This window comes from Dolosigranulum pigrum ATCC 51524 (assembly GCF_000245815.1).
GTDB classification, from domain to species: domain Bacteria; phylum Bacillota; class Bacilli; order Lactobacillales; family Carnobacteriaceae_A; genus Dolosigranulum; species Dolosigranulum pigrum.
The window spans coordinates 164,945-206,981 of sequence record NZ_JH601104.1; the positions used below are offsets into that span (position 1 = coordinate 164,945).

At 40.0% G+C, this 42,037-nt stretch carries 35 protein-coding genes, 1 pseudogene and 1 riboswitch; of the genes and pseudogenes, 4 read left to right on the forward strand and 32 right to left on the reverse strand.

What is annotated here, in order from left to right; genetic code table 11:
* The 6 genes from HMPREF9703_RS07720 to HMPREF9703_RS07745 all read right to left on the reverse strand — a co-directional run.
* Window positions 1-664, reverse strand: a 664-nt coding sequence (locus HMPREF9703_RS07720) for a YSIRK-type signal peptide-containing protein (RefSeq protein WP_004636860.1), incomplete at its 3' end; no start/stop codon positions are given.
* A 172-nt stretch (window positions 665-836) separates the two neighbouring features.
* Window positions 837-2,420, reverse strand: a complete 1,584-nt coding sequence (locus HMPREF9703_RS07725; protein WP_004636861.1) for a YSIRK-type signal peptide-containing protein — start codon at window positions 2,418-2,420, stop codon at window positions 837-839.
* Between the two features lie 318 nt (window positions 2,421-2,738).
* Window positions 2,739-4,370 carry a YSIRK-type signal peptide-containing protein gene (locus HMPREF9703_RS07730; RefSeq protein ID WP_004636862.1) on the reverse strand — a complete coding sequence of 544 codons (1,632 nt, stop codon included), beginning with the start codon at window positions 4,368-4,370 and terminating at the stop codon, window positions 2,739-2,741.
* Between the two features lie 253 nt (window positions 4,371-4,623).
* A complete protein-coding gene (holA, locus tag HMPREF9703_RS07735; RefSeq protein WP_004636863.1) occupies window positions 4,624-5,649 on the reverse strand; it encodes a DNA polymerase III subunit delta in 1,026 nt (341 codons plus the stop codon).
* Window positions 5,650-5,758: 109 nt separating this feature from the next.
* Window positions 5,759-8,089 (reverse strand): DNA internalization-related competence protein ComEC/Rec2, encoded by a 2,331-nt coding sequence (locus tag HMPREF9703_RS07740; protein ID WP_004636864.1) that lies wholly within the window; start codon window positions 8,087-8,089, stop codon window positions 5,759-5,761.
* Between the two features lie 21 nt (window positions 8,090-8,110).
* On the reverse strand, window positions 8,111-8,758 hold the full coding sequence (locus HMPREF9703_RS07745; RefSeq protein ID WP_004636865.1) for a helix-hairpin-helix domain-containing protein: 648 nt from the start codon (window positions 8,756-8,758) through the stop codon (window positions 8,111-8,113).
* Between the two features lie 149 nt (window positions 8,759-8,907).
* Here HMPREF9703_RS07745 and HMPREF9703_RS07750 point away from each other — a divergent pair, with 149 nt between their 5' ends.
* Window positions 8,908-10,203: a hydroxymethylglutaryl-CoA reductase, degradative gene (locus HMPREF9703_RS07750; RefSeq protein WP_004636866.1), complete on the forward strand. Its 1,296-nt coding sequence runs from the start codon at window positions 8,908-8,910 to the stop codon at window positions 10,201-10,203.
* Between the two features lie 64 nt (window positions 10,204-10,267).
* On the opposite strand, the gene HMPREF9703_RS07755 is transcribed toward HMPREF9703_RS07750, so the two are convergent.
* The 10 genes from HMPREF9703_RS07755 to HMPREF9703_RS07805 form a co-directional block, all read right to left on the reverse strand.
* Window positions 10,268-11,479, reverse strand: coding sequence for an acetyl-CoA C-acetyltransferase (locus HMPREF9703_RS07755; RefSeq protein ID WP_004636867.1), 1,212 nt, complete (start codon window positions 11,477-11,479; stop codon window positions 10,268-10,270).
* Window positions 11,480-11,489: 10 nt separating this feature from the next.
* On the reverse strand, window positions 11,490-12,659 hold the full coding sequence (locus HMPREF9703_RS07760) for a hydroxymethylglutaryl-CoA synthase (RefSeq protein ID WP_004636868.1): 1,170 nt from the start codon (window positions 12,657-12,659) through the stop codon (window positions 11,490-11,492).
* 154 nt (window positions 12,660-12,813) lie between these two features.
* The gene (locus HMPREF9703_RS07765) at window positions 12,814-13,731 is read right to left on the reverse strand and encodes a dihydroorotate dehydrogenase (RefSeq protein WP_004636870.1); all 918 of its coding nucleotides are present in this window, start codon (window positions 13,729-13,731) and stop codon (window positions 12,814-12,816) included.
* The gene (pyrC, locus tag HMPREF9703_RS07770; RefSeq protein ID WP_004636871.1) at window positions 13,724-15,034 is read right to left on the reverse strand and encodes a dihydroorotase; all 1,311 of its coding nucleotides are present in this window, start codon (window positions 15,032-15,034) and stop codon (window positions 13,724-13,726) included. Before pyrC ends, HMPREF9703_RS07765 begins: the two co-directional genes overlap by 8 nt.
* Before the next feature lie 46 nt (window positions 15,035-15,080).
* Entirely contained in the window at window positions 15,081-15,965 is an 885-nt protein-coding gene (locus tag HMPREF9703_RS07775; RefSeq protein WP_004636873.1) for an aspartate carbamoyltransferase catalytic subunit, read from the reverse strand.
* A 314-nt stretch (window positions 15,966-16,279) separates the two neighbouring features.
* Window positions 16,280-17,644 carry a YjiH family protein gene (locus HMPREF9703_RS07785; protein WP_004636875.1) on the reverse strand — a complete coding sequence of 455 codons (1,365 nt, stop codon included), beginning with the start codon at window positions 17,642-17,644 and terminating at the stop codon, window positions 16,280-16,282.
* Between the two features lie 176 nt (window positions 17,645-17,820).
* Window positions 17,821-18,441: an orotate phosphoribosyltransferase gene (gene pyrE / locus HMPREF9703_RS07790; protein ID WP_004636876.1), complete on the reverse strand. Its 621-nt coding sequence runs from the start codon at window positions 18,439-18,441 to the stop codon at window positions 17,821-17,823.
* Window positions 18,434-19,132: an orotidine-5'-phosphate decarboxylase gene (pyrF, locus tag HMPREF9703_RS07795; RefSeq protein ID WP_004636878.1), complete on the reverse strand. Its 699-nt coding sequence runs from the start codon at window positions 19,130-19,132 to the stop codon at window positions 18,434-18,436. Before pyrF ends, pyrE begins: the two co-directional genes overlap by 8 nt.
* Window positions 19,133-19,293: 161 nt before the next feature.
* Window positions 19,294-21,792 (reverse strand): peptidoglycan DD-metalloendopeptidase family protein, encoded by a 2,499-nt coding sequence (locus HMPREF9703_RS07800; RefSeq protein ID WP_004636879.1) that lies wholly within the window; start codon window positions 21,790-21,792, stop codon window positions 19,294-19,296.
* Window positions 21,793-22,153: 361 nt separating this feature from the next.
* Complete coding sequence (locus tag HMPREF9703_RS07805; protein WP_004636882.1) at window positions 22,154-23,452, reverse strand: CapA family protein; 1,299 nt, start codon at window positions 23,450-23,452, stop codon at window positions 22,154-22,156.
* Window positions 23,453-23,616: 164 nt separating this feature from the next.
* Here HMPREF9703_RS07805 and HMPREF9703_RS07810 point away from each other — a divergent pair, with 164 nt between their 5' ends.
* The 3 genes from HMPREF9703_RS07810 to HMPREF9703_RS07820 all read left to right on the forward strand — a co-directional run bounded on the left by HMPREF9703_RS07810 (window position 23,617) and on the right by HMPREF9703_RS07820 (window position 26,511).
* Complete coding sequence (locus HMPREF9703_RS07810; protein WP_040377049.1) at window positions 23,617-24,459, forward strand: alpha/beta hydrolase; 843 nt, start codon at window positions 23,617-23,619, stop codon at window positions 24,457-24,459.
* A gap of 127 nt (window positions 24,460-24,586) precedes the next feature.
* Window positions 24,587-25,771 (forward strand): ATP-grasp domain-containing protein, encoded by a 1,185-nt coding sequence (locus HMPREF9703_RS07815; RefSeq protein ID WP_004636886.1) that lies wholly within the window; start codon window positions 24,587-24,589, stop codon window positions 25,769-25,771.
* Between the two features lie 2 nt (window positions 25,772-25,773).
* Window positions 25,774-26,511, forward strand: coding sequence for an esterase family protein (locus HMPREF9703_RS07820; protein WP_004636887.1), 738 nt, complete (start codon window positions 25,774-25,776; stop codon window positions 26,509-26,511).
* A gap of 47 nt (window positions 26,512-26,558) precedes the next feature.
* On the opposite strand, the gene HMPREF9703_RS07825 is transcribed toward HMPREF9703_RS07820, so the two are convergent.
* From HMPREF9703_RS07825 to HMPREF9703_RS09140, 16 genes and pseudogenes are all read right to left on the reverse strand, one after another.
* Window positions 26,559-27,392 (reverse strand): hypothetical protein, encoded by an 834-nt coding sequence (locus HMPREF9703_RS07825; RefSeq protein WP_004636890.1) that lies wholly within the window; start codon window positions 27,390-27,392, stop codon window positions 26,559-26,561.
* Between the two features lie 233 nt (window positions 27,393-27,625).
* Window positions 27,626-28,003, reverse strand: coding sequence for a hypothetical protein (locus tag HMPREF9703_RS07830; protein WP_004636891.1), 378 nt, complete (start codon window positions 28,001-28,003; stop codon window positions 27,626-27,628).
* A 126-nt stretch (window positions 28,004-28,129) separates the two neighbouring features.
* Window positions 28,130-29,041 (reverse strand): GIY-YIG nuclease family protein, encoded by a 912-nt coding sequence (locus tag HMPREF9703_RS07835; RefSeq protein ID WP_040377050.1) that lies wholly within the window; start codon window positions 29,039-29,041, stop codon window positions 28,130-28,132.
* 215 nt (window positions 29,042-29,256) lie between these two features.
* Window positions 29,257-30,498, reverse strand: a complete 1,242-nt coding sequence (locus tag HMPREF9703_RS07840; protein WP_218914828.1) for an acetylornithine deacetylase — start codon at window positions 30,496-30,498, stop codon at window positions 29,257-29,259.
* Between the two features lie 25 nt (window positions 30,499-30,523).
* Window positions 30,524-31,222: an energy-coupling factor transporter transmembrane component T family protein gene (locus tag HMPREF9703_RS07845; protein WP_004636897.1), complete on the reverse strand. Its 699-nt coding sequence runs from the start codon at window positions 31,220-31,222 to the stop codon at window positions 30,524-30,526.
* Entirely contained in the window at window positions 31,219-32,685 is a 1,467-nt protein-coding gene (locus HMPREF9703_RS07850) for an ABC transporter ATP-binding protein (protein WP_004636898.1), read from the reverse strand. The genes HMPREF9703_RS07845 and HMPREF9703_RS07850 overlap by 4 nt, the downstream gene beginning before the upstream one ends.
* A gap of 6 nt (window positions 32,686-32,691) precedes the next feature.
* Window positions 32,692-33,258 carry an ECF transporter S component gene (locus HMPREF9703_RS07855; RefSeq protein WP_004636901.1) on the reverse strand — a complete coding sequence of 189 codons (567 nt, stop codon included), beginning with the start codon at window positions 33,256-33,258 and terminating at the stop codon, window positions 32,692-32,694.
* Window positions 33,251-33,880, reverse strand: a complete 630-nt coding sequence (locus HMPREF9703_RS07860; RefSeq protein WP_004636904.1) for a YkoF family thiamine/hydroxymethylpyrimidine-binding protein — start codon at window positions 33,878-33,880, stop codon at window positions 33,251-33,253. Before HMPREF9703_RS07860 ends, HMPREF9703_RS07855 begins: the two co-directional genes overlap by 8 nt.
* A gap of 166 nt (window positions 33,881-34,046) precedes the next feature.
* A riboswitch (TPP riboswitch) is annotated at window positions 34,047-34,142 on the reverse strand.
* 125 nt (window positions 34,143-34,267) lie between these two features.
* Window positions 34,268-35,488: a glycosyltransferase family 4 protein gene (locus HMPREF9703_RS07865; RefSeq protein ID WP_004636906.1), complete on the reverse strand. Its 1,221-nt coding sequence runs from the start codon at window positions 35,486-35,488 to the stop codon at window positions 34,268-34,270.
* Between the two features lie 473 nt (window positions 35,489-35,961).
* Window positions 35,962-36,741, reverse strand: a complete 780-nt coding sequence (locus tag HMPREF9703_RS07875; protein WP_004636910.1) for an ABC transporter permease — start codon at window positions 36,739-36,741, stop codon at window positions 35,962-35,964.
* Window positions 36,738-37,514, reverse strand: coding sequence for an ABC transporter permease (locus HMPREF9703_RS07880; protein ID WP_004636911.1), 777 nt, complete (start codon window positions 37,512-37,514; stop codon window positions 36,738-36,740). The genes HMPREF9703_RS07875 and HMPREF9703_RS07880 overlap by 4 nt, the downstream gene beginning before the upstream one ends.
* Window positions 37,507-38,469: an ATP-binding cassette domain-containing protein gene (locus HMPREF9703_RS07885; RefSeq protein WP_004636913.1), complete on the reverse strand. Its 963-nt coding sequence runs from the start codon at window positions 38,467-38,469 to the stop codon at window positions 37,507-37,509. The genes HMPREF9703_RS07880 and HMPREF9703_RS07885 overlap by 8 nt, the downstream gene beginning before the upstream one ends.
* A gap of 726 nt (window positions 38,470-39,195) precedes the next feature.
* Window positions 39,196-40,314: an AAA family ATPase gene (locus tag HMPREF9703_RS07890; protein WP_004636914.1), complete on the reverse strand. Its 1,119-nt coding sequence runs from the start codon at window positions 40,312-40,314 to the stop codon at window positions 39,196-39,198.
* Window positions 40,315-41,025 carry a DUF6414 family protein gene (locus HMPREF9703_RS07895; protein WP_004636916.1) on the reverse strand — a complete coding sequence of 237 codons (711 nt, stop codon included), beginning with the start codon at window positions 41,023-41,025 and terminating at the stop codon, window positions 40,315-40,317. It lies immediately after the preceding gene.
* Between the two features lie 199 nt (window positions 41,026-41,224).
* A pseudogene (locus tag HMPREF9703_RS09320) lies at window positions 41,225-41,638 on the reverse strand (DNA methyltransferase); the annotation flags it as partial.
* 178 nt (window positions 41,639-41,816) lie between these two features.
* A partial coding sequence (locus HMPREF9703_RS09140) for a hypothetical protein (RefSeq protein ID WP_004636918.1) occupies window positions 41,817-42,037 on the reverse strand: 221 nt, incomplete at its 5' end.

The window sequence follows — 42,037 nt, forward strand, 5'->3', positions numbered from 1 at the left end:
CAAATGTTCCTTCATCAAAGGTTTGATCAACATCATAGTTCTTCTCACCTTCTGGGACACCGTCCACAATTACACGCAAAGCATATGGTTTAATCGTTGGGCGGGTATCTGTCTTATCTAATTTATACGAATAAGTCAAAACGCCATTATTATACACTCCATTATTAACTCCAATGTAGCGTTTTCCATTATGTTCTCCTGGCATATCTTTACCAAAATGAAGATCAAATACTTTACGCAATGCTTGTTCATTAGCAAATTGGTCTGCTGGATATGATGCTATCTCCTGCTGCTCACCATCATAATCAACAACTACTCGATAGACACTTACAGTATCAGAAGTTGATGAACCAGATTGTTCATTATTAGAAATAGCTTGAGGATTAGTATCCACGGAAGAAGAATCCTCATTAGATTTCATATTACTATCTTCACTAGTTTCCTCTGAAGAATTTATACCATTAGTCTGGTCCTCTTCTAATTCATCTTTGTCTTCTTCAACAATATTGCTGCCAATCTCCTGTCCACTAGCAGTTTCGACACCATTTAAAAATAACACTGTTCCGACAGCAACTGATGTTAATCCAACACTTAATTTTTTTAATGTGTATCGCTTGTCTTTATTGATACGACGACTAAATTGTTCATTATTATTTTTTACCACCGTATATTCCCCCCATTTTTTTGATTCCTTAGCATAATTATTTATTAACCCTTTTCAACTGTCATTATATATCAAAAATACTATATTAGCAATTAAATATTAATGATTAAATTCTTATATTTATTGTACATAAAAAAGAGGGGTAACCCCCTCCTTTTTTAATTAAATTGAATTATTTTTTGAATTTTTTGATTCCTGCACCAGCTAAGATTGAAGATGCTCCAACAAGTCCTAGCGCCCATGCACCAGTAGCTGTGTCTGGTAGGCGTTCACCTTGTTTTTTCTCTTCTTTCTTCTCTTCTTGTTTAGCAGGTTGTGCTGCATTCAATTCTTTAGCTTTACCTAAAATAGCGTCAAGCTCATTAACAGTTGTTGCTTTCTTAAGTCCAGCAACTAACTGATCTTTTTGATCTTGTGTTAGATTTGGTAATTTTTGGATTTCAGCTTCACGTTTAGCACGTTCTTCAGCCACTAATTTATCCAATTCTTTTTGTGAGAATGCTGGACGAGTACCATCGTTTTGTGGTAATCCACCAGTTGGATCTTGAGTCGCTTCTTTATCAACTAAAGCACCTAGACGAGCTAGTTCTTCCATTGAAGTTGCAGCTAAGAATTTTTTACGTAATTCTTCTGTACGCTCTTTAGATAAACCAGCTTTTGAAAGACGATCTAATTCAGCTTTACGAGCTAATTCTAGACGCTCATTTGCTTTAGAACCTTGCTCTTTGTTCCCAGGTTTACCATTTGGAGCTTGACCTTTGTCTTTTTCCCCTGCTGCATCTATTGCATCGACATATGCATCAACTTTGTCTTCAAATTTTTGCAAGTCTTCAATATCTAAGTTTAGAACCTTAGATAATTCTGCTAATTCTTTTAAGAACTCTTCTTGTTTGTTTTTGTCTTCAACAACCGCTTTAATCTTGATTTCTAGAAGCTCTTTTTGTTCTTCTAATTCTTTAGCATCCACACTGTCTACAAATGCATCTACTTCATTTTCAATGACTTCTAGCGCCTCTAAATCAGTTGCATTCTTAACTTTAGCTTTGAATGATTCATTTTTATCATGATTCTTAACAACTGCATCAATTTTGATATTGAGTAATTCTTTAGCTTCAGCTAATTCTTCAGCATCTACACTGTCTACAAATGCATCTACTTCATTTTCGATGACTTCTAGCGCTTCTAAATCAGTTGCATTCTTAACTTTAGCTTTGAATTCTTTATTTTTATCAGAATTCTTAACAACTGCATCAATTTTTGTGTTGAGTAATTCTTTAGCATTTGCTAAGTTTTCTGATTTATCTGCTTCAGAATCAGTCGGGTTTACTGCTTTACTTTCTTTAAAGTTATCTGCTAATGCTTGAACGAGTTGCATACTTTTAGCATGTTGTATTTTTTCAATTAAGCTATTTGGTGCTCCCAATGGTAGTAAGTCACTAATAACTTCATCTTTTAATCTTTGCAATTCAGGAGCTTCAGCTGCTTGAGCTTGAAGTGCAGTATTTGCATCTGGTTTAATGCTTTCGCCAGCACCATTACCAGTTCCATCTTGTACAACTGTATTTGCTGGATTAGGCAATTTTCCATCTGGTCCAGGTGTATTAGCTGGATCTTGTGCATGTGCTACGTTACCTACTAATAATGAAGCTCCAACTGCGACTGATGCGACTCCAACACTTAATTTCTTCAATGAGAAGCGAGTGTTTTTTGTTGCGTCCTTACGCAACTGTTCTTGTTTGTTATTCTTTCCAACCATGTGAATCATCCTCCTATAAATTATCTTAACTCTTTAATGGTTTCTGACAGGCGTTAACCAACTTTCCCTGTTCATATACATAATACCACATTTCATAATGGATGCAAGGATTTTTCGGAAGAAATATGATGTTTTTATGAATATTACAACCTACTTACGATACTTCCCTTATGAATGCTTTAGTATCAAGGTTTTTTATCGTTTTTGTTATCTAACTGTAATATATTCGTCATATTTAGAAGAACAGGAATGTTTTATTAAAATCCGAACCAAGTAGTATAAGCTAACCAAAGTCCACTTGGTTCGAGTATGTGCTAGTTATTTTTTGAATTTTTTAATGCCAAAACCAGCTAGGATCGCAGTAGCCCCGATCAAGCCTAACACCCATGCGCCAGTTGCGGTGTCTGGCAAGCGTTCGCCTTGTTTTTTCTGTTGTTTTGGTGCTTGATCTTGGTTTAATTTCCGTGCAAAGTCGATGATTTCACCAATTTTTGCTGGTGTGTCAGCTTTGTCAATTCCAGCTAGAAGTTCGCCTTTTTGTTTATCTGATAGGTTAGCTAAGTTATTGATTTCTTTTTTCGCTTCATCCTTCGCTGCGGCCATTTTTAGTTCTTGTTCTTTTTTATCTTGTGCTGCTTTGTCGGCTGACTTGTCTGGTTGCTTCTGTTGGTCTGGCTTTTGCTCAGGTTTTTGTGGTTGAGCTTCTTTTCCTTTTTCTGGCTGTTTACTTGCATCTGGTTTTTTAGCTTCCGGTTTTTTATCTTCGGGCTTTTTAACTTCTGGTTTCTTTTCTTCGGGCTTTTTAGCTTCCGGCTTTTGGCCAGCGTCTGGTTTCTTCTCAGGAGCCGGTTTTTTGTCTGACTCTGGCTTTTTGTCTGTTTCAGGTTTCTTCTCTTCTGGTTTAGGTGCTTCTTCTGGTTTTTTCTCTGGTACTGGCTTAGTTTGAGCTTCCGGTTTTTCCTCGGTAGTAGCTTCCCCATTTTGTGCTTGGTTCGCTTGTTCTTCAGCACGTTTTTGTGCCTCAACTAAGACGTTATCCACTTCTTCAGCAGAAGCAGCTACTTCGATGCGCCCTTTTAACTCATTGGAATCATCGACATGTAAGTTCGTTTGGTCTATTTCAACTAACGCAGCGTCTTTTTTAGTGTTCAGTTCAGCTAGATCTATTGCTTCTGTCAAGATTTGGCTCACTGCTTCTTTATTATCTTCAGCCGCTTTGATTTTTTGAGCGAAGTCTTCTTTTATCGTGTCGCTAAGATTCAAGTCGTTAAGTTCTCTTACGGCTTCTGCGTAGTCATCATCTTCTTCAGTCTCTAACGTCACTTCATCTGGAATAGATTCAGTGGCTTGATCGGCTACTTTCGGTTCTTCAGTGGCTTCAGTCTCCGTAGATTCTGCGGCTTGCGTTGGTGCACTGTCTTCGGTTTCAGTTGGGGCAGTTGTTTCATCAGCTGGTTTTTCAACTTTAGCATCTAGTTCCTTAAATAATTTATCAACAGCTTCTTTTGTTTCTGCGTCTTCGATTGTTTTCAATGCTGTTTCGTTGTCAATATCTTTGGCTTTCAATGCTGCAATTTTAGCTGCTTTGTACAGTTTAAGATCTTTTATATCATCTGTATCCTCTGTAGCAATCTCTGGTTGTGTATAATTCGCAACTAATTTGTCGACAGCTTCTTTGCTCTCAGCACTATCAATCAGGCTATTTAGATGTTCATTTTCAATTTTTTTATCCGCTAAGTCTTTCTTAGCCACTTCTTTATACTCGCCTAAGGATTGGTCGGTTTGCGTAGTAGATGGTTCTTCTGCATTGACTGATATCGGTTGACCAAGTAGTAACGTTGCTCCGATTGCAATGGATGCTACACCGACTGTTAATTTTTTAAGTGAAAATCGTGTTTGTTTGTCTGCTTCTTGACGTAATTGTACGTGTTTATTGTTTTTTCCAACCATGGAAATCACCCTCCTGAATAGGCATAAATAGTTGAACGAGAAGTCTATTATTGCTCCTCTATCTACCACTATCATACCACGATTACCGTTAAATGCAATAGCAATTATGAATTTTATGTGAACATTTCAAGTATATTTCTATTATATTTCATTTGTGTTACATTTAATTTATTTTAACATATAATCCTCATTATTCGTTATTTATTTCTATCATTTTTCTTTATCTTCATAGATCTTTTGGTTTGTGCTATATCTATCCAGAGAACTGCATCACAAAAAGTTCAAATTGTAACTCGGGATCCACTTGCCCGGTCTTAATACGATATTCAGCTTGGATCAGTTGCTGATAAGCTTGCGCTAACAGTTCCCGATTGAAGCGTCGCTCGGTTTTCATAGCAAGCTTGACGCGGTAAGGATGTGCACTGATTTCTTTAGCAATCTCGGCTTGTTGGTAACCTTTTGCCCGCAAGATATGCACTTGAAGGAGCAAGCGGAACTGACTCAGCATAATAGCAAGAATCTTAAGCGGTTCTTCCTTCTGCAAGAGCAGATCGGCAAATACTTGAATGGCCTGATTGGCTTGCTTGGTCAGGACTAATTCATTAATCTCAAAGATATTGCTCTCCAATGTTCGCGTGACTAGTTCATCGACAGAGTGGCGCGTAATGTACTTATCTTCCATATGATAGAGATACAGCTTCTGAAGCTCTGACATAATCGTTGTTAGCTGATAATCTGTTCGTTCCATCAAGGCATTGAACGCGCCATCTTGAAATCGATAGCCTTGCGTTTGGACGGCTTCTTTTACATACCGAGCTAAGGCGTTCGTGTCCAGTGGCGACACATCAATCACTTCTGCTTGCTTAAGCAAGGTCTTGGTGATTTTTTTTCGCTTATCGAGCTTCTCATATGGAGCAAAGATAACCAATACTGAAAAATCAGCCGGTGCCTGCAAATAATTCACTAATGCCTCCAAGTTATGATCGGGATCTGACTTAGATGGCTTACCGGTTAGAAAAGTTGGATGCGTAACGAAGACCAGGCGCTGCTTCCCGAAGAACGGAATGGACTCTGCTTCTTGAACAGCTGCTTGCAGTTCATCTTCTTCCATATTAAATGTCGTAAAATTGAAGTCACTGCTCGTATCTCCATCCAACACAGCTGTAATAATAGTCTGCTTGAAGCGTTCAATGAGATAGTGTTCTGTTCCGGAGACTAAGTAGACAGGCTGCACTGTGCCTTGCCGTATCGTCGCTAATTGTTGCTGTAAGTTACTCATGGTCTCCTCCTTACTTATGTGTTGTGTTTCTACTATATATATGTGTAAATGATGTTGTTCATTAATCTCCCTGCATTATATCATACGCGAATCGGATTTCCGAATGTTTCTATTCATCCTTAACCGCGTAGAAACCAGCTAGTTGCTGATTGAGCCAATCATTGGAACTATACGTGTACCAGACGCCTCCTTGTTGATCCGTTCGGTAAATCTCGATATCATAGTCGGTGAGACGGTCTAGCACATCGGGATGAGGGTGGTTAAATTGATTATTCGCCCCAGCTGAGATAAGGCCGATAGTCGGTTGATACTGTTGTAAGAAGGCTTCGGAGCTAGAAGAAGGACTGCCATGATGGGCTACTTTTAATATATCAATAGGTAGATTCGGATAGTGAGCGATCATCGACTGCTCAGCGGCTTGCTCAATGTCTCCCGTCAACAACCACTTTTTGCCGCCCATCTCGCCATAGAGAACGAGCGAATTTTCATTATCAGAGTCAAACTGTTCAATCGGCTGAAGCAAGGCTAATGACAGCTTCCCATGTCTAACTTCCTGCGGTGCTTCCAGGATAGTATGCGGAATCTCTTTACCTTGCATGAGTGATCGGTAGGTTTCATCACGAAATGTATGAATGGTTCCAGCTATCTCTCTTACATCAAAATGGTCGGCTAATTCACGTACTTCCCCCATGTGATCCAGATCAGGGTGCGTTATATATAGCCGTTCAAGATAAGTAATTCCCATTGCACTAAGCGTCGGCACTAAGGTATCTTTGCCAATTGTATAGGTTTGCTGGCGCTCACGCCATGCTTCTGGCTGTTGCCACGGAATTTTACCACCCGTATCCACCATAATCCCAGCCGAACTGAACGGTTGCTTGATGACTAATGAGTCGCCTTGTCCGACATCAATCATCATCACTTGACCTAATGGACCGTACCGTACTGAGAATAGAGAAATCAAGCTAAGCATAGAACTAACGACCATTAACCGCTTAGATACGTGTTTTTTCTCTAAGCCCATAAACAAACCGATCAGACCGATCACGAGCCCTATCATACTGAGCAGGGGCAAGCGACCAATAATCACCCGCGCAAACGGCAACTGACTAACCGCCGACAAAAAGTGTTCCGTTAACGTTAATAATTGGCTTAGAATAGCCCCTGTGAAGATATGTGGCACAATAATGGAGACAGCAAAATTAATCACCACGGCCGGGAATAAAATCACCGAAAAGAACGGCACAAAGAGTGTATTTAATACGATAGAAATGAACGGAAATTCAAAATAATGATACGTAATAACCGGCAAGCTTAACAAACTCACTAAAAAACTGAGCATAAAGGGTTGTACATATTGAGGTAAACGTTGTAGATGCCGATTATGAGCTAGCACGATTAACATCCCACTCAACAGATAACTGAGCTGAAAACCAATTGAAAAAATACTAAATGGTCGCCAAAGCAAGAGTAAGATGAGTGCTAGCGACCAATTATCAAGTGGATAACTGCGCTTATTCATAGAGGTCAGAATAAAATAAATCGCTGATTGCACTACCGCCCGAAAAATGCTCACGCCCATCCCAGCCATGATGCCGTATAGCGGTAAGATAGCTAGTAGTAATTTAGCCGTTGTTTCCTTGGTAATATGCAGACGAAGCAGTACATACGAGACCGCTGTAATTAATAGTTGAATATGTAACCCCGAAATACTAATTAAATGAATCATCCCCGTTGCTCGGTAAGATTCAATACTCTCACTTGGCAAGGCGTGTTTCTTAGCAAAAAGCAACGTCTGCGTATAACTCGCTGCCTTCTCATTCATGATGCGGTCAATACAATCAAATAAGCTCTGGCGCCAGCGATCGATTCGAACAGCAAGCGGTGGCTTAACTCGTCTACTTGGCACTAGCTCTACCACTTCAAAAGTATAATAGATCCCTTGCCATGCTAAATATTGGCGGTAATTAAATTGGTGCCGATTCCGATGCTCAGCCGGCCGTTCCAAGTGGCCTTCTAACAAAAATGTGCGCTTAAACGTCTGCTGCTGGAAGGCTTCTTTTTCGGCCAATGTCTTCAGTTGATACCGGCCTATGACGGACTCGCCTGTCACCCGGTCAACGGCTTCAAATCGCATCCGATCGCCATCAATTTGTACAGTGGTGGGCTTAATAAACATCTCCCGTTGTATCGTCTCTTCCGCTAAATTCTCAACTTGACTCACTGGCCAGATGTCACTTTCTTGTGGCATGAAGTAGATACGCACACTAATTAGCACGGCAATAATAGCCACTCCAACGATAACGATCCGATCTCCCAAGATAACTATGCGCACGATCCAGTACATTAGCAATAGAACAGCAACCAAATGAAAGTTCGTCAACCAGGCGATCACCATCAATAGCGCCATTATCCCCACATAAATTCCCTTCTGACTCACCGGATGACCTCCCTTCTGCTTTTATTTGACTTTAATACTGTCCTTCAAGGTTTCAAAGCTTTTCTCTCCAATTCCTGAGACATTCATCAAGTCTTCCGACGTATCAAACAGCCCATTCTCCTCACGGTATTGAATAATCTGTTGGGCCTTCGCTTGACCGATTCCACTGAGCGTCATTAATTCTTGCTCCGATGCCGTATTGATATTGATCACTGTTGCTCCTGATGCCTCACCTGCTCCAGTAGTCGTATTTTCAGGTAGTCCTGAATCATCATCCTCATGCGGGACATAAATCACCATCTGATCTTCGACTTTTTGCGCAAAGTTAATCGCTAATTCATTGGCTTCATCCGTCAATCCCTCTGCCATCGCAATCGCGTCCTTCACCCGACCGTCTGTAGGCAATTCATACACACCTGGCGCATGAACTTCTCCTTTCACATCGACCATAAACAACTCTGGTTCTGACGACTTCGACTCAACACGTTCCACTTCCTCCTCCGTGGCTACTTCCATCTGAGCAGCCAGTAAATCATCTAACGAATTCTCCTCTTCCACTTCAGCAGAATTACCCATCATTAGCCATATCACGCTGCCTAATGCCAACACCAACCCACCAATTACCAATAGTTGCCAATGCACCTTCAACTTCTCCCATAATTGTTCCACAATAATTCCTCCTCATTGGGCTTTAACTTATAAATACACAACTTATCCCAAAGTTGGTCTGCTGAATTAATTAATCAATGAACGATTAAGGAATTTTTAAGCCATATACGGTATACTGACTATAAACTAAGAAGAAAGGATCGATAGTCATGGACCGTGCGTTGCGTCATTTTTATAAAAAGTCATATGAAGAAAAATTGGAGGCTCTTGAATTGTCAGGTTTGCTTGATCCAAAGGAATGTGACCAGCTCCGTAATCAAATGTTAGACTTACCTCACGAGATGGGCTCTCATATGATCGAAAATTTCATCACCAACTATAGCTTGCCGATGGGATTAGGGTTTCATTTCCTCATTGACGATCAAGAATATACCGTTCCCATGGCCATCGAAGAACCATCAGTCATTGCTGCCGCTAGCTTCGGGGCTAAAATTATTGGACAAAGTGGTGGGTTCAAAACAGGAGATGACACCCGCCTCATGATTGGACAAGTTGCCGTAGAGAATGTGCCTCATATGTCCGAAGCTGTCCAAGCTGTTGAAAAAGCGGCGGATAAAATAGTTAGATTAGCTAACGATGCCTATCCTTCTATTGTGAAGCGAGGCGGTGGTGCACGCCGTATTGAAGTACGCACCGTTCAAGCTAATGCTGACCGTACGCATGACGGGGCTGAGTTTTTAGTTGTCTATCTGTATGTCGATACTTGTGAAGCTATGGGGGCCAATATGATGAATACCATGTTAGAAGGCATTGCCCCGATGATTCAAGAGCTGACACGGGGGAATCTCTTAATGAGTATTCTCTCCAATTACGCCACTGAAGCACTTGTCCATGTCACTTGTGCCATTGAACCAAAATATTTGAAAACAAAAGGCTGGTCTGGCCAAAAAGTCCGCGACCGTATCGTCAGTGCATGGCAATTCGCTTCAGCTGATCCTTATCGAGCAGTCACTCACAACAAGGGTGTCATGAATGGAATCGATGCCGTCACAATCGCAACCGGTAATGATTGGCGAGCTGCTTCTGCTGCTATTCATGCCTATGCTGCTCACTCCGGTCAGTACCAACCACTCACCCGGTGGCATGTCGCTGACTCCGGCGAATTGATCGGTCAGATTACCATTCCCCTCGCTCTCGCAACAGTCGGCGGTTCAATTGGTTTCCATCCCACCGCACAACTCGCGCACCAAATTCTGGGCCAACCAAATGCACAAGAATTGGCTCATATTGTTGCGGCAGTCGGCTTAGCTCAAAATTTCGCTGCCCTCAGAGCGTTAGTTACAGAAGGCATCCAAGAAGGCCACATGTCTCTGCAAGCTCGCTCACTCGCCATCAGTGCCGGTGCAACCGGAGACCACATCCAATACGTCGCCGACCAGCTCGCTCAAGCCCCTAAGATGAACCTTGACACCGCTAAACAAATCTTGAGCGATCTAAAGCAATAACAAATAAGCAGTTGCACCATACTTCTATATAGTGCAACTGCTTATTTTATGCTATTTATACAATCTAGTCCTCTACATTTTTGATAATAACTGCTAAGCCCATGCCGCCGCCGATACAGAGACTAGCTAAGCCGTAAGTTAGGTTGCGGCGCTTCAATTCATAGAGCAACGTGACCAGAATACGATTCCCACTCGCGCCAATTGGGTGGCCCAGTGCAATCGCACCACCATTGACATTAATGCGGTCACTCAATGCTTCTACTGACTCATCACTCTCAGCAGCCAGTTCATTCATGACTGCCAGTGATTGTGCCGCAAATGCTTCATTCAGTTCGAATAAATCAATATCAGCTAGCGTCAAGTTGGCCGCTTCAAGTGCTTTCTTAATCGCTGGTACTGGTCCTATTCCCATTACGCTCGGATCAACGCCTCCTTGCCCAATTGCTATTACTTCAGCCATAATCGGCAGCTGCTGTGCTTCTGCCAATTGTCCACTTGCTAGAATAATGGCACTTGCCCCATCATTTAGCCCTGATGCATTCCCCGCTGTAACTGTTCCATCCTTCTTGAATGCTGGACGTAAACCGCTCATCTTCTCCAAAGTTGTCGTCCGGTTAATATATTCATCTTCGGCCACTTCTTCTATGCCAGCACGTGTTTCGATGACTACTGGCACAATCTCATCTGTAAATTTTCCACTATCTTGGGCAATGATTGCTTTTTCTTGAGAGCGAATGGCGAACTGGTCTTGTGCCTCTCGCGAAATCCCAAATTCTCTCGCCACATTCTCAGCTGTAATCCCCATATGATAGCCTTCGAAAGCATCGGTTAATCCATCATACAGCATCGAGTCGGTAAAACTCATATGCCCCATCTTATGGCCTGAACGAATATGACCATCCACTAAAAACGGTGCGTTCGACATCGATTCAGTCCCACCTGTCACAACTGCTTGCGCTAGACCAGACTGAATCAGACTCATCCCATTAGCAACCGCCTTCAAGCCACTCCCACAGACCATATTCAGACTATAAGCTGGTACCTCGATTGACAAGCCCGCTCCGATTGCAGCTTGACGGGCAACCCCTTGACCTAAGCCAGTTGACAAAACATTCCCTAAGATTACTTCTGTCACATCAGTCGATTGAACCTGAGCTTGTTCTAAGGCGCCACGAATGGCCTGACTTGCTAGTTTCACTGCACTCACTGACTTCAATGACCCTAAGAAAGATCCAATAGGTGTTCGCTTCGCCCCAACAATATATACTTTCTTCATCATTGACCCCCTACTTCACTTGCGTATATTGACGAATATGGTTGGAGACACCACTTAAGACCACTTCACCCGACTGAGCAACAAAATCCGATAACTCGACTTCACCAGATTCATCCAAATCACTCGCTAGTAATGCTTCATATTCAGCAATTGACAAAGCACGACGCGTATCAAGTAATGCCTCATGTTCCGCGTGGTGTAAATACTCTCGGTAGCCTGCCTGCACTGTTCCCGTGAAGAATTCGCCAACTGCTCCAGATCCATAACTGAATAAACCCAATCGAGCACCCGCTGGCAACTCATCTCCCTGTTCTAAGAGTGACAACAAGCTCAAGTACAAGCTCCCCGTGTAAATATTTCCGATCCGTTTATTATATAAGCGACTCGCCTCATAATAACGCTGCAATCGTTCAATATCTTCCGCCGGTTCGCTTTGAGCCAACTGCTTAATGGCTTTACTTCCCATTTTCGTGTACGGCGTGTGGAATAAAAATGTCTCAAAATCGCTTAGCTGACGCCCGTGTACGTCTTTATATGTCTCCCAAACATCCGTTAATGTCGATAAGTAAGCTTGATTCGAAAACTTACCGTCCACTTTCGCATACTTAGCATAGAGTGGACGCCAGAAGTCCGCAATATCTTGGGTTAAGCTCACTGCATCGGCTTCAAGGGTCAATACACGCGGATTCGCTGAGATGACCATAGCCACTGCACCCGCTCCTTGTGTCGGCTCACCCCCTGTCTCTAAACCATACTTCGCAATATCTGTTCCCACTACGAGGACTTTAGACTCCGGATGAAGCGCAATATGACCTAGCGCCAGTTGTAAACTTGCTGTTGCACTGTAACACGCTTGCTTCAATTCTACAGCACGGGCATGCGGTTGAATCCCAGTTAGTTGATGTACCCAGACCGCCACCGATTTCGAATGATCCACTCCAGATTCAGTTCCAACTAACACCATATCGATCTGCTGACGATCATCCTCATCTAAAATACCTAAAGCTGCATTGGCCGCCATCGTCACTGCATCCTGACTTAGCGGTGCAACTGCCATCTGCTCTTGTCCGAGACCAATCGTATATTTGTTAGGATCAATACCACGTGCTTCTGCTAATTTCTCCATATCTACATAAATGCGTGGTGTATAAAATCCAATCTTATCAATTCCGATATTCATAATAAACTCCTCCACCAGTTAGTTACTCATATTATAGCGTAACCACTTCGCAAAAGGTTTAAAAAGAGTTTAAGAATACAACTGAAAATAAAGAAACGTCTAGAATAGAGTAAAAACACCTCACCTATGTTGTGGGTGAGATGCTTTCTTCCTATTACAAGGCACGGCCTTTTAAGTCATGCAAGTGGTTTAATTTACGTTTAGCAACTTCTTGTTCTAAATCAGCAATTAACTCTTTACAAATATAAGGATTGTTGAAGTTCTCTGTTCCTACTGCTACCGCATCGGCTCCAACTGAAATATAGTCCAGTACATCATCTACCGTTGCGATACCACCCATTGCAATTAAGGGAATATCCGGTAAGGCTTGACGCACTTCATAGGCCATATTGAGCGCAATCGGCTTAATAGCACGTCCGCTGACCCCTCCTATTTTATTCCCTAGTTCAGGTCGACCATTCTTATCTAACTGCAATCCAACAAAGGTATTGATCATCGTAATCCCGTCTGCCACATCACTCACAGACCGTGCCATCTCCACAATACTGGTCACATTCGGCGATAATTTCACATAGACCGGCACAGCTGAGACTTCCTTCACCGCACTTGTTAAACGACGAGCGCTCTCCGGATTCGTTCCGAAGACCATGCCACCTTCTTTTACATTGGGACAAGAAATATTTAGCTCCAAGGCCTGTACATTCGGTGCTTGTGAGATGCGCTTAGCTGTTTCAACATAATCAGCAATTTCCGACCCAGCAACATTCGCAATAATGGGCACATCGAACTGCTCTAAAAATGGCAACTCGTCCGCTAAAATATGATCCAATCCTGGATTCTTCAGCCCGACAGAGTTCAACAAGCCTTCTGTCACTCGGACAACACGTGGATTAGGATTTCCAACACGTGGTTCAAGTGTGGCAGCCTTGACAATAATCGCTCCTAACTCTGATAAGTCAAATAACTTCGCAAATCGCTTCCCATATTGAAAACAGCCCGATGCTGGCATAATGGGATTCTTCAAGTCTAACCCCGGTAAACTCACCTTCAACGTCTCACTCATCTTACTCATCCGTCCCTTCTAATTGATAAACAATTTCTCCGTCAACCATCGTCAGCACCACATCAGCGCTCACTTCTCGCCCATGGAATGGCGTATTTCGTCCTTTTGAATAAAAGGTTTCCTTATCAATCACATATGATCGATGTGTATCAACGACGGCAATATCAGCTGGCGCTCCTTCAACAATTCGGCCTGATGCCAGCCCGAAAATATCAGCCGGTTTTTCCGTTAACCAAGACACTAACTGTTCAAAGGTAAACTCACCTTTTTCCACAAAAGCTGTGTACAGTAGCTGAAAGGCATATTCACTTCCCACAATTCCAAACGGTGCTTCCTCTATGGCCCGCGCCTTCTCAGCTTCCGTATGCGGAGCATGATCGGTGGCAATACAATCCAGCGTCCCGTCCAAGAGTCCCGCAATCAATGCTTGGCGATCTTCAGCTGCTCGCAATGGCGGATTCATCTTGAAATTCGGGTCTGCCTCAACTAGAGCCGTATCATCCAATAATAAATGATGCGGCGATACTTCCGCCGTAACCCGGATGCCAGCTCGCTTCGCATCCCGGATTACGCGAACACTCTCTTTAGCACTGACATGGCACACATGATAATGACACCCTGCATGCTCCGCCAACAAGACATCCCGCGCAATTTGCGTTGATTCCGTCAGCGACAGTAGCCCCGGCACTCCTAAGCGTTCACTCGCCTCTCCCGCATGAATCGCACCACCACGTATTAACGAATTCTCTTCCGTATGGGCTACTATCGCCTTCCCGACCGCCGCTGCCTGCAGCATCGCTCGGTGCATCGTATCAGCATCCTGCACCCCAACACCGTCATCGGTAAAGGCTAGCACCCCTCGCTCAGCCAGCGCCGCAAAATCCACCAATTCATTCCCAGCTAATCCTTGCGTAATTGACGCATATGGCAATACCCGCACCGCCCCGCGCGCCGCGATCTCACGAAAACGATCCAACTTTGCGACTGAATCTAATACCGGATTCGTATTTGGCATTGGGCAAACCGTCGTGAACCCGCCGCGCGCCGCCGCTTGTGTCCCTGTTTCGATAGTCTCTTTCGCTTCAAAACCCGGCTCGCGCAAATGAACATGAATATCAACAAACCCCGGACAAATATGCTGCCCCTGACAATCAATCACGCGCACCGCTTCTAGCTCACCGGCACTTGCGTTCGCATCCGCTTCACTCAGTCCCGGCGCTATCCGCTTAATCACACCATCTTGCACGAAGATATCCACCGCTTGGAAGCTCCCATCCGTGTATACTTGTCCATTCTTCAGAAGTACTGCCACCCTAAATCCTCTCACTTTCTTTTATCGCTTAGTTATCTGCCGACTATTACGCTAATCGATCAGCCAAGACATCCTCTAGAATACTCATTCGTGTATATACACCATTTGTCATTTGTTCAAAAATAACGGACTTCGGTGCTTCGATTAACTCCCCTAAGATCTCAACCCCGCGATTGACCGGCGCTGGGTGCATCACAATAGCATCTGGCTTCAAGCGATCATAACGTGCCTGATTCATCCCATACTCACTATTGTAGGTGACTTGCGTAATCTTAGTCGCCACATCATGCCGCTCATGCTGCACACGCAAGAGCATCACGACATCGACTTGATCAATCACTTCATCCAAATCAACATACTCAATGTCCAATGCCCCGTCTTGGAACGTTTTTGGCGCAGAAAAAAACACATTAGCTCCCAAACGAGTTAATGCGTCGCAATTACTTTTAGCGACACGAGAATGCTTAATATCACCGCAAATCACGATGTTCAAACCTTCGAACGTGCCGAATTTTTCATAAATTGTCATAATATCTAACAAAGACTGAGTAGGGTGAGAGCCACTGCCGTCACCACCATTAATAATAGGAATGTTTAAACCTTCAAGCTCTTCATAATACGCTTCTTGCGGATGACGAATCACTAATGCATCGCACCCGATTGCCTCAAGCGTCTTGCACGTATCATACAAGCTCTCGCCCTTTTGCACCGAACTAGTCGATACTTCGAACGGAATACGTTCCATGCCGAGTCGTGCTTCTGCAACCTCAAAGCTCAATTTCGTACGAGTTGAATTCTCAAAAAACAAATTAGCCACGAATAATTGCTCACTGAATGGTTCATACTCCCCATTCTTAATCGCAACTGCTCGCTTCACAATACGTAACATATCGTCTGTTGATAACTGCTGCATTGATAACAAATTGTCCATCATAACAACCCCTCTTCTAAAATTGGGCAAAAAAAATTACCGAAATGCTAACGATCTGTTCGCACTCGGCCCCTTAAATGACATTATTTTATTCAGCCTGATACTTTATGCGAACATTTAAATAAATTGACGCTTTATTGATCCGTAAATCCCGAATATTCCTGGTTTTTCTATCGGTCTCATTCAGTATTTTTTTACCATTCACTATATTAGAGCGTTTCACCCTAAATGTCAAGAGATTTTGCCAAATTTTTTTAATATTTTTGAGCGCAATCAAAAAGCCGAACACAAATACATTCGGCTCCTGACAGCTCTTAAAATGAAATAATATTCAACGCGGCAAGTAATCGCGTGATTCCATAAATAATCGGCAACGACAATAGTGTCCGGAAAAGAAACAGCTTCACAATATCTAAAAAGTTATAGCCGATCTCGGTCTTAATAAAAATCATCCCCGTCTCTGACATAAAGACCAATTGCGTAAAGGCTAAAACACTGATGAAAAAGCGCGCTGCTTCTGATTCCACTCCTGTTACGAATAAAGCTGGCAAATACATATCAGCAAATCCAGCTAGCGAAGCAGGTGCCATCGCTTGGGCCGCCTCTGTCCCAAATCCTAAAAATTGGTAAATATAAATAAACGGATAACTAATCACATCAAACACCGGCGTATTCTCCGCAATGACCAGAGAAATCGTCCCTACTACCATAATAATTGGCAAAAAACCCACATAGATATTAACGACATCAACACATGCTTCTTTGAACGCGTCCCATACCTCCACATCAGCAGCTTGTTCTACAGCAGATTCATACGCCTGCTGGAACGTAGAGCCATCTTGAGAGCGACGTTCTTTTTTCGGTTCTTTTCCCTTATAGTACTCATCCGGATATTTTTTTAGCGGTAGTCGCGCAATCACAAATGCAATCATTAAGGTTGTCAGTAAGATGGACATGTAATAAATCGGAAAAATATGACCCAATTGTAATTCATTAGCCACTGCTGCAGCAAAGGCAATCCCTACAATCGAAAAGCTCGATGCAATAATATAAGCCTCTCGCTTCGTATAATAACCTCTTTTATATTGATTATCTGTAACCACAATCCCGATCGTCCCATCGCCAACAAATGAAGCCAAGGCATTGACGACCGATGAACCCGGAATTTTGAATAACTTTTTCATCACATCTCCTGACAATGTTCCAATGAATTCCACCATCCCAAAATGCGTTAACAACGGCAAGGTCAGAATCGCAATAAAGAACGTAATGTAGAGAATAGTCAATAAACCGTCTTCTCCCGCCATCACTCCACCAGTATCCTCGTGCAGAATCAGCTCTCCAATCGCGGTCCCGCTGAACCAATTATTCAGCACCATTAAGTAAATAAACGCACCCGAAAGTCTCAACCCCACATTTACCGGAGTTGTCTTGAATACATCGTTCAACGGCTCGTACTCACTCTCATAGAACAAGAAGATAATCGTCCCAATCAGCACAATTCCCATACAAAATTGTGTAAATAAGATAAAGGGATCGACCCAGTTCTCCGTAATCAATGTAGTTATATGCGATAATAATATTTGGCTTTCACCATTAATCGTCATCGGCACTAAGAAAAAAATTGCCCCCAACAATGACAAGCCGATAAATTTCAATTTGTTTGATTTGTTTGACATATTGTCCTCCATAGTTTCTTTAAGTCCACGTACTTTCGTAATCCTCTAAAAAATACCACAAACAAATCAATCATTGCAACAAATGGCCCATTTTTTCCCAATTATTTCACTCTTTTTTAATGAAAACGTGTCGGGCATGCTACCCCACACGTTTTTTTCAATCTAAGATGCTATTTTTAATACAAATCACGGAATTGTTCAATTAACTGTTTTTGTTCAGCAGTAATATTTTCGGCTTCTTCAGCGACCGTAAGCAACGTATCTAAGTCACATAATGTATGAAGAGGGACTTGCTGAGCAGAGAAGGCTGCTCGCGCTCGGTCCATCCCATAGGTAAAAATAGCGACCACTTCCACCACTTCTGCACCGGCTACTTGCAATGCATCCACCACTTCCAAAGAAGAGCCACCTGTTGAGATCAAATCCTCAATCACTACCACACGTTTCCCAGCAACTTGGGCCCCTTCGATTTGATTTTGTTTACCATGTGACTTTTTACTACCGCGGACATAACTCATCGGCGTATCTAACTTTTGACTAATAAACGCTGCATGCGGAATTCCCGCCGTTGAAGTACCCGCAATCACATCAATATCACTTAATTCAGAGGATAAATACTGACAAAACGCCTCTACGATTTGTTTTCTCACAGCTGGCTGACCAATAATTTTACGATTATCACAGTATATAGGGGATTTGATCCCACTCGACCAAGTAAAAGGTTGATCTGGTCGCAGTTCAACGGCTTCAATAGTTAGTAAATGCTGAGCAATCTCTTTGGATGTTATCTTATTCATCTTGTCCCTCCCAATTGGCTTTTATTTGCTGATAGGCTTGTACGGGATCGTCAGCTAGTGTAATCGGTCGTCCTACCACAATATAATCAGACTCTAACTGACGGGCTCGATTCGGAGTCACTACACGCGATTGATCATCCGCTTGGGCATCACTCAGTCGAATACCGGGAGTCACCGTCAAGAACTCCTCTCCACAAACCGTATGAACGGCTTGACTCTCTAGAGGTGAACACACTACGCCATCAATACCTGATTGTTGCGCTAACTGAGCATAATGGATAATATTCTCTTCTAATGACAGTTGACTTTTTGTCTCTTGGATAAACTGTTCTTCACTCAATGAAGTCAGCTGTGTCACTGCCAGCACCGTCCCACTAGGATGAACAGACTTATAGGCCTCCACCGCTGCTTGCATCATTTTAGACCCGCCTTGTGCATGAACATTCACCATATCCACACCAAGCTCTGCCAATCCACGCATCGTTCGTTCAACGGTATTCGGAATATCATGAAGCTTTAAATCTAAAAAGATCTGATGGCCTCGCTCCTGAATCGTCCGAATCACGTGCGGACCATTCAACAAATAACTTTCCATCCCAATTTTGACGTATAATGACTCATCGAATAAATCTAAAAAATCTAGCGTCTCTTCAAAGCTACTAAAATCTAGGGCAATAATTGGTCGTGTCATAAGCGCCTCCTTTAATTTCCTTTATTAGTTTAGTCAGTGTTCAGTTAGATGTCAAGTAATTTTCTCAAAAGCTATCAAAATTCTTCAACTAGAGAATATTCGACATAGCAAAACCTAGCCATTGTCATATCGATCAATGGCTAGGCCGTGTTTAATTGTTATTAGAATTTCATGTAGTTTTCTGGGTTAGTGTGTTTACCATTTTTGTGAATTTCGAAGTGTAAGTGAACACCTGTTGATGCCCCAGTTGTACCTTGTGTACCGATACGTTCACCCGCAGCAACTTTTTGGCCGACTGATGCTTTCCAGCCTGGTGCTAAGTGAGCGTAACGTGTCATTAGACCATCACCGTGATCAATATCTACATAGTTCCCGTAACCCCAGTTGTAGCCTGAGTTTGAAGCCGTTACTGTTCCTGCTTTAGCTGCAACAACAGGCGAGTTTGTTCCTGATGAAATATCAACACCCATGTGGAAATCACGACGAGATGGATTCAGTGGGTAACTTCTCCATCCATAACGAGAGGTCACCACCCCAGCAGTTGGACGAACCCAACCTTGAGCATTTGTCTGTGTTTCTTGAGCTGTACTTGGTTTGGCAGCTGGTTTTGGTGTTTCCACTTGTTGTTCAGGTTTTGCTGCTTCTTTAGCTGGTGTGACAATGTTTTGTCCGACTTGTAAGTTACCTGCATCTAATCCTTTATTGGATTCTACAATTTGAGTTACAGTTGAGTTTGTCTTGCTAGCAATACCACTTAATGAGTCACCTGGTTGAACTGTGTATGTTTTACCTGATTTAGCATTAGATTGTTGGTTCGCTTCTTGTTTTGCTTGTGGCTGTGGTTTTTCAGCTGGTTTAACTTTATTTTCAGTTTCTTTTGGTTCAATAACTTCTTCTTTAGCTGGTTTTGCTGGTTTTTGTTTAGATTCAGCTGGTTTATTGGCACCTTTTTCTTCTTTTGCTGGTGCTTCTTGTTTTCGTTGTGCGTGTTTAGCTGAACGTAATTGAGCTGATCCTTGTGCTTGTTTTTCAGCTGCTTTTTCGACAGCTTTTTCAATGGCTGATTCAGTTGATGGTGATACTTGACCGCTTGTTTGAACGTCGAAACGAGTTAAGTTGTAACGTTTAATTAATTCATTTAATTTCAAGTGATAGTTCGGGTCAATTGCATAACGACCAGTTAACCATTTAGTTGCTTCTTCATATGTCGCAGCATTCTCTCTCCATGCGCCACTGTAGAAGTTCTTGTCCCAGCTCACACCATTACGGATAAGTTCAGCGTAGTCTTTCAATGAAGCAACGATATTTTCGTACGTACGGTATTCAACACCTTGCTCGTTAGATCCGGCAGTAATTCCCATCACATTGTTGTTAGGTGCTTGAGCTGTTGCACTTGTTCCCCAACCTGATTGTAGGGCCGCTTGTGCCATCATAACAGATGCATAAATGTTGTACTCATCAGCATAACGTTGAACTTCAGCGCTGATTAAGTTAATGAATTCTTCTGGTGAAAGAACAACACCTTTTGCTAATTTTTTCTCAATTTTTGCTTCTACACGGGCTTCAACAACTTTTTGAGCCTGCGCTTTAGCCTGTTGACGAGATGGTGTGTTTACTTCTGGTGCTTTAACAGCTGGTTGTGCTACTTTGTTCACTAATTGTGCTGGTTTAGAAATTTTAGCGGGTTGTGTTACTTTTTCGTCTTCTTTGATAATCGCTTTTTCTTCTTTTGGTGCTTGTTTTTCTTCTTTAGCTGGAACAACTTTTTCTTCTTGTTTGTCAGCTTCTTTTGTTTCTTCCGTTTTTTCTTCTGTTGATTCAGTCTTCTCTTCTAAAGCTACTTCTTTTGGTTCAGCAACTGCTTCTTCGGCTTCTTTAACAGATGCTTCTGCTTTTTCGTCCTCTTCGACAACAGTTTCTTCTTCAGATTTTTCTTCTGCTTTTTCGCCGTTCTCCTCAGCTTCACGTTGAGCTTTTTCTTCAGCAGCTTGACGTGCGTGTTCTTTTGCTGCTTCTTCTTGGAGACGGATGCGGTAAGCGACAACTTCTGGATCTTCGTCATCTGCTTTTTCTTCGTCTTTTGCTTCCGTTTGGTCTTCTGTTTCTTCAACTACTTCTTCTTTTGTTTCTTCTGTCTCTTCAGCTGTTTCGTCTTCAACAGCCTCTTCTTCAGTAGTTTCTTCTTTAACAACTTCTTCAGCTACTTTTTCTTCTTGTTTTTCTTCTGTTTTGTCTTCAGCTTGAACAGGTTGAGCGACAGGCTGTTCAGCGACCGTTTCTTCTTTTGTTTCTACTTCTTCTGAGGTTGTTTCTGCTGTTTCAACTTCAGCTGTTTCTTGTGCTAAGTAGTTAATAAATGATGTGAATACGTTGTCTAACTCTGATTCAGATAGTGCTTGAACGTCAAGTTGTGCCACAAGATCTGATCCACCCGCTTGTTCAATCAAGCCAACAAGTTGAGCTTTTACTTCAGATAACTTCTGAGATGCATCCTCTTCTTCTCGAGCAGCAACATATTCATTATGTAATGCTTGTGCTTGCCCCTGTGTTACTTCTTGTGCATGAACATCTTGTGAGAAACTAGTTGTTGCAACTGTTCCGGCTAAAAGACCAGCTGATAATGCTAATTTTAGTTTTGAACTTCTGTTCTTTGATTTCATAGTTAGATAAATTCCTTCCTGGATTTGGGTTATCGCTCAATTCCCATTCATTATATCGAGTTTAATCGTAAAAGAGAACCCCTTTTTGCCAATTGTTATATCTGTAACAGAAACGTAATGTTATTAACGGTTCAGTATTATTTAAATACATTGGTCAACACACCCTAAACCCTTGTCATTGAGCTATTTATCAAGCTATACATTTTTAGTAATATCTGAAAGAGTTTTTTTCTACTTGTTGCATAACTTAAATTGTAATACTTTTCTTTTTATTTTTCAGCCATATTTTGTTTTAAGTTATTTCATTCTATATAAAAAAGCACCCGCTAAAGGATGCTTCATAATAGAGATTGCTTACTTTTTAGTTGATTCCAAGCTCGAAATTAAATGTTTCCTCGAAGATGCCATACATCCCCAGTACTTCTTCTGTTCGTGCTTTGGATGCTTCTAGACGATCCAGATAATGTTCGGCAAAGCGCGGGTTTTCTAAGAAATCTTCAATCGGCAGTACATGGTAATCATAGATTGGGCCACCTTCACGATACACCCAAGTTGGCTCGAATTCTACATTACTCAACGTCATCTTATCTTCATTTACTTCAATATCAAGATGCAAGATCACCCCGTCTTCAGTAGACGCCATCTCTGCTCCTAATGTCTCGATTCGTTGATTGGAGAGAAAGTTCCCTAATGAATAAATCACAAAGGCTTTATTCTCACCATGTTCTACAACTTCAGCCGGCTGAATCACATGCGGATGACCACCGATTACTAAGTCAACACCATTTTCAACTAGCAATTCGGTATATTGGCGTTGGAAGTCATTGGGCTCAGTCTGATACTCCGTTCCCCAGTGCATATTAGCTACGATGAAATCTACGCCTTGCTTTTTCGCTTCCTCAATATCTTCTAAAATGAGCTCTTCATCGATAAAGTTAGCATGTTGTAACAATAACTCACGGTCTTCTACCGGATCCACAATACCGTTGAACATTTCCGCATAGGTCAAGAAAGCAATCGTGATATCTTCTACCTCGCGATAATGCACTCTAGACTCCGGCGTATCCGCATACGTTCCAATCGGGTCAATTCCGTCCGTTGATGCGACTAATTCAGTTGTACGAATCAATCCTTCAACTTGTCCATCAAAAGAGTGATTATTCGTTGTATTTAACAGGTCAAAACCAGTCTCTACAATGGCGTCCAAAAAAGCATCCGGCGTATTAAAGAGCGGATAACCTTCATAGCCGCGTTCCCCTCCTGAAAAAGTCGTTTCTAAATTAGCGAACGCTACATCAGATGGTTTAATATGAGGCGCTACATATTCAAGCATCGGTGAATAATCATATGTCCCCTCTTCTGGATTGTGCGCTGTATCGTTCAAGCCAATATGCATTAATAAATCACCAACAAAGCTTAGCCGAATAGTATACGGCTCAACTGTGACTTCATTCTCTGCCACTTCATCCTCTAAGTGAACTGATTCTGTCGCTGTTTCTTCTGATACTTCTTTATCGATCGCCACTTTGCCCAATTGCCACGGTTGCCAGCTAAATAAGGTCCAGGCTACCGCCCCTAAGACTAATAAAGCCACTATAATAGCCCACCACGGAGAACGCTTGGATCGCCTCGCACGTCTGGATTGCTTCATATCTTTCATCGTCACATTCCTTTCATATTTTAGACTTATTTTCTCCATTATCACCTATTCTCCGCTAAAAAGCAAGGTGTCTTCTTTTTCCAAAAAAAGGATAATTTCCCGATATAGATGCAATTTCTAATAGTCAATAAGTAGATCTTGGTGTATCATAGAAGAGAGAAAGGATGTTGAGAGTGAAACGACATAATAAAGCCTATTTTTACTTAGAATTGAAGAGTCATGACTTAATGATGCCTCATCGTCATGAATCCCGTCGCATACGCGTCTTACTCCCACGAGATTATGCATCATCCGACCAATCTTATCCAGTGGTCTATATGCATGATGGCCAGAATGTGTTCCATAGTAGTGAAGCTTTTTCCGGTCATTCATGGAAAACCATTCATGCGCTCAAGAAAAATCCGGATTTACCTCCAATGATAGTGGTTGGTATCGACAACGGTGAAGAAGATCGGATGCATGAATATTCTCCTTGGAAATTTAAACAAACACAATTGCCACCGGGTATGGTACTTGGCGGACATGGAGCCGAATTTGCCGCTTTTGTAATGGAAGTGGTCAAACCATTTATTGATACCACCTACCGAACGAAGAAAGACCGTGCCCATACAGCCATGATAGGAAGCTCTTTAGGCGCAAATATTACACAATTTATGGGAATAGCTTATCAGAACCAAATTGGTCAATTGGGTGTGTTCTCTAGTGCTAACTGGTTAACTCGCGATGACTTTGATCGCTATATTTCACGTAACCGCATTGAACAGTCGCAGCGAATCTTCATCCAAGTAGGAACCCATGAAGGGGATGCCACAGATCGTAAATTAATGTACGGCAATATGCGACAAGCCTATATTGATGAAAGCCTACTCTATTATCAGCAGTTACTTCGTGCTGGTGTATCCTTAGAAGATATTCAATTCGTCATCGCAGCAGACGGCATTCATAGTGAGAATGAATGGTCCAAGCACCTGCCGAATTGCTTACGCTTCTTAAGTGAGATGTGGTAATTTCTCGTAGCCAACATATTTAATCACTTCTTTTTTTAAATGATCTACCTTTTAACCATTTTCAGATTGTTTTCACAAAACAAATGTGTTATTCTAATATTAATTTAATAATGAAAAGGTGTTAAACATGAACGTCTTACTCACATCCCCCTACTTTCCGGCTCACTTAGAAAAAGTAGCCAAAGCATTGAAAAATCATGGAGTGAACGTCCTCGGTGTAGGCGATATGCCTTACGATGAATTGACTGATACTCTTAAAGGGCAACTCACTGAATATTTCAAAGTAAATAACTTAGAAGATACCGCTGAAGTCACGCGAGCAGTAGCATTCTTAATTTATAAACATGGACCGATCGATCGGATTGAATCTAATAATGAACATTGGCTCGTCTTAGATGCCACCCTCCGCGAACAATTTAATGTCCCCGGTGTGAAACCAGCTGATCTCACAAAGACTATGTATAAGTCCAAGATGAAAAAATTATTCAAAAAAGCGGGTGTCCCTGTCGTCCCGGGTGAACTGGTGACTGATTTACAATCACTCGATAAAACAATAAAAACACTGGGCGGTTTGCCCCTAATTGCAAAGCCGGATCATGGTGTTGGCACGAGTGCAACGTATAAGTTAGAACATTTAGACGACGTAGCTCAATTCAAACGTGAATGGAAACAAGAGGTGCCTTATTTCCTCGAACCTTTTGTTTCTGATGCGGAGTTATGCACCTATGATGGATTGATTGGGCGGGATAATCAGATTATTTATGAGACGACTTTTTATTACAATACACCGACGTTAGATCATATACAAGGTGAGGCTGATTATGCTTATACCGTTGAGAGTGAAATGGATAGTCAGTTGCGTCAATACGGACGGGCGATTATTAAAGCATTCGGGATGAGCGAGCGATTCTTTCATATTGAATTATTCCGGAAGTCTGATGGTGAATATGTTGCTTTGGAGTATAATAATCGCTCAGCCGGCGGGCACTCCATCGACTTATACAATTATGCGATTAGCGCCGATTTATACGATATTTACGCTAAAATTGTTACAGGACAGCTCACCGATATTCCGACATTCACTGGACGCTATGCAGCCAGTATTTCTCGGCGTGATCATGTTCAGTATGTCCACTCAGATGAGGACATTCGAGCTCGATATGGTGAAGCGATTACTATGCATGAACGTTTACCAGATATTTTTTCCGATATCATGGGAGATGAAGTGTATGTGATACTCAGCGATAGTCGCACTGAAGCAGATGAAATGACGGCTTTTATCCATAAACGCGTAGAACATAAGGAGGCATAAAGATGCATGTAGAATTTTTAAGTCATTATAGTGGTGAACTAGGTAGAGAGATGGCAATCAATCGCTATGGCCACAGTGGAACCCCGGTTGTTGTCTTCCCTTCTTCGGGAGGATCACACGCAGAATACGCTGATTTTGGTATGATAGAAGCTTGTCGTTCCTTTATCGATGCAGGAAAAGTACAGTTCTTCACCTTATCAACAGTCGATGATGAAAGTTGGTTATGCGAATGGAAACAACCACATGACCGTGCCCTAGCCCACCTAGCCTATGAACGCTATGTTATTCATGAGGCGATTCCCTTTATTAAACACAAAACGGACCGCTATGGCGGTATGCTAGCAACAGGCTGTAGTATGGGGGCCTATCATGCACTGAACTTCGCCTTACAACACCCAGATGTATTCAGCCAAGTTATTGCGCTAAGTGGCGTGTACAATGCCAGTTTCTTTGTTGGTGATTATGATGACGAGTTAATTTATCGCAATTCACCAAGCGATTATATTTGGCATCAGCATGATGAATGGTTCTTAAACTTATATCGTCAGAATGATATCATTGTTTGTACTGGACTAGGCGCGTGGGAACACGATGGACTTCCTAGCTTCTATTCTCTAAAAGACGCCTTCCAAGAAAAACAAATCCCCGCCTGGTTCGATGAATGGGGCGAAGATGTCGCACATGACTGGGTCTGGTGGCGTCAACAAATGCCTTACTTCTTAAATATCCTCTACCCATAGATCATCAAACAACCACTTCATCAATTGAAGTGGTTGTTTTTATCTCTTTACTTTAATTGATAATGCGCAATAATTTGGGCCTCAACCGCGAAGTCTAACATTACTGTCACATGATCTAAAAAAGTACGGCCGTAATCTTCAACCATCTCAGCAAAGCGTTCTGTCCGTGGCTCATGATCCATCTCAACTTCAATATTATTCGCAAACGAATAAGCAAAAATCCCTTTCATCATCTGTTCCACCATCATACTATGAACTGTTCGATAATGATCCGCCATCTGATTCAACTGCTGCAAGAAATTACCCGCCTTCGCATTGGACTCCATAATATACTGACGCATGAGGTAATTATAATTCAATTCTTTGCACTGAGCTTTAATCGTTTCAATATCTAGCTCCAGCAATTCAAGTGCCGTCAATTGTTGCTGACGCTCTTGATGAAAGCTCAAACATTCCTGTTCAACTTGTGCTGTGATTTCTGGAATAATCTCTGTCATCTTCGGCAATTCAACCATAACCGATCGCAATGTCTCCTCATCCGTCTGCGCATCAATCGCCCCAAGCAAGAATTCGATCTTAACCGTCTCTGTTCCAGCAATATCAGCTGTCAACTGCTCCCGTGCCTCTACTAATATTTTTTGATTCAGACGCTCCAAATCCACTGTTGCTGTCAACACCGACATCGGCTGCCAATCGGTCTCAAATAGTCGCATCAAATCAAATATCGTCTCACGATTCCCTCTCATTTCTCCAACCTGATAAGCCTGCAAGCGATCCATACTCACCCCAGATTGTATTGCTAACTGCTCAAGTGTTGTATTATTTTTCTCTACATAAGTGGCTAACGCCTCAACCACCTTCTGACCATCCAACTTAAACATCCCATCCCTCCTCATTCTCTTACAGTATAGCAATAATGAAAACTAACTCACAAGCTATATACTAGCTCTCCTCAATCCCCTTAATAAAACATTCTCGTTAAAGTTCCCTATTTTTTTAGCATCTAATTTTTAAAGAATGCACAAAAGATTATTGCTTCAAGCAGAAATAGATCAGTTACCCATTAAACTTAAAGATTCTCTATACTTGATTGACTTACTTAGCCTTGAATGGACTACTTCATCGCCATTAAATTCTGGACAACCGTTATTGTTCCAATCACTAAGGTAAGTATATAAACGCCTAATCGTCCCCAAGTTAAAAAATATCTCCCATCACTCTGCTCTTGCAAGCCGTCTTTGAATAAACCACGGAGCTTATACAGCAAGAATATAGTGACAATTATAACTGCCAATTGGTAAAACGGATAAAACAATGGCAAGCTAATCATCAAGAGTGTCACTAAGCTACTAATAACCGGCACTAACAGCGCATATGGAAGTAATAAAAAAATTGGGCGGTACCCTTTGTGCCGCCACCACTTCAAAAGTAGCGGAGTCGCCCCCGCATCCAGCACAATAAAAATAGATAGAATATAAAATATCGTCTGCATCAATCCAGCTCCTTTTCCCCATTATAACAAATTTTGACCATCTTCCACTAAAAACTGAGCAGTCTTTCTCAATAGCAGGTCCTGCTCCGCCACCCAAATATCTCTTTCTAAATAAGATGAAATTCGCTACATTGACCGTTCCAGTGCTTCAAATTCCTGCAATGTCATTCCTTGTTCAGTTACCCAATCAGCAGCAGATCCGCTAGATTTACCCATAACAAACTTGATTAATGCAGAAATTGAGTCAAAAGCAGCATTCTTTTGCAAAATATCATCTTTAATCCAATTATTATTTTTATATCTTGCTCTCTCTATTTTAGCCTCTTTTGAGAGTGTGGCTCCATTTTTAGAATAAATTTTGCTTCCTTCTAATAAGATATACAGATCTAATATTTTTGTGCAGTAGGCTTCGATCACTTCTGAATGTCCACGCGGTTTTCGCCTGTAGTAAAATAAATTTTCTTTATTAGGCCCCTCTATCTCCATTGATTTCCACTCTTGCTGGACTTTAGGAACAAACACCTTCATCCCTAAAGTCCCTGCCGTTAATGAAATGGTATCCACTATCCGATCTAATTCCGGATTAACTGATAAGTGTTTAAGACGGTTCGCATGATATTTTGTTTTCAACTTATATCTTTTGGTTTCACGAATTTTTCTGACAAGTGATTGCTTTATATAATTGAACTCATCCTGAGTTAAGTTCGCTTGCGACATTATAACTGCCACCGCTTCAACGAATTCATACTGCTTATTCTTCCCTATCATATCCTTAATTGATTTTACAAAATACTCTTGTCCAAAATTATTATGCCCCATAAATAAGATTTTTGAACTAGTTTCTTTATCCTGACCTAAAAGCAAATAAAAAATTAACTGTGATTTAAACTTATTGGATCTAAAATAAGATGATTGAAGTGATTCAATGGGGAATTTACATAACTGGTATAATTGATGATTATAGTTACATTCAATAATCCCATTAGGTGAGTTTTCAATTAAATTAATCGTAACTTGTGTATCTAAATTGTTCGTCATCATATGTAGCCTTTCAATTTTAAAAAATTATTTTAAGCAAATATCTTATTTACCCACTATTCCGTTAGTTCTAAAATAAATTTCCAACGTTCTTATATTTATTTTATCATAGCAACTCATTTAAATATAATCAAATATCAATAGTTCCCACCAAAAAAAGTAGCCTCGCAGCATCTTTCACCTCAGATCCTACTCAGCTACTTCATTCATATGGCTTATTTTCGTGGCTTATCATACCAGTCAGCTAAGAATTGTTCGATGACGCGTGCAAATTGAGCTAAGTCATGTTTTTTCACTTTTTCATCTACACTATGAGCTTCACTCAATTCACCAGGCCCATACATAATCGTTGGGATGCCGTATGTGTGCAACCATCCGCCGTCCGCTACCGTTGTGCTGACTCCTTGTTCTAATTCCGCATCCCAGACAGCTTCATGACACTCACGAAGCAGGTCAAATCCCGGATGTTCAGTTGGAATGGTAAAGCTGGGAAAAATCTCTCCACGATCTTCAATCATAGACTCTCCACCCCACTCGAACTGAAGCGGATTTTCTCGCAACCAAACATCTCCAGACGCCACATTGTTCAGATAAGTTTCAATTTCGGCAATGACGTCTTCATAATCTTCATTAGGTAAATAATGAACAGTTATCCACAGTTTGCATTCATCTGCAATAAAGGCTGCATGGCGCCCACCTTCGATAACAGCTGGATTAATCGTGGTTGCTCCGCTCGGCATTCCTGGATAACGCTTCATCACGGCCCAGTGCTGTTCTAACTCCTTCAATGCTTGGATGACTTTCATCATCTTCTCGATCGCACTTGCACCGAACAAACCACCACCTGCATGTACCATCTGACTGCGTGCCCCGTCATGAATGGTCTCCTTGGACTGTACGGTTATCCACCCTGTAATCACGCCACCTTGACCTAATGCTTGGTGATTACTCGTATCGAAGACTAAAGCTAAGTCCGCTTGTGGTGAATGCTCACAGGCTAATTTCGTTCCTGCTTCACCCACTTCTTCGCCCACCACCGAATGAACAATAATATCTCCTTTAGGTTGCTTCCCTGCTCGATGGAGTTTCTCCAGGACGTACAGCGCAGAACCAAACGCCCCCTTCATATCACTTGTCCCGCGTCCAATCACATAGTCGCCTTCTTCTGTTAACTCGAACGGCGGATACTCCCAAAATGCATCATCATCCACCGAAGCCACATCTACATGCCCATTCAAGATCAACTTCGGCGCCTCTGGATCTGTTCCTTTCAGCGTCCCAACAATGACACTATCATTATCATAGAGAGGAAAACGTGCCACCTCAAAATCAAGCTCTTCCAAAAATGCCTGAATCTCATCCTGCAGTGGATCCGTATTACGCGCCGGTGGACTCTCTGTATTATGCTCCACTAACCACCGAATTAACTCTATCTGTCTTGACTCCATGCTCTCCATCCTTTCTCTTTATTCTGATAATTACTTACAATAATATACCCGCTACAATAATACTACTTGGAAATCCGATTAAAAATAAATAGTCATACCAATGCACATTAACTTTCAACTTCATCGTCCGATCTTCGGAAAAACCCTTCGCTTCCATTGCTAGCGCTAATTGATCAGCCCAACGTGTCATTCGAATCAACATCGTAAACAGCGCCTTCGTATCAAACCACCGCGACTTCATATTACGCACTTGAAAGGCTAACTGTGACTGCTTATACTCTTGATGAATCAAGTTGGTTAAATTCAAGGCCGTCAGAATCGCATAACCCATACTCATCGGCATACGCCCTTGTTGGATAAAACTGGCAATCAATTCATCTTTATCGGTCGTCATCCCATAAGCTACACCAATTGAGGCAAATGCACTCAGACGGGTCCCTAGATTAATCCCATTCGTCACGGCTGGATTAACAATGATATGTGCTGCCGTATTTGCCACTTCAGCGGATGAAGGAAACAACCACGCCGTAAAAAAATAACTGACCGATATGAAGATCATCGGAATTGTAATTAATAACACATTGCGCAACTTAGCATGCTTCGACGTCAATAGACATAAGTACGCTAGGATAATAACAGCTACATTCAACTCCCACCGATACGTAAATCCTAAGGCAATTGTCCCTGCAATTAGTGCTAATGTCTTAAATGTCGGATTAATATGATCAATCATCGATTCACCTTCTTAATGGTTTTATCTTTTAGTTCTAAAACATCATCCGCATACTCATCTACTAGACGTAAATCATGACTCGTAAAAATACATGTCATGCCATTTTCTGTCAAGCTTGCTAGACTGTCCATCACCCGACGAGCATTCACAGCATCTTGTCCATAAGTCGGTTCATCAACTAAAAGGAGTTCTTGATCTCCTACCGTCATACACAACACAGCTAAGCGGCGCTGTTGTCCTTGAGATAACAACCACGGTGATCGCTCCGCCATCGCTTCTAATTGATATTGAGATAATCGCTCAACAATATCTGCCTCATCATAACTTAAACCCCATGCCTCAAAGCTTGCCTGAATCTCATCCTGAACGCTTGTCTTCACGAACTGCAGAGACGGATCTTGAAAAACAAGACCCATTCTGGCATAAAGATCCGCTTTTTTCATTTGCTGAATATCCTGTCCCGCTAATTTAATCTGACCAGAATAATCTCTTGCTCGCAACAGCGCCATGAAGAAGCTCGTCTTTCCCCCACCACTAGGACCAATCAATCCAATCATGCGTCCTTTTGGCATGGTCAAGTTCACTCGTTCCAATAATGTATGGGTCTCTTGTTCACGTCGGAACCAACGTCGGTGCTTCACCTCTGTGACGTTCTCTAACGTTAGATTATTCACTTCCAACAAAACCTCATCACTTGTTGCGGTGACCTGTTTCTTCGTATGATCCCATTCCGTATAGATGCCATTCGCTGTTAATAAGTCCCGTTGCTCAACTTCTGGCAGAACATCAGCTGATACATCAACCAATTGCCCTGACTCATCCAAGAGTAACCATCGATCAACCCATTGCCATAAATCGACTCGGTGATCAATAATCAAAAACGACTTCCCTTCTGTTTGCATTGCTTCGATTTCAGCCATATAGAACGCTACCGTCTCATCATCTACATTAGCGAACGGTTCATCCAAAATATAAAATGGCGCATCGATTAAAGTGGCACAAATAAATGCACACCGTTGCAACTCACCTCCCGAACATTCATCGAACGGTCGGTCCAGTAAATAATCTAACTGAAACCGTTCAGTATGGCGAGCAATAATCTCATCTATCTTATCCGGATCTGTCTTCACATTTTCCAGACAAAAAACGAGCTCTTCACGCAAGTTCCGCATGCTGAATGATAATCGTGCATTCTGAAAGATGGATCGGACATAATGGGTGCGTTCAACGACATTCAGTGGTAACATATCCTGCTCTTGAATACGCATCGTTCCGGACAATAAATCCCCGCCATTATCCGGATAATAACCATTAATCAATTTCATTAAGGTACTTTTTCCACTACCACTCTCCCCACACAACAAGACGGTCTGCCCAGGTTCAATTGCAAGTGATACATCATCTAAAATAGTTGTCGTCTCAAACCCAAAACTTATCTGATTTAACTCTACTAATGGCTTCACAACAATCTACCCAGACACTTTCACAACGCCAGCTTCTTTCATCTTATCACACAAGAATTTTGCTAAGAAACCAGTGAAGAACAATGAACTTGCTAGACGTACAACAAAGATAACCAGCACAAATTTCCAATCCAGTGCCAGATAATTATCTTTCCATCCTGTATAGATAAACGTTGCTATAGCACAAAAAGTAGCGCCTAACATTGTTGTCTTGTACGAATAGTCTTTATATCCAGTAACAGCAAATCCGGCTTCAACCGCCACTCCTTGAATCAATCCACTGACAAGGACCATTACTCCAAACATATTCCCAATCAGCACTTCAACTAAAGCCGCCGTAATCTCCGTTAATGTTCCGACAAATGGTTTGCGCACGAAATAAATCGTAAAGACCGGTGCCATATACCAAATTCCTTGCAACATCCCAAATCCAAGTGGAGCTAATCCCATTGGTGTCAGAAGTGCTGTCAATGTTGATCCTAAGTAAACAGCCAGTAAATAGATAATACCTAATACTACCGTCACCAGTGACATAAAAATATAATCGCGTAATTGTAATGGTTCTTTATTCATCGATATCTCCTCCTGGAATATTCATGTGCAACGTTAATTCAATGACATAATGACTGACTCGTTCCTGCACAAACCAACATACATCTTCCAAATAATGAAACACCTCATGCACATCGCCCGACAGAACTGTCCCATAATGAGCTGACTCCTTGATCACACCGCGGTCAATCCCTTTATTCACAGCATCAGCAATCACCGACATATAGTCTGCTTGCCCAAGTGGATAGAGAGAAAACTGCCCCAATACATCAAAGTGAATATCTGCCACACTAGAGGCATTCACTCGCTTATTCTCTGACTCCGGAGCTTTATAATCACTATCTACATCGCCCGGACACCCTTGTGAAATCGTCGCATGTAAGCTCATATGCGTGCCTTCTTGATAAGCATGTAGTATACAAGCAGCTAGTGCATCGAATACCGCTTCTTGCTCACCCCGGTAAGTCGTTCCAACATGCGTCGTCTGCGCCCACACATTGGACAAATCAACTTGTCCAACTGCTCCTAATATAATATCGACAAACTGATCGCTCATCGGGCTCAGCGTAAAATTCACCCCTACAATATCTTGCTTAGAACCTGGTACCCCTGCTTGACATTCACCATAACTTACATATTCCATAATTATCACAATCCTTTCTAATAACCTAACACTGACCAGCTAAACCTTAAAAAAATTCCATGCAAAAAAGCCACCTCCCTATCATTGGAAAGTGGCCTGACTCATAAATCAATTAACTCATATGAAATAAATGGATTTCAGTTATTAATCAATCCAAAATTCATTCCATCATATATTGGCACTTCCCTACGCTAGTATCACCTAGATCAGGTTCAAAGGGTCAGATATCTCTTCTCAGCAAATTGCTCCCCTAGTACGTCTATTCAATTGTAACTCAACTCTAGCATACCCATTACCTAATGTCAATTGCCTTCACCGTTTTAGAGTACAATGTCGTATGCCAAGCAATAAACAACTCAATACTTCGAGATTTCCCCTATGGTTTACTTAACTTAATTGTTCCAATTCAGTCTCGATCGCCTGCATGATATGATCCCAGGAATGTGTTAGGATGCGGCGGTGAATGTCTTCGGGAATTCTTTCTTGATTTTTAATTCGTTCGATTTGCTTGTCTATTCCCTGAGCTAATCTTTCGACAAAGGGATCAATCTCCGATTCGTATGGTTCATCAATTGACTTCAACTTCGGCATATCAACATATTCAATGGCACTACTTTGGTTAATGTCATCACCAAGTGTTTGGATCAGCCCTTCGATTTCAGTCACTACCACACGCATGCCACAACCTAATGCTTCAATCGCAATCAGACCGAGTCCCTCATAATAACTAGGCAACACATAGATATCGGCTGCTCTCATTTGATTGGCCAAAGTCAGTTGACTAGATGTATTGCTGATCTGAAAATTCATGGAATGACCTGTATTCTCCCACAACATTATTTTTTCATCTATATCAACATTTCCGATTAGATTAAGCTGAAGATTATCATGTTTTTCTTCTAGCGTTTTAAATGATTTGCACAACTCATAGACACCTTTGGCATGGGATAATTTCCCGGCAAATAAAATATTTATCCGCCCTTCATTTTCTCGAGGCGAGTCCGGTCTGTAAAAAATATTGCTATTATAGCCGCCTCCCATAACGATAATTTTTTCTTTATCCACGTTGAAAATATCTGAAATGGGCGCTACATCTTTTTGACTTAATGCCAAAACTTTGTCAGCTCGGTTTAAATCATGGACCCAGTTTTCAAATAATTCCGGATTTAGGTTCGTTTGTCTAATGTCTGTCCCATGATTGATAAGCATGACCGGTTTGTCATCAAACACATCAAGCACTAAGCTACTTAGCATCCAGCAGTGATGTGAAATAATTACATCCGGTTCGAATGCTTCCTTTGCTGTTTCCAATTGCTTTAAAAAAGCCGCGCGCCAATTGCTGATCATTTCCTGAGTCAGATCACTGTACTTAGTAGATTCATATGGCATCTCATCACTCATACCCACTATGGGAAATGTCAACGTGCCTTGTTTAAATTCAACCGGATATTTTTTTGTTTGTTCCGCAAACTCTATGGGGATACCGTCTTGCACACCGTAAACCACCGCATTTTCGTGTTGTTTTTCCATGTATTGAACAGTGTTGGTAAAATAGACGCCACTCCCCGTTTTTTTAGGAAGTTGAGCTAACACATGAAGTATTCTCATATAACCATCCTTTTCTTAATCAATATCAATTTTCTATTGCAGTAGAACCACAATAGGTTTCTTTATTTTTCACACTCTAAATCAGTCATCAGGATACGAACAATCCAAATTAAACCAACTAATAAAGCAACATGTCCTCATCTTGCAAACCCGAAAACATCGCATCATTATATAATCGATAGCATGTTTCTTTTAGTCCATTCCCTAAGATTGCCTCGGACCTTTCTCCTATCAGGTACAAGTTTACTACTTGTAACTTAAATTCACAAGCATATTTATTATTATCCTTCAGACTACCCGCTTTTAACAGCATGATATTTTACTCAAATTTTGGCACCGATATCTTGTGGCATCCAATATTTCCCCATAAAAAAGACCCCTTAAGTTAGTCTGTAACTCTAACTTAAGGGGGGCTAGTCATTAAAAAGTAAGCGAAAACCAAATGGACATCAAGAAAATAATAACATACATAATTAATTAGCCGATTGATATCGACGTAAACCTATGGACCACTGAAGATCTACCAGTTTTTTTAGCACAAATGTTACAGCAACAGAGTATATCATTAAAATTGAAGTCTCATCTCCACTAATCACCTCTATAGGTAAATTAGTCATCATAAGGATAGGAACACCATATCCCAGTATTATTTGAATATATTTTGGATAAATCGCTCTAGGCTTAGTCGCAAATGCAAACAAATACTCCGGAAGAGCAACAAATGACTCTGAATTTTCAACCCAAAATGCTAAGGATACCATTAATTGACTGATGTAATAATATTGAGTAACGCCTAAAATTACTAACAAGGCATATATCACCCATTGATACCATACAATCGAGAAGTCTTGATAAATATATCTAATCATAGCGATTGGAATAATCATGTTAGCTAAACTTGGCAAATCAAAAATTCTTATACTAGATAAAAATAGTGTGTTTAACGGTTTAATCAGTATATAATCTAATTCACCTTCTAAAATCATATAACTGAATGCTTCATGTTGCATAATAAATAAAAAGTTATACATATGTTGAATTAACGTTGCAGTTGCTACTAACAATATAACCTTTGATTGGCCCCATCCAGCGATTGAATCCGTGAATTGAAAGAACACAGTTACACTCAATATTTCTGCAATAATAAATAGTGTAGAAAACAAAATGGTTAATATCGCTGTTGTTCGATAAATTAATAATTGTTTTATACTAATCTCAAATGACTTCACTATCACACCGATATATTGTCTCATGATAACACCTCTTCATAGCGTTTCAGCGATATATTCCAAATAATATGGTGCAATACTAAAAACAGAACCAGATAAAACAAGGATAAGTTAATATAAAATATGATTTCATCAAACCCTATATTCCCTTGTAAGTTCTTAATATTAACATAACTAAACAGTGGAAATGGAGAAAATCTCACCACGTTATATACTCCTTTTGGCAACAAGTCTAATGGGAAGTACCCGCCTCCAGCTAACATGATTAAAGCATTATACAAAGGTTTAAGCGGCCAAGTATCGGTCAAATAAAATACAATATTCCCAACCAACATACCAAATACAAACATGCAAAGAAAATTGATCAGAAGACTAGCGACACTAAGAAAAAAATACGTTTCAGTATCATCAGTTATCATGGCATAATTTAGAATAATAATAATGGATAATATTACACCGTCAACGACCTTATTTGCTAACTCTGCCGCAAATATATCCCCCATAAATGAATATGGTTTTAAAATGTACTGGCTTAACTTTCCTGTTTTTACTAAATCGCCGATCTTAAATATATGTCTTGGAAAAAATATCGGGGCAATTACCATAGATAATATAATATAACTTACCATCGTCATAAAACTATAACCTTTGACTGATCCTGCCATGTACACACTTTTCCACACATAAAATAAGGTTAATCCTTCAATTATCCGTCCAACCAATCCCATGTTAAAATTAGCACGATACATTAAAGATCTTTTTAGATTCACTTTAAAAATTTCAATGTATTTACCCATCGACATATCCTTTCTCGTATAAATTGATCAACAACGATTCAAGTGTATTGCGTTCTATCTGGATATCCTCGAAATTAACATGGTGTAATAGTTTATTTAGAATATGAGATTCATCCTTCTTAGCAACGGTGATTATATACGTACCCTCGCTATATTCAAAATCATCCGATAAATTCTTCTCAAACTCACGGGATTGTTTATGGTTAATGCTAATTGTTACGGAATCTTCTAATTCAATATGTCCTATTTCTTCATGCAACAGAATTTTTTTATCGGATAAGACAACAACATCATCACACGTGTTTTCTATATCCTTAATGTAATGACTAGTAATGATGACGGTTTTATTTCTAGCTTTAAATTTCTTAATCATCTCGTGTACTTCTAATTGAGCTTTTAAATCCAGTCCTATAGTTGGTTCATCTAGCAACAACAACTTCGGATCATGGATTATAGCAACTAGTATTTCAAATTTCATTCTTTCTCCAAGTGACAATTTTCTCACAGGCGTATTCAGTTTATCGGCAACATTCATTTGTGCTACATACTCCGTTACCCTTGATCTAAACACATCATTTGGAATATCATATATTTTTTGTGAAATTTTAAGTGTATCCATTGGGGGTAGATCCCATATAAGTGCTGACTTCTGGCCAAATAGCACCCCAATATTTTTCAAAAAATCTTTTTCTTTTTTATATGGATTATACCCCATCACTTGTACATAACAATCAGTATGCAGTAATCCACACATTATTTTTAACAATGTAGTTTTTCCCGCACCATTCGCACCGAGTAATCCAATAATTTTCCCTTCTGGAATACTTAAATCGATGTCATCAAATACTATATGATTCTCGTATTTTCGATTAAAAAAATCTTTAATGACACCAAATTTTTCATCACTTCTCTGAAATGTTTTGTAGCAGTATGAAAGATTATTGATTTCAATCATAATAATTATCTCTCCCCTCTGTAAACCTTCTTAAATAGTTCATCCCTCGTTTAGATGGCATTCTGATATTTCCCGACCTGATTAAATGAAACGGTTCGGCTCCCAATATAATTACTTTTACAGTGGAGTTGAGCCCTCTAGTTTTTCGATTACATATTTTGTTCCAGTTGCCTTTATTACTTTTGGCTAACTATACTTACCACTTCGATAGTTGAAGTTAGTTATTTTCTGCCTATTGTTTTAATAATATCCGCCCTAATCATTCCCTATCCTCCAACTCTCCTTTAAAACGTTTATATATGCATGATAATTTAAATAACCATTAAAAAAATTATACCAAATACATTATCTTTTTACACCTGTAAGATTAATTATCTAAGCAGACATTCACCCTACAGTTATTCAATGCCAAGAATCCTAAAAAAGAACCTCTTACGTTAGTGTTTAAGTCTAACATAAGGAGGCTATTCGAAACTCACTATTTAATTCTCTCCAATATTTATCTCAGTTATAGTTTTTCAGTTTCTATAACGATTAAATTAACCAGGTGTGTAGTTCTTCATGATTATTTCCCACTTTATGATAGAAAAATTGAAATAGCTATTTACAAGGTTTTCTAACAATCACTTTGGTTAATAAAAGTTGGTTTTTCCGTATTATTCTTTATTTTCAGAAAAATAGTATCATTATTGTATCAATATTATTACGAGAGAGAGCTTCTTCTAGTTATTTATCATCATCTAAATGATTAGAAAAAAGAAGATCTTCTATTACATACTGAACTTTTTGCTTAATAGTTCGAGCATTTTCTTTTTCGGTTAAAATTTTAGGACTAACAGCAGCATAAACATCATCCAATGAAAGTATATCCGAGTATTCCTCTTTTCTATCTTTTAGCTCCTTCAACACAATAGAATAAATTGTTGAAACATCAAACTCTTTAAAATGAACAAATTTATCTATCCTATAGTATATTGGTAAACCTAAATGTTCCATTATTTCACGTTCATTTTGATAGTTAGAAGTTAATATAATTACTAGCCCCGAAATATCTACATCATACGTAGCATCTTTAAATGTAGTGTTGTCAAATAAAGTATAAAAAGCAGAAAAGAAATACTCTGGACACTTATCCATCTCATCAAAAAACAGTAAATTTGATTCTCGTTCTAATAAATCATATGCAAAACTTCGTCTATTAGGCGATTTACCAAAGAAATAATCAGAATATACACTGTTTTTAAACATTGATAGATGCTTTTCTAAATATTTATAATTAAAAAAATTTTTTGAAATTTCACGTACGAGTTCTGTTTTTCCTAAACTACTTTTCCCATAAAACATAATCACATATGGTTTTTTTCTATTAACTTTTGTTAAATACCACAAGCTTTTACTGACTTCTCTAATTGCGGGATCTTGTCCAATTATATTATCCTTGACAGCATTGATATTCATATCAAATTTCTTAGAATCTTTAAGCATCTCATACTTTTGTTTTTGTTCTTTTAAGATAATTATTTCACGTTTATCTAAATCTTGAAGATATTCACGTAATATTCTAGGAGGATTGTGCAAATAAATGCTTGCATTATCTGTAGTCAACTCTTCTATTATAGAAGGCAACCTATCGTGAGCTGCTTCCACAATTCCATGATAATTATTATTTTCAAGAACTAAACAATTCACTCTTATATCACAATCTATATTATTCTTTTTTCTGTAATCCGAAATTTGTATTAACTCTAAAAAATATTTAGAATTTCTCAAATTACTTTTACTTAGCACATTCTCAAAGTAGGTTTTAGAGCCAATGATTATATTATATTCTCTTTTAAAATCCATCTAATTCTCCTCATCAATGCTTGCATATACAACATCAAAGAGTTTTACTGTGTCTTCTTGTTTAAATTCATTTATAGTGGCTTTTGATTCATATTGTATATGTGGAGGATAAATCTCTGCTAATGTATCTCCTGTTTGTGTTTTTGTGGAGAATAAATTTTCCATTTCATTAATATATTTAAGAAAATCAAATCTTTCTTTCTCAAACTCTCCTACTGGTATACAGTAAAGAGTCATATTCGTCGTAAGTAAATCATTCCTTTTGTAGTTACTAACAAATGCAGTATTGTTAAACCTAACATATCGCTTGTCATCTATTCTATACGTATCATATCCATCATAATTATCCATTACATTCTTAAACTCTCGAGTATCTAAATCATCGATTCCACCCTTGATTATACGAAGATATCCACCAGCCATTCTCAAGACTGTTGATGAATTTTGTACATCGTTAATTTGAATGCTCTTCATCTTAGTTAGTCTAGATTTTAATTTTTCAAACTCTGAAATTTCTGTTGATGTAATAGATGTTAAGGAATCCTTTTGACGAAGATATGATACATCTATTTTACCTGTAAATAAAAATTTTAATCTTGATAAAAAAGGTACATTAAATTTTGTCTTAAGTTCTCCCCCAATATTAAGCTCCCCTTTAAACTTAGAAGTTGAAGTTGACTCAGATTTATATACTTTCTCTCCTTCGTTCATCTCTTGTAGTATGTTTTTAATTGTTTCTTTGTCAAAGTAAATAATTTTGTTTAATCTTTTTTCGCTAATAATAATACTCCTTCTTTATCTTTCAGCAATCTGTTAGAAAATTTACTAAAATTAAGTTTGATTAATCAGTATCAAGTTTTCTAGTATATAAATTCATTAATTCGCTCACACATTCTGACTCAGACATATTTCACCAATTAAATCCATAAACATTCATAATAGCTTTAGCATTCTCTTGATGAGCTTTCCTTAATTTAGGAGGCATAGTAAGTTCATTATATAAATCAGCATATAACCAATCTGAGTACAAATCTCTTGATCTTATAATTTCTGTTCCAGTTTGATTTAGCCTCATCTTTACTTCATCATCTGTGATTCTGCTATCCAACCAAAGGGCTGTTCTTACTACTTAAACAGCAAAGTCATTTATTTCAATTCTATAAAACTGACCTATAGAGATTTTAATAGGATTATGAATTGTCCCATAACTATTTGGTTCCCCTATAACTCTTTAAGGATTTTATTTTTTAATCTACGTAGATATATAAGTTTCCGTTAGGAAGTTACCACTGCCATCAGTAGGATCTAAAAACTTAAGAGACGCATCTTGTTCTGTAATTCCTCAAGTCTTCTTTTCTTTATACTAATAGTTTTTAAAGATAGTGTTTCCTTAAAATATTTTCGTATGATTAATGTTCACAGGACATACTTCCTATTCTTCTTAGAGGACTGATATGGGCTTATTGTACCACAAATGATTCTTTTAAATTTCTATTTTAATTTTACAATGAAGGATTCTTAAAAAACTTATCCCTTATTTTTCTATACCTATATAAATCTTTCACGAATGTACTATCTAATTTATTTTCTAAATTTTTCTGCCGCTTATTTATTTCTGTTACATTTGAAAAATCTATAGAATAATTATTTGAGTTCTTTCTTATTCCATTAATATGGTTTAAAACTCGCAATGTTACCTCAAAGAATTCATCTTCTTTATCTT

Bases quoted from the DNA above. Each gene is read 5' to 3' on its own strand.
- HMPREF9703_RS07725 (WP_004636861.1), bottom strand. From the start codon at position 2,420: ATGGTTGGAAAGAATAACAAACAAGAACAGTTGCGTAAGGACGCAACA.
- HMPREF9703_RS07730 (WP_004636862.1), bottom strand. From the start codon at position 4,370: ATGGTTGGAAAAAACAATAAACACGTACAATTACGTCAAGAAGCAGAC.
- holA (WP_004636863.1), bottom strand. From the start codon at position 5,649: ATGAGTAACTTACAGCAACAATTAGCGACGATACGGCAAGGCACAGTG.
- HMPREF9703_RS07750 (WP_004636866.1), top strand. From the start codon at position 8,908: ATGGACCGTGCGTTGCGTCATTTTTATAAAAAGTCATATGAAGAAAAA.
- HMPREF9703_RS07755 (WP_004636867.1), bottom strand. From the start codon at position 11,479: ATGAAGAAAGTATATATTGTTGGGGCGAAGCGAACACCTATTGGATCT.
- HMPREF9703_RS07760 (WP_004636868.1), bottom strand. From the start codon at position 12,659: ATGAATATCGGAATTGATAAGATTGGATTTTATACACCACGCATTTAT.
- HMPREF9703_RS07765 (WP_004636870.1), bottom strand. From the start codon at position 13,731: ATGAGTAAGATGAGTGAGACGTTGAAGGTGAGTTTACCGGGGTTAGAC.
- HMPREF9703_RS07775 (WP_004636873.1), bottom strand. From the start codon at position 15,965: ATGGACAATTTGTTATCAATGCAGCAGTTATCAACAGACGATATGTTA.
- HMPREF9703_RS07785 (WP_004636875.1), bottom strand. From the start codon at position 17,644: ATGTCAAACAAATCAAACAAATTGAAATTTATCGGCTTGTCATTGTTG.
- pyrE (WP_004636876.1), bottom strand. From the start codon at position 18,441: ATGAATAAGATAACATCCAAAGAGATTGCTCAGCATTTACTAACTATT.
- pyrF (WP_004636878.1), bottom strand. From the start codon at position 19,132: ATGACACGACCAATTATTGCCCTAGATTTTAGTAGCTTTGAAGAGACG.
- HMPREF9703_RS07800 (WP_004636879.1), bottom strand. From the start codon at position 21,792: ATGAAATCAAAGAACAGAAGTTCAAAACTAAAATTAGCATTATCAGCT.
- HMPREF9703_RS07805 (WP_004636882.1), bottom strand. From the start codon at position 23,452: ATGAAAGATATGAAGCAATCCAGACGTGCGAGGCGATCCAAGCGTTCT.
- HMPREF9703_RS07810 (WP_040377049.1), top strand. From the start codon at position 23,617: ATGTTGAGAGTGAAACGACATAATAAAGCCTATTTTTACTTAGAATTG.
- HMPREF9703_RS07815 (WP_004636886.1), top strand. From the start codon at position 24,587: ATGAACGTCTTACTCACATCCCCCTACTTTCCGGCTCACTTAGAAAAA.
- HMPREF9703_RS07820 (WP_004636887.1), top strand. From the start codon at position 25,774: ATGCATGTAGAATTTTTAAGTCATTATAGTGGTGAACTAGGTAGAGAG.
- HMPREF9703_RS07825 (WP_004636890.1), bottom strand. From the start codon at position 27,392: ATGTTTAAGTTGGATGGTCAGAAGGTGGTTGAGGCGTTAGCCACTTAT.
- HMPREF9703_RS07830 (WP_004636891.1), bottom strand. From the start codon at position 28,003: ATGCAGACGATATTTTATATTCTATCTATTTTTATTGTGCTGGATGCG.
- HMPREF9703_RS07835 (WP_040377050.1), bottom strand. From the start codon at position 29,041: ATGACGAACAATTTAGATACACAAGTTACGATTAATTTAATTGAAAAC.
- HMPREF9703_RS07840 (WP_218914828.1), bottom strand. From the start codon at position 30,498: ATGGAGAGCATGGAGTCAAGACAGATAGAGTTAATTCGGTGGTTAGTG.
- HMPREF9703_RS07845 (WP_004636897.1), bottom strand. From the start codon at position 31,222: ATGATTGATCATATTAATCCGACATTTAAGACATTAGCACTAATTGCA.
- HMPREF9703_RS07855 (WP_004636901.1), bottom strand. From the start codon at position 33,258: ATGAATAAAGAACCATTACAATTACGCGATTATATTTTTATGTCACTG.
- HMPREF9703_RS07860 (WP_004636904.1), bottom strand. From the start codon at position 33,880: ATGGAATATGTAAGTTATGGTGAATGTCAAGCAGGGGTACCAGGTTCT.
- HMPREF9703_RS07865 (WP_004636906.1), bottom strand. From the start codon at position 35,488: ATGAGAATACTTCATGTGTTAGCTCAACTTCCTAAAAAAACGGGGAGT.
- HMPREF9703_RS07875 (WP_004636910.1), bottom strand. From the start codon at position 36,741: ATGAGACAATATATCGGTGTGATAGTGAAGTCATTTGAGATTAGTATA.
- HMPREF9703_RS07880 (WP_004636911.1), bottom strand. From the start codon at position 37,514: ATGGGTAAATACATTGAAATTTTTAAAGTGAATCTAAAAAGATCTTTA.
- HMPREF9703_RS07885 (WP_004636913.1), bottom strand. From the start codon at position 38,469: ATGATTGAAATCAATAATCTTTCATACTGCTACAAAACATTTCAGAGA.
- HMPREF9703_RS07890 (WP_004636914.1), bottom strand. From the start codon at position 40,314: ATGGATTTTAAAAGAGAATATAATATAATCATTGGCTCTAAAACCTAC.
- HMPREF9703_RS07895 (WP_004636916.1), bottom strand. From the start codon at position 41,025: ATGAACGAAGGAGAGAAAGTATATAAATCTGAGTCAACTTCAACTTCT.